The organism is Duganella sp. (assembly GCF_039595735.1).
Lineage (GTDB): Bacteria > Pseudomonadota > Gammaproteobacteria > Burkholderiales > Burkholderiaceae_D > Rugamonas.
This window is the reverse complement of sequence record NZ_JBCNLB010000005.1, coordinates 1-53918: the sequence shown is the minus strand read 5'-3', so window position 1 is coordinate 53918 and position 53918 is coordinate 1. Positions and strand designations below refer to the sequence as shown.

58 protein-coding genes, 1 tRNA gene and 1 pseudogene (1 of these 60 running past the window's edge) are annotated in these 53918 nt (G+C 62.5%); 24 read left to right on the top strand and 36 right to left on the bottom strand.

Annotation, left to right across the window (positions count from 1 at the left end; all coding sequences use genetic code 11):
• The 5 genes in view from ABDW57_RS11775 to ABDW57_RS11755 are tightly spaced (at most 46 nt apart) and all read left to right on the top strand, a layout consistent with a single transcriptional unit that may run on beyond the window.
• On the top strand, positions 1-488 hold the 3' end of the coding sequence (locus ABDW57_RS11775) for an ABC transporter substrate-binding protein (protein ID WP_343730390.1). The gene continues 817 nt to the left of window position 1, outside the view; the window shows 488 of its 1305 coding nt (coding positions 818-1305); its start codon lies off the left edge, out of view; it ends in the stop codon at positions 486-488.
• Entirely contained in the window at positions 485-1369 is an 885-nt protein-coding gene (locus ABDW57_RS11770) for an ABC transporter ATP-binding protein (protein ID WP_343730389.1), read from the top strand. The genes ABDW57_RS11775 and ABDW57_RS11770 overlap by 4 nt, the downstream gene beginning before the upstream one ends.
• Before the next feature lie 8 nt (positions 1370-1377).
• Entirely contained in the window at positions 1378-1728 is a 351-nt protein-coding gene (locus ABDW57_RS11765; RefSeq protein WP_343730388.1) for an MmcQ/YjbR family DNA-binding protein, read from the top strand.
• A gap of 2 nt (positions 1729-1730) precedes the next feature.
• The gene (locus tag ABDW57_RS11760) at positions 1731-2990 is read left to right on the top strand and encodes an AMP-binding protein (protein WP_343730387.1); all 1260 of its coding nucleotides are present in this window, start codon (positions 1731-1733) and stop codon (positions 2988-2990) included.
• Positions 2991-3036: 46 nt separating this feature from the next.
• Positions 3037-3606 (top strand): hypoxanthine-guanine phosphoribosyltransferase, encoded by a 570-nt coding sequence (locus ABDW57_RS11755; protein WP_343730386.1) that lies wholly within the window; start codon positions 3037-3039, stop codon positions 3604-3606.
• Here the strand turns inward: ABDW57_RS11755 and ABDW57_RS11750 are convergent.
• Positions 3603-4775, bottom strand: a complete 1173-nt coding sequence (locus ABDW57_RS11750; protein ID WP_343730385.1) for a tetratricopeptide repeat protein — start codon at positions 4773-4775, stop codon at positions 3603-3605. The two genes, ABDW57_RS11755 and ABDW57_RS11750, sit on opposite strands and share 4 nt — an antisense overlap.
• A 73-nt stretch (positions 4776-4848) precedes the next feature.
• Here ABDW57_RS11750 and ABDW57_RS11745 point away from each other — a divergent pair, with 73 nt between their 5' ends.
• Complete coding sequence (locus tag ABDW57_RS11745) at positions 4849-6315, top strand: amidohydrolase family protein (protein ID WP_343730384.1); 1467 nt, start codon at positions 4849-4851, stop codon at positions 6313-6315.
• A 1-nt stretch (position 6316) separates the two neighbouring features.
• On the opposite strand, the gene ABDW57_RS11740 is transcribed toward ABDW57_RS11745, so the two are convergent.
• The 3 genes from ABDW57_RS11740 to ABDW57_RS11730 form a co-directional block, all read right to left on the bottom strand.
• A complete protein-coding gene (locus ABDW57_RS11740) occupies positions 6317-7270 on the bottom strand; it encodes a nitronate monooxygenase family protein (RefSeq protein ID WP_343730383.1) in 954 nt (317 codons plus the stop codon).
• Positions 7271-7365: 95 nt separating this feature from the next.
• The gene (locus ABDW57_RS11735) at positions 7366-8064 is read right to left on the bottom strand and encodes an alpha/beta hydrolase (RefSeq protein WP_343730382.1); all 699 of its coding nucleotides are present in this window, start codon (positions 8062-8064) and stop codon (positions 7366-7368) included.
• Positions 8061-8696: an NAD(P)H-dependent oxidoreductase gene (locus ABDW57_RS11730; protein ID WP_343730381.1), complete on the bottom strand. Its 636-nt coding sequence runs from the start codon at positions 8694-8696 to the stop codon at positions 8061-8063. The genes ABDW57_RS11735 and ABDW57_RS11730 overlap by 4 nt, the downstream gene beginning before the upstream one ends.
• A gap of 97 nt (positions 8697-8793) precedes the next feature.
• Here ABDW57_RS11730 and ABDW57_RS11725 point away from each other — a divergent pair, with 97 nt between their 5' ends.
• Positions 8794-9714, top strand: a complete 921-nt coding sequence (locus ABDW57_RS11725) for a LysR family transcriptional regulator (protein ID WP_343730380.1) — start codon at positions 8794-8796, stop codon at positions 9712-9714.
• On the opposite strand, the gene ABDW57_RS11720 is transcribed toward ABDW57_RS11725, so the two are convergent.
• Positions 9704-10612, bottom strand: a complete 909-nt coding sequence (locus ABDW57_RS11720) for an MBL fold metallo-hydrolase (protein ID WP_343730379.1) — start codon at positions 10610-10612, stop codon at positions 9704-9706. The two genes, ABDW57_RS11725 and ABDW57_RS11720, sit on opposite strands and share 11 nt — an antisense overlap.
• Positions 10609-10821, bottom strand: coding sequence for a DUF1289 domain-containing protein (locus ABDW57_RS11715; RefSeq protein ID WP_343730378.1), 213 nt, complete (start codon positions 10819-10821; stop codon positions 10609-10611). The genes ABDW57_RS11720 and ABDW57_RS11715 overlap by 4 nt, the downstream gene beginning before the upstream one ends.
• A gap of 88 nt (positions 10822-10909) precedes the next feature.
• Between ABDW57_RS11715 and ABDW57_RS11710 the strand changes: the two genes are divergently transcribed.
• Both ABDW57_RS11710 and ABDW57_RS11705 read left to right on the top strand, forming a co-directional pair.
• On the top strand, positions 10910-11323 hold the full coding sequence (locus ABDW57_RS11710) for a CopG family transcriptional regulator (protein WP_176646766.1): 414 nt from the start codon (positions 10910-10912) through the stop codon (positions 11321-11323).
• 8 nt (positions 11324-11331) lie between these two features.
• Positions 11332-12468, top strand: a complete 1137-nt coding sequence (locus ABDW57_RS11705; RefSeq protein WP_343730377.1) for a PHB depolymerase family esterase — start codon at positions 11332-11334, stop codon at positions 12466-12468.
• Here ABDW57_RS11705 and ABDW57_RS11700 read toward each other — a convergent pair whose 3' ends face one another.
• A complete protein-coding gene (locus ABDW57_RS11700; RefSeq protein WP_343730376.1) occupies positions 12469-12822 on the bottom strand; it encodes a hypothetical protein in 354 nt (117 codons plus the stop codon). It lies immediately after the preceding gene.
• A gap of 20 nt (positions 12823-12842) precedes the next feature.
• Positions 12843-13061, bottom strand: coding sequence for a cysteine-rich CWC family protein (locus ABDW57_RS11695; RefSeq protein ID WP_343730375.1), 219 nt, complete (start codon positions 13059-13061; stop codon positions 12843-12845).
• A gap of 165 nt (positions 13062-13226) precedes the next feature.
• On the opposite strand from ABDW57_RS11695, the gene argB reads away from it, so the two are divergent.
• Together argB and ABDW57_RS11685 are read left to right on the top strand one after the other, a co-directional pair.
• Positions 13227-14120: an acetylglutamate kinase gene (gene argB / locus ABDW57_RS11690; protein ID WP_154358068.1), complete on the top strand. Its 894-nt coding sequence runs from the start codon at positions 13227-13229 to the stop codon at positions 14118-14120.
• Positions 14121-14169: 49 nt separating this feature from the next.
• A tRNA-Thr gene (locus ABDW57_RS11685) sits at positions 14170-14244 on the top strand.
• A gap of 25 nt (positions 14245-14269) precedes the next feature.
• On the opposite strand, the gene ABDW57_RS11680 is transcribed toward ABDW57_RS11685, so the two are convergent.
• On the bottom strand, positions 14270-15169 hold the full coding sequence (locus ABDW57_RS11680; RefSeq protein ID WP_343730374.1) for a TraB/GumN family protein: 900 nt from the start codon (positions 15167-15169) through the stop codon (positions 14270-14272).
• A 25-nt stretch (positions 15170-15194) separates the two neighbouring features.
• On the opposite strand from ABDW57_RS11680, the gene ABDW57_RS11675 reads away from it, so the two are divergent.
• The 3 genes from ABDW57_RS11675 to pabB are packed head-to-tail and all read left to right on the top strand — an operon-like array spanning position 15195 to position 18381.
• On the top strand, positions 15195-15920 hold the full coding sequence (locus ABDW57_RS11675) for an HAD-IA family hydrolase (RefSeq protein ID WP_343730373.1): 726 nt from the start codon (positions 15195-15197) through the stop codon (positions 15918-15920).
• A gap of 29 nt (positions 15921-15949) precedes the next feature.
• On the top strand, positions 15950-16525 hold the full coding sequence (gene slmA / locus ABDW57_RS11670; protein WP_343730372.1) for a nucleoid occlusion factor SlmA: 576 nt from the start codon (positions 15950-15952) through the stop codon (positions 16523-16525).
• Positions 16525-18381: an aminodeoxychorismate synthase component I gene (gene pabB, locus ABDW57_RS11665; RefSeq protein ID WP_343730371.1), complete on the top strand. Its 1857-nt coding sequence runs from the start codon at positions 16525-16527 to the stop codon at positions 18379-18381. The genes slmA and pabB overlap by 1 nt, the downstream gene beginning before the upstream one ends.
• Here pabB and ABDW57_RS11660 read toward each other — a convergent pair.
• Together ABDW57_RS11660 and ftrA are read right to left on the bottom strand one after the other, a co-directional pair.
• Positions 18368-18727: a DUF1428 domain-containing protein gene (locus ABDW57_RS11660; RefSeq protein WP_343730370.1), complete on the bottom strand. Its 360-nt coding sequence runs from the start codon at positions 18725-18727 to the stop codon at positions 18368-18370. The two genes, pabB and ABDW57_RS11660, sit on opposite strands and share 14 nt — an antisense overlap.
• 25 nt (positions 18728-18752) lie before the next feature.
• Positions 18753-19706, bottom strand: coding sequence for a transcriptional regulator FtrA (gene ftrA, locus ABDW57_RS11655; RefSeq protein WP_343730369.1), 954 nt, complete (start codon positions 19704-19706; stop codon positions 18753-18755).
• A 97-nt stretch (positions 19707-19803) separates the two neighbouring features.
• On the opposite strand from ftrA, the gene ABDW57_RS11650 reads away from it, so the two are divergent.
• Positions 19804-20196, top strand: a complete 393-nt coding sequence (locus tag ABDW57_RS11650; RefSeq protein ID WP_343730368.1) for a rhodanese-like domain-containing protein — start codon at positions 19804-19806, stop codon at positions 20194-20196.
• On the opposite strand, the gene ABDW57_RS11645 is transcribed toward ABDW57_RS11650, so the two are convergent.
• On the bottom strand, positions 20193-20798 hold the full coding sequence (locus ABDW57_RS11645) for a glutathione peroxidase (RefSeq protein ID WP_343730367.1): 606 nt from the start codon (positions 20796-20798) through the stop codon (positions 20193-20195). The two genes, ABDW57_RS11650 and ABDW57_RS11645, sit on opposite strands and share 4 nt — an antisense overlap.
• Positions 20799-20928: 130 nt before the next feature.
• Here ABDW57_RS11645 and ABDW57_RS11640 point away from each other — a divergent pair, with 130 nt between their 5' ends.
• The gene (locus ABDW57_RS11640; protein WP_343730366.1) at positions 20929-21939 is read left to right on the top strand and encodes a PHB depolymerase family esterase; all 1011 of its coding nucleotides are present in this window, start codon (positions 20929-20931) and stop codon (positions 21937-21939) included.
• Here the strand turns inward: ABDW57_RS11640 and ABDW57_RS11635 are convergent.
• The 3 genes from ABDW57_RS11635 to ABDW57_RS11625 are packed head-to-tail and all read right to left on the bottom strand — an operon-like array spanning position 21926 to position 25902.
• Positions 21926-22768 (bottom strand): PPK2 family polyphosphate kinase, encoded by an 843-nt coding sequence (locus ABDW57_RS11635; protein WP_343730365.1) that lies wholly within the window; start codon positions 22766-22768, stop codon positions 21926-21928. The genes ABDW57_RS11640 and ABDW57_RS11635 overlap by 14 nt on opposite strands.
• Positions 22769-22780: 12 nt before the next feature.
• Positions 22781-24391: an NAD(P)-binding protein gene (locus ABDW57_RS11630; protein WP_343730364.1), complete on the bottom strand. Its 1611-nt coding sequence runs from the start codon at positions 24389-24391 to the stop codon at positions 22781-22783.
• Positions 24391-25902, bottom strand: a complete 1512-nt coding sequence (locus tag ABDW57_RS11625; RefSeq protein ID WP_343730363.1) for a polyamine aminopropyltransferase — start codon at positions 25900-25902, stop codon at positions 24391-24393. The genes ABDW57_RS11630 and ABDW57_RS11625 overlap by 1 nt, the downstream gene beginning before the upstream one ends.
• A 51-nt stretch (positions 25903-25953) precedes the next feature.
• Here ABDW57_RS11625 and ABDW57_RS11620 point away from each other — a divergent pair, with 51 nt between their 5' ends.
• From ABDW57_RS11620 to speD, 5 genes are read left to right on the top strand one after another with little or no spacing between them, the layout of a single operon-like run.
• Positions 25954-26340 (top strand): DUF350 domain-containing protein, encoded by a 387-nt coding sequence (locus tag ABDW57_RS11620; protein ID WP_343730362.1) that lies wholly within the window; start codon positions 25954-25956, stop codon positions 26338-26340.
• 12 nt (positions 26341-26352) lie between these two features.
• Positions 26353-27372 (top strand): SPFH domain-containing protein, encoded by a 1020-nt coding sequence (locus ABDW57_RS11615; RefSeq protein WP_343730361.1) that lies wholly within the window; start codon positions 26353-26355, stop codon positions 27370-27372.
• Between the two features lie 4 nt (positions 27373-27376).
• Positions 27377-28846, top strand: coding sequence for a DUF4178 domain-containing protein (locus tag ABDW57_RS11610; RefSeq protein ID WP_343730360.1), 1470 nt, complete (start codon positions 27377-27379; stop codon positions 28844-28846).
• Positions 28843-29022, top strand: a complete 180-nt coding sequence (locus ABDW57_RS11605) for a hypothetical protein (RefSeq protein WP_343730359.1) — start codon at positions 28843-28845, stop codon at positions 29020-29022. Before ABDW57_RS11610 ends, ABDW57_RS11605 begins: the two co-directional genes overlap by 4 nt.
• Complete coding sequence (gene speD, locus ABDW57_RS11600) at positions 29019-29411, top strand: adenosylmethionine decarboxylase (RefSeq protein ID WP_343730358.1); 393 nt, start codon at positions 29019-29021, stop codon at positions 29409-29411. Before ABDW57_RS11605 ends, speD begins: the two co-directional genes overlap by 4 nt.
• A gap of 89 nt (positions 29412-29500) precedes the next feature.
• On the opposite strand, the gene ABDW57_RS11595 is transcribed toward speD, so the two are convergent.
• Both ABDW57_RS11595 and ABDW57_RS11590 read right to left on the bottom strand, forming a co-directional pair.
• Positions 29501-30166: a CPBP family intramembrane glutamic endopeptidase gene (locus tag ABDW57_RS11595; RefSeq protein WP_343730357.1), complete on the bottom strand. Its 666-nt coding sequence runs from the start codon at positions 30164-30166 to the stop codon at positions 29501-29503.
• Positions 30163-30792, bottom strand: coding sequence for a glutathione S-transferase (locus ABDW57_RS11590; protein ID WP_343730356.1), 630 nt, complete (start codon positions 30790-30792; stop codon positions 30163-30165). Before ABDW57_RS11590 ends, ABDW57_RS11595 begins: the two co-directional genes overlap by 4 nt.
• A gap of 78 nt (positions 30793-30870) precedes the next feature.
• Between ABDW57_RS11590 and ABDW57_RS11585 the strand changes: the two genes are divergently transcribed.
• Both ABDW57_RS11585 and rsgA read left to right on the top strand, forming a co-directional pair.
• Positions 30871-31686 (top strand): helix-turn-helix domain-containing protein, encoded by an 816-nt coding sequence (locus ABDW57_RS11585; protein WP_343730355.1) that lies wholly within the window; start codon positions 30871-30873, stop codon positions 31684-31686.
• Positions 31687-31892: 206 nt separating this feature from the next.
• Positions 31893-32918 (top strand): ribosome small subunit-dependent GTPase A, encoded by a 1026-nt coding sequence (rsgA, locus tag ABDW57_RS11580; RefSeq protein ID WP_343730354.1) that lies wholly within the window; start codon positions 31893-31895, stop codon positions 32916-32918.
• A 24-nt stretch (positions 32919-32942) separates the two neighbouring features.
• Here the strand turns inward: rsgA and ABDW57_RS11575 are convergent, their stop codons facing one another.
• From ABDW57_RS11575 to ABDW57_RS11500, 16 genes are all read right to left on the bottom strand, one after another.
• Positions 32943-34499, bottom strand: coding sequence for a class I SAM-dependent methyltransferase (locus ABDW57_RS11575; RefSeq protein ID WP_343730353.1), 1557 nt, complete (start codon positions 34497-34499; stop codon positions 32943-32945).
• A gap of 157 nt (positions 34500-34656) precedes the next feature.
• Positions 34657-35079 (bottom strand): F0F1 ATP synthase subunit epsilon, encoded by a 423-nt coding sequence (locus ABDW57_RS11570; RefSeq protein ID WP_343730352.1) that lies wholly within the window; start codon positions 35077-35079, stop codon positions 34657-34659.
• 54 nt (positions 35080-35133) lie between these two features.
• Positions 35134-36534: a F0F1 ATP synthase subunit beta gene (gene atpD / locus ABDW57_RS11565; RefSeq protein WP_343730351.1), complete on the bottom strand. Its 1401-nt coding sequence runs from the start codon at positions 36532-36534 to the stop codon at positions 35134-35136.
• Positions 36535-36564: 30 nt separating this feature from the next.
• On the bottom strand, positions 36565-37440 hold the full coding sequence (atpG, locus tag ABDW57_RS11560; RefSeq protein WP_343730350.1) for a F0F1 ATP synthase subunit gamma: 876 nt from the start codon (positions 37438-37440) through the stop codon (positions 36565-36567).
• A 58-nt stretch (positions 37441-37498) separates the two neighbouring features.
• A complete protein-coding gene (atpA, locus tag ABDW57_RS11555; protein ID WP_179674655.1) occupies positions 37499-39040 on the bottom strand; it encodes a F0F1 ATP synthase subunit alpha in 1542 nt (513 codons plus the stop codon).
• A 76-nt stretch (positions 39041-39116) separates the two neighbouring features.
• Positions 39117-39662: a F0F1 ATP synthase subunit delta gene (locus ABDW57_RS11550; protein ID WP_343730349.1), complete on the bottom strand. Its 546-nt coding sequence runs from the start codon at positions 39660-39662 to the stop codon at positions 39117-39119.
• 2 nt (positions 39663-39664) lie between these two features.
• Positions 39665-40135, bottom strand: coding sequence for a F0F1 ATP synthase subunit B (locus ABDW57_RS11545; RefSeq protein ID WP_343730348.1), 471 nt, complete (start codon positions 40133-40135; stop codon positions 39665-39667).
• Positions 40136-40177: 42 nt separating this feature from the next.
• Positions 40178-40456, bottom strand: coding sequence for a F0F1 ATP synthase subunit C (gene atpE / locus ABDW57_RS11540; protein ID WP_072782978.1), 279 nt, complete (start codon positions 40454-40456; stop codon positions 40178-40180).
• A gap of 63 nt (positions 40457-40519) precedes the next feature.
• Positions 40520-41314 (bottom strand): F0F1 ATP synthase subunit A, encoded by a 795-nt coding sequence (atpB, locus tag ABDW57_RS11535; protein ID WP_343730347.1) that lies wholly within the window; start codon positions 41312-41314, stop codon positions 40520-40522.
• 21 nt (positions 41315-41335) lie between these two features.
• Positions 41336-41701 carry an ATP synthase subunit I gene (locus tag ABDW57_RS11530; RefSeq protein WP_343730346.1) on the bottom strand — a complete coding sequence of 122 codons (366 nt, stop codon included), beginning with the start codon at positions 41699-41701 and terminating at the stop codon, positions 41336-41338.
• Between the two features lie 183 nt (positions 41702-41884).
• A complete protein-coding gene (locus ABDW57_RS11525) occupies positions 41885-43996 on the bottom strand; it encodes a cellulase family glycosylhydrolase (protein WP_343730345.1) in 2112 nt (703 codons plus the stop codon).
• The gene (locus ABDW57_RS11520) at positions 43989-44858 is read right to left on the bottom strand and encodes a ParB/RepB/Spo0J family partition protein (protein WP_343730344.1); all 870 of its coding nucleotides are present in this window, start codon (positions 44856-44858) and stop codon (positions 43989-43991) included. The genes ABDW57_RS11525 and ABDW57_RS11520 overlap by 8 nt, the downstream gene beginning before the upstream one ends.
• A 9-nt stretch (positions 44859-44867) precedes the next feature.
• Positions 44868-45638, bottom strand: a complete 771-nt coding sequence (locus ABDW57_RS11515) for an AAA family ATPase (RefSeq protein WP_155464684.1) — start codon at positions 45636-45638, stop codon at positions 44868-44870.
• A 102-nt stretch (positions 45639-45740) separates the two neighbouring features.
• Positions 45741-46391, bottom strand: a complete 651-nt coding sequence (gene rsmG, locus ABDW57_RS11510; RefSeq protein WP_343730343.1) for a 16S rRNA (guanine(527)-N(7))-methyltransferase RsmG — start codon at positions 46389-46391, stop codon at positions 45741-45743.
• Positions 46388-48313 carry a tRNA uridine-5-carboxymethylaminomethyl(34) synthesis enzyme MnmG gene (gene mnmG / locus ABDW57_RS11505; RefSeq protein WP_343730342.1) on the bottom strand — a complete coding sequence of 642 codons (1926 nt, stop codon included), beginning with the start codon at positions 48311-48313 and terminating at the stop codon, positions 46388-46390. Before mnmG ends, rsmG begins: the two co-directional genes overlap by 4 nt.
• A gap of 166 nt (positions 48314-48479) precedes the next feature.
• Positions 48480-49244: a TSUP family transporter gene (locus ABDW57_RS11500; protein ID WP_343730341.1), complete on the bottom strand. Its 765-nt coding sequence runs from the start codon at positions 49242-49244 to the stop codon at positions 48480-48482.
• A 122-nt stretch (positions 49245-49366) separates the two neighbouring features.
• On the opposite strand from ABDW57_RS11500, the gene ABDW57_RS11495 reads away from it, so the two are divergent.
• Positions 49367-50524 (top strand): iron-containing alcohol dehydrogenase, encoded by a 1158-nt coding sequence (locus ABDW57_RS11495; RefSeq protein WP_343730340.1) that lies wholly within the window; start codon positions 49367-49369, stop codon positions 50522-50524.
• Positions 50525-50595: 71 nt separating this feature from the next.
• On the opposite strand, the gene ABDW57_RS11490 is transcribed toward ABDW57_RS11495, so the two are convergent.
• The 3 genes and pseudogenes from ABDW57_RS11490 to ABDW57_RS11480 form a co-directional block, all read right to left on the bottom strand.
• Positions 50596-52653 carry a 3-hydroxybutyrate oligomer hydrolase family protein gene (locus tag ABDW57_RS11490; protein WP_343730339.1) on the bottom strand — a complete coding sequence of 686 codons (2058 nt, stop codon included), beginning with the start codon at positions 52651-52653 and terminating at the stop codon, positions 50596-50598.
• A gap of 7 nt (positions 52654-52660) precedes the next feature.
• Positions 52661-53635, bottom strand: a complete 975-nt coding sequence (locus ABDW57_RS11485) for a branched-chain amino acid ABC transporter permease (RefSeq protein WP_343730616.1) — start codon at positions 53633-53635, stop codon at positions 52661-52663.
• Positions 53635-53918: pseudogene (locus tag ABDW57_RS11480) on the bottom strand (branched-chain amino acid ABC transporter permease); the annotation flags it as partial. The pseudogene ABDW57_RS11480 and the gene ABDW57_RS11485, both read right to left, overlap by 1 nt.

Genomic DNA, 53918 nt, shown 5'->3' with positions numbered 1-53918 from the left:
AAGGCTACAGCGCGATGACCTTCAACACGCCGGGCAATTATCCGGTGCTGGATGAGATCCGCAAAAAACTCTACGACGCCGGCAAAGGCAACCTCGCCGATCCCACCCGCATCGGCAGCGTGTACCACATGCGCGGCGTGAGCGCGGCCATCCTGTGGGTGGAAGCCATGCGCACCGCGCAGGAAAAATTCGGCAAGGGCAAGCGCGTGACGGGCGAGCAGTTGCGCTGGGGCCTGGAGAACCTGAACGTCGATGAGGCGCGCCAGAAAGCCATAGGCGCCTTCGGCATGCTGCCGGTGGTGAAGACCAGCTGCGACGATCATGAAGGCTCGGGCGCGGTGAAGGTCCAGCAATGGGACGGCAAGAAGTGGAATGCCATCACGCCGAACTGGATCGTGGGCGACAAGGCGCTGACGCGCAAGCTGCTGGAGGATAGCTCCCAGGCCTACGCGACCGAGAAAAAAATCACCCCGGCGTGCCTGAAATGACAGCCGCCGCCGCAACCGCCGTTCTTGCCGCCGTGGCCGGCGCCGACGCCCCGCGCACACCCGCGCCGGTGGCGGCCGGCGCGCCCTACCTCTCTGTGAATAACGTGGAAGTTATCTACGACCACGTTATCCTCGTGCTGAAAGGCGTATCGCTGCAAGTCCCGCAGGGGAAAATCGTCGCCCTGCTGGGCGCCAACGGCGCCGGCAAATCGACCACGCTGAAAACCATCTCCACCCTGCTGCGCGGCGAACGCGGCGACGTCACCAAAGGCGAAGTCCAGTTCAAGGGCGAACGTATCGACCAACTGACGCCGAATGAACTGGTCAAGCGCGGCCTGTCGCAAGTGATGGAGGGCCGCCACTGCTTCGGCCACCTGACCATCGAGGAAAACCTGCTGACCGGCGCCTACACGCGCAATGCCTCACGGGCAGAACTGAAGGAATCGCTGGAAAAGGTCTACCACTACTTCCCGCGCCTGAAGGAGCGCAGGCAAAGCCAGGCCGGCTACACCTCCGGCGGCGAACAGCAGATGTGCGCCATCGGCCGCGCGCTGATGGCGCGGCCGTCCATGATCCTGCTGGACGAACCCTCGATGGGCATCGCGCCGCAAATCGTCGAAGAGATCTTCGGCATCGTCAAGGATTTGAACAGCAAGGAGAACGTCTCCTTCCTGCTGGCCGAGCAAAACACCAGCATCGCCCTGCGCTACGCGGACTTCGGCTACATCCTGGAGAATGGCCGCGTGGTGATGGAAGGCGCGGCCGCCGACCTGTCCTGCAACGAAGACGTGAAGGAGTTCTACCTCGGCGTCTCCGGCGCCGGCCGCAAGAGCTTCCGCGACATGAAATTTTACCGGCGCCGCAAGCGCTGGCTGGCATAAGGAACAGAATGAATCTCACCAAGGCCAAGGCTTACTGCCGCAAACTGCCCGGCGCCACCGAAGACATCAAATGGGAAACCAACCTGGTATTTTCGGTCGGCGGGAAAATGTTCGCCGTGACCGGCGCCGATGGCAGCGATCGCGGCATCAGCTTCAAGGTCGACGACGACCGCTTTCTGGAACTGACCGACCGTCCCGGCATCATTCCGGCGCCCTATCTCGCACGCGCCAAATGGGTCTACATCGAAGACCCGAAAGCCATCACCGATGCGGAAGCGGCTGCGCTGCTGCAACGCTCCTACGAACTGGTATTCGCCAAACTGACCAAAAAGCTGCAACGCGAAATACAAGGACTTTGAACATGGCCGACACTTTCGACAGCCTGGAAGCGCGCACGCCGGAACAACGCGAGCGCGAACTGATGATGCGCCTGCCGCAACTGGTGGCGCGCGCCAAGGCGGCGGCCGGCTGGGCGCGCATCCTCAAGGACGTCAACGCCGCCGACATCAACAGCCGCGCCGCGCTGGCCACGCTGCCGGTGACGCGCAAGTCCGAGCTGCATGGGCTGCAGGCGCAGCAGGCGCCGTTCGGCGGCTTGAACACCACCCCGGTGGGCCAGCTGGCGCGCGTCTACATGTCGCCCGGCCCGATCTTTGATCCGGAAGGACGCGGCGCCGACTGGTGGCGTTTCGCGCGGCCGCTGTACGCCACCGGCGTGCGCGCCGGCGGCCTGCTGCAGAACTGCTTCGCTTATCACTTCACGCCGGCCGCCTTCATGGTGGAAGGCGGCGCCGCGCGCATCGGCTGCGCGGTGATCCCGGCCGGCAGCGGCCAGACAGAAATGCAGGTGCAAGCCATCCACGCGCTGCGGCCGGATACTTACGTCGGCACGCCGTCCTTCCTGAAGATCATCATCGAGAAGGCGCAGGAAATGGGCGTGGATATCAGCAGCATCCAGCGCGCGCTGGTCAGCGCGGAAGCGCTGCCCGAATCGCTGCGCCTGTGGTTTGCCGAGCATGGCGTGCCGCGTGTGCTGCAAGCCTATGCCTCGGCCGATATCGGCAGCATCGCTTACGAAACACACAGCGGCGACGAGCGCGATCCCGGCATGGTGCTGGATGAAGACGTGCTGCTGGAAATCGTCCGCCCCGGCAGCGGCGAGCCCGTACCTGCGGGCGAAGTGGGCGAAGTGGTGGTCACCGTCTTCAATCCGGACTATCCGCTGATCCGCTTTGCCACCGGCGACCTGTCGGCGATCCTGACCGACGCGCCGCCCTCGGCCTGCGGCCGCACCAACACCCGTATCCGCGGCTGGCTGGGGCGCGCCGACCAGACCACCAAGGTACGCGGGATGTTCGTGCATCCGTCGCAGGTGCACGACATCGCGCGGCGCCACCCGGAGATTGTGAAAGCGCGCCTGGTGGTGTCGGGCCAGATTGCCCAGGAGGCCATGACGCTGCATTGCGAGGTGGCCGATCCTGCCCGTGCGACAGCCAGCGCCGCCGATGTCATTGAGTCAATCCGCAAACTGACCAAGCTGCGCGGCGAGGTGCAGTTTGTTGCGCTGGGCAGCCTGCCCAACGACGGCAAGGTCATCGCGGACGTGCGCGACTACCAGTAATTGAGGGATAATATCGGTCTTCACATTCGTTTTTAATAAAAAAATCATGCAAGAGTTCCACCACAACCGCGCCCGCGCGCTGATGCAAAGCGCCGAAGAGCTGTACACCAAGCAGGACGTCGACCACGCTGTCACCGCCATGGCCGAGACGCTGAATGCCCGCTACAACCAGCCGGACAGCGAGGAATTCCCGCTGGTGCTGGGCGTGATGGGCGGCGCCGTGGTCTTCACCGGCAACCTGCTGCCGCAGCTGACCTTCCCGCTGGAATTCGACTACATCCACGTCAGCCGCTACGGCGACGAAGACAAGGGCGGCGAAGTGGTGTGGAAAGTGGTGCCGCGCTCGAACGTCAGCGGCCGCACCGTGATCGTGCTGGATGACATCCTGGACGAAGGCGAAACCCTGGCCCACGTCAAACAGCGCCTGCTGGACATGGGCGCCAAGGAAGTGATCCTGGCCGTGTTTGCCGACAAGGCCATCGGCAAGGCCAAGCCGGTGAAAGCCGACATCGTCGGCATCACCATCCCGAACCGCTTCGTGGTTGGTTTCGGCATGGACGCCTACGGCTACTGGCGCAACCTGCCTGGCCTGTGGGCGATCAATACCGACGCCTAAGGCCGCAGCTGATAAGCGTCGATGAACTTGCGCACGCCGTCCGGGTGTGCGGTTTTCCATGCTTCAAATTCGGCGCGCCAGGACTCCCTGTATTGCAACAGCAGCAAGGCTGGCTCCAGCTGATCGGCCTTGGCCAGCATCTGCATGGTTTTCAGCGCCGGGTCCTGCAATTCGCCGCCGCCGTTGGCGGACAATTCATCGGCCACTTTCAAGGCTTTGCGCCAGGCTGCCAGCTCGGTGGCGAACGGCGTGCTGCTGGTCTTGCCTTCAATCGCCTGCTGGGTTGCCAGCATCATCCATAACCCGGCATCGGGCTGTTTGGCAGGATCGCTGCCTTTCAGCGACGGATCGATCGTCAGATTCAGGGTACGGGTGGCGGGATCGAGTTGTCCTTTCGCCTTGCGTACCAGCTGCAGGGAAGTCAACGGAAAACCGCTTTGGGTGCGCAGCTGATTCAACCTGACCCAGTTCGGCAATTGGCTCGGCTGCGCGGCGATGCCGCCCATCAGCGCACCTTCGGCCAGCCCTGGCTTGCGCTGCGATACCAGCGCATCCGCCAGAAAGCGCCAACCTTGCGAGTTCAGTGGCTCCACCTCCACGCCCTTGCGGAAGCGCTGCTCGGCCTCGGCGTATTTTTTCTGGAAAAAATAGCAATCACCGGCGTAGATCCAGGCTTGCGAGTACTTGGGATCGAGTGCGGCGGCACGTTCGTAGTGCACTAACGCCTCGTCCAGCTTGCGCTGGGTGAACAGCAACTCGCCTTCATGCAGCGCGGCTGCCGCTTCCGGGGTCGGCTGGTGCAGCGGCAGCGGCTGGTCGTCGGCAATTTCGCGCAAGACTTCCATCGCGACCGGGTCGTTGGCCTGCTTTTGCAGCGCTTGGCGGGCCAGGTCTTCCGACTGCCCGCGCAGCTTGACGGCATCCGCGCCCTGCGATTGTTTCGACATGCTGAGCAGCATGCCGGCAAGGCTGGACAAAGGCAGCGACGCTTGCGGATCGGCCTGGCCGGCAGCAGAAAACTTCTCAAACGCTTCCTTGTACTTGCCCTGCGCCTGCAAGGTATGTCCCTGGCGGATCAGTGCATCGGCCTCGGCATTCATCGGCGCCAGACTTTGGGCATTGCCTGTCGCACCTGCCAGCGCCAGCATCAGCGCAATAATTTGTTTCATGATGCCGCCTATGGTTTCCATTGATGGCCAATTATGGCAGGATTGCATGATAATTAACACAACCCTGCCGAGCATGAAACTGACATCTCTCCTCGCCTGCCTGTTGGTCTGCGCACCGGCCTTTGCCGGGCAACAGACCTGGATCACCAACGTCAAACTGGTGTCGCCGGAAAAACTGGACCGCATTGAAAGCGGCAGCGTCCTGATCGAGGACGAGCGGATCGTGCGCGTCGAGCGCGGCGCCGGGCGCGCCGCACCGGCGGGGGCCGCCGTGGTCGACGGCCAGGGCTACTACCTCACGCCCGGTCTGATTGATTCCCACGTCCACCTCTACGCCGTGCCCGGCATGAGCTTTGAGCAGGCTTTCAAGATGACGCCGATGGTGGACGCCTACTTCGCGCAAATGCCGCGATCTTACCTTTACTACGGCTATACGACCCTGATTGACCTGGCTGCCGGCAGCCGTGAGTTCATCAACCGGGTCAAGGCCATGCCGCAGCATCCGGACATTTACGACTGCGGTCCGCCGCTGGTGATGGCCAACGGCTATCCGTCGTCGTTCGTCCCGCCGGAACTGCGCTATCAGATGTTTACCAACTTCATCTACGATCCGGCGCAGAAAGACCGCATCCCATCCCGCTTCAAGCCCGAGGACTACACCCCGGCCAAGGGCGTGGCGCGGGTCAAGGCCGAGGGCGCCATCTGCCTGAAAACCCATTACGAACGCGGTTTCGGCAAAGACCACAACCTCCCGGTGATGAGTCCGGCCACGTACGCTGAAGTGCGCCAGCTGGCGCACCAGGCCAAACTGGTGCTGGTCACCCATGGCAATTCGCTGGAAGCGCAGACTTTTGCCGTCAACGGCGGCACGGACGTGCTGGCCCACGGCCTGTGGAACTGGGGCGCCTTGAACAAGGCCCAGGAACTGCCGCCGGAAATCAAACAACTGCTGGATAAAATCGTCGAACGCAAGATTGGCTACCAGCCCACCATGCAGGTGCTGTACGGCTTGCGCGCCTACGTCGATCCGGATTACCTGAACACGCCAGCGCTGGCCAAACTGCTGCCGCCGGCCATGCTGGCATGGCTGAAAACGCCTGAGGGCGCGTGGTTCAAAAGCGAGGTGGCGGAAGACGGCGAAACCGACGAAGCCGCACGTCAAGGTCTGGAAGCGCCGTTGCGCCGCCAGCGGCAGGTAGTGGCCTATCTGGCGAGCAAGGACGCGAATTTCCTGTTCGGCACCGACACGCCGTCTTCGCCCACCTACGGCAACGTGCCGGGGCTGAACGGTTATCTGGAAATGCAGAATCTGCACCAGGCCGGCTTGTCGCTCACGCAATTGTTCAAGGCGGCCACCATCAACAATGCCCGCGCCTTCCATCTGGAGACGGAGGTGGGCAGCATCGAGCCGGGCAAGCTGGCCAATCTGGTGTTGATGAAAGAATCACCGCTGCAAGACATCCGCGCCTACGACAGCGTGCAAACGGTGTGGGTGAGGGGCAAACCGGCAGCGCGCGACAGCCTCGCCGCCGGCCGCTGAATTACAGCGCCAGGCGGGCGCGGGCGGCGTCGTACTCGCGCTTGAGGCGCTCCACCATCTCGCCGGCCGACGGAATGTCGTCCATCAGGCCCACGCCCTGGCCGGCGCCCCAGATGTCGCGCCAGGCCTTGGCGCTGCTGGAACCGAAGTTCATGGCGGTCTTGTCCGCGGTTGGCAGCGCGTCCGGGTCCAAACCAGCGGCAACGATGGACTTCTTCAGGTAATTTCCGTGAACGCCAGTGAACAGGTTGGAATAGACGATGTCCGCCGCGGTCGATTCGACGATCGCTTCGCGGTAGCCGTCGCTGACGTTGGATTCCTTGGTCGCCAGCCAGCGCGAGCCAATGTAGGCAAAGTCCGCCCCCATGGCCTGCGCTGCCAGAATCGCATCGCCGGTGGCAATCGAGCCGGACAGAGCGATCGGGCCCTTGAAGAACTTGCGCACCTCGCCCACCAGCGCAAACGGCGACAGCGTGCCGGCATGGCCGCCGGCGCCGCTGGCCACCAGGATCAGGCCGTCCACACCCGCTTCCAGCGCTTTTTCCGCGTGACGGATGGAAATCACATCGTGCAGCACGATGCCGCCGTAGCTGTGGATGGCGTCCAGCATTTCTTTCGGCGGCGCGCGCAGCGAAGAGATGATGATCGGAATCTGATGCTTCACGCACACCTCGACGTCGTGCGCCAGGCGGTCGTTGGACTGGTGCACGATCTGGTTGACGGCAATCGGGCCGACGCGCTTGTCCGGATTGGCGGCCTGGAAGTCAGCCAGTTCTTGTTGCAGATCGGTCAGCCACACGTCCAGTTGCTCGGCCGGGCGCGCGTTGAGCGCCGGGAACGAGCCGACGATGCCGGCCTTGCATTGCGCCGCCACCAGCGCGGGACCGCTGGCAATGAACATCGGGGAAGCGATGACAGGGAGGGTGAGGTTTTGCAAGACTGCAGGCAAGGTCATGGCGGACTCGCTGAGGTGAGTTGGACAATGCAAACGATTATAGATCGAAAATAGTACGATCGTGCAGAAAATAGACCGTGCCCTCTACATTTACGCTACGGCAAGCGCTGCGCCGCCCCCAGGATGAAGTCCGCCACCTGCCGCGGCTGCGAAATCAGCGACATATGGCTGGATTGCAACACGACACTGTCGGCCTTGATCTGCTGCGCCAGCTTGCGCTGGACGGCAAACGGCAGCGCCTGATCGTTGGCGGTCATCAGATACCAGCTAGGCTTGTCATGCCAGGCGGCGTGACCGACCGGATCGCCAAAGGCGCGCGCCGCGATCGGTTGCTGGGTGGCAGCCAGCAGCTGCACCCGGGAGACCGGCACGTCCGCCGCCATCATCTTACCGTAGGCGCCGGGATCATCCAGCCAGATGCGCCCTTGGCGATCCGGCGTCATGCCTTCCATTGGCGCGCCCAGCCGGGACAACATGGCGGCGGCCGACTCCTGGCTATCCGGCACCATGGCCGACAGATAGACCAGCCCCTGCACCTGCGGCAGATTGCCGGCCTCGGTGATCACCACCCCGCCCCAGGAATGCCCGACCAGCAGCACCTTGCCCGGCTGACGCTCGATCACCGCGCGGGTCGCGGCGACGTCGTCTGCCAGCGAGGTCAACGGATTTTGCACCGCCGCCACCCGGCAGCCGCGCGCCTGCAGGGCAGCCATCACGTCGACCCAGCTGGAGCCGTCAGCAAACGCGCCGTGCACCAGCACGATGCTGACTGCCGCACACAGACTGGCGCTCATGCCGCCTCCGGCTCCGCCAGCGCCGCCACAGCCGCCGGCACGCCATCCAGCGCCGCCTTGATCGACTGGCTGCGCAATTCCGCGCCCTTGGACAGCAGTTCGGCGCGCAACACGCTGAAATGCCGGATGCCGATGAAGCCGAAATAAGCGCGGGTGTACGTCTCATGGAAATCCATCGCCGCTGCCGGGCCGGACGCATAGCCACCACCGCGCGTCGATGCCATGATCACTTTTTTGTCGCCAGCAATCCCAACCGGCCCGGCCGAGGTGTACTGGAAGGTCCGGCCCGGCTGCGCCAGGCGGTCAAACCAGGCCTTCAACTGGCTTGGCACGGAAAAGTTATACATTGGCACGCCCAGCACGATGATGTCGCTGGCCAGCAATTCCGTCACCAGTTCTTCCGACAACGCGTGCTGCGCCTTGTCGGCCGCGCTGAAATGTTCGATGTTGCTGGCCCGGAAACCTGCAGCGATCACCTCGTCCAGGTGGGCGATAGGCTGGGCCGCCAGGTCGCGGTAGACCACCTGGGCGTCAGGATGGGCGCGTCGCAACTCCTCCACGATGGCCGCGCTCAGCACGCGGGAAACGGAGGCGTCGCCAAAGATGCTGGTGTCGAGGTGCAAGATCTGCATGATGGTTCTCCTGAAAAAGTAAGTGGTGTCAGGATATTTCAAGCGCATTATGCTTGCCAGCCGCTAAAATAGATCAGTTTGTTCTATGGATGGGACAATGGAAGATTTCAACGACCTTGCCTTCTTTGCCGCTGTGGTGACCCATGGCAGCTTCTCCGGCGCCGCGCGGGCGCTGGGCGTGCCCAAATCGCGGGTCAGCCGCCGCATCGCCGAATTGGAACAGCGCCTGGGGGTACGGCTGCTGCAGCGCTCCACGCGCGCCATGCGCGTGACCGAGGTCGGGGCGGCTTTCTTCGCGCATTGCGAAACCATGACCAGCGCCGCCAAAGCCGCGCTGGAGGTGGCTGAACGGGCCGGTGAGCGGCCGTCGGGCCGGGTGCGCGTCAGTTCACCGGCCGGCGTGGCGCACCTGTTTCTGGCGCCGCTGCTGCCGCGCTTTCTGTGCGCCCATCCGGAGGTGCGGCTGGAACTGGAATTGACCAATCGCCGCGTCGACGTGATCGGCGAAGGCGTGGACGTGGCCATGCGGGTCCGCACCGCGCTGGACGACTCGGACCTCGTGGTGCGGACCCTTGGCGTCAGCGACCAGATATTGGTGGCGAGTCCCGATTTCATCGCCGCGCATGGGCCGTTTGCCGGCATTGATGCGCTGCAGGGCACACGCGGCCTCGGCGCGGGAGGACGCGGCGGCGAAGCGCCGCGCTGGCGCCTGACCGCGCCCGATGACCAGATCGCGGACATCGACTATGTCCCGGTGCTGGTGACCGACGACGTGGAATTGATGACAATGGCTGCCATCGGCGGCGCCGGCATTGCGCTGGTGCCCTTCAATGCCTGCCGCCAGGCCATCGCACAGGGCCGGTTGCAGCAACTGTTTCCGGAATACCGCGCCACGGCCCATCAATTGCACGCGGTGTATGCCTCGCGCCGCGGCCTGCTGCCGGCGGTGCGGGCTTTTATCGAATTCCTCGCCGCCGAGTTACCACAAACCATGCAACAACAGCGGCTTACGAGTTAAGTAAGTACTCACCCTCGATACGGGCGGCGGCGCTGCGGACCAGCTGGCCGGCAGCCCATTTGCCCAGTTCTTCCGGCGCTTGTTTGAGGAAGTTGTTGTTGGCCGCCGCGAACACCGGCATGGACGTCAGCAAGGCCGGCACATCGGCCAGCGCAATGCGCTGGCGTTCCAGCAGCAAGAACTTGAGCAGCACTTTCAGCGCATTTTGCGCGTTGCGCACCGGATCGGCGGCCAGGTAATCCAGTCGTGAGCGGGCGCGGGCCAAGGCGCCCGCCACGTCGGTGAACGGCGCGCCATGGCCGGGAATCACCAGCCGCACGTCAAGCGCGGCAATCAGATCCAGCGTGGCGCGTTCCTCGGCAAAGCCGGATTTTCCATCCAGTTCCGGGAAGATGACGCCAAAACCGTTTTCCCACAGGGCGTCGGCCGAAATCAGCAGCTTTTCCTGCGGACAGTGGAAGATCAGTGCATGCGGATCGTGGCCGGGCGCGGCCAGTGCCTGCCATTCCATGTCTGCCAGAATCAGCACGTCGCCGGCAGCGATGGTGGCGTCAAAGGTGAAGCGGTCGCAACGCTGGCCGGTGGCCTTGAAGCTGAGCGCCTCCACATCCCAGTGACGGACCTTGTCCGCTTCCGCCACCGGAATCGACGTCTTGCAGCCGAAATGCGCTTGCAGGATAGCATTGCCGCCGCAGTGGTCGGAATGCAGATGGGTATTGATGATCTGATCCAGATGGCGGCCGTGCAGCACATGCCGCACCAGCTCCAGCGTCTGCGGCGCATGGCTGACGTAGCCGGTATCGATGATGGCCGTGTCATGGCGGCCCAGCAGCATGATGTTGTTGGACGACAGCCAACCCCGTTCAAACACCTGTATCGAATCCGGCAGCGCGCTCATTCTTCCTCGTCGAAATGGACGATGAGGCGCCGCTGCGGCAATTCGGCCCACACGGCGCGCTTGAAATCGTCATCGGCCCTGCCCCATGCCACGATTTCGTCAATGGTGCGCAGGCAGCCCATGCAGTAGCGGCGCTCCTGATCCATTTTGCACAGGCTGACACACGGCGAGGGGACCGGCGACGGCATTATGTTGGTGACTTCACTCATGGCCACATTATGCCGCGAAGCCGCTTGACTTGTGGAGGGCACGGCGTAGACTTACCATCCATATAGATGGCAGTGAGATGGAGACATCATGGCCAAGCAAGAAATAAAGCTGAAGATCGCTGAATCAGAAAAAATCACCATCAATCTTGGCCCGATAGACCTGGGCCAGATCGATCTGCTGGTGCAGGAAGGGTTTTACTCCAACCGCACCGATCTGATCCGCACGGCGATCCGCAACCAGCTGAACCAGCACGCCGAGGTGGTCAAGCAGACCGTGGCGCGCAAGAGTCTGGTACTTGGCATGCAACACTATTCGCGGGCCGACCTGGAAGCCATCCAGGCCGCCGGGGAGCGGTTGCAAATCCAGGTACTGGGCCTGGCCAGCATCGCCAGCGACGTGTCCGTCGAACTGGCCTTGGCCACCATTGAATCGATTTTTGTACTTGGCTCGCTGCACGCCAGCGCCGTCCTCAAGACTGCACTGGCGCCACGCATCCACTAAGGAGTGCCATGAAGCTCAATTTTCTCACGCAGATGCGCGAAGCAGCGCAGCAATTACTGAACAAGGATATTTCCTTGCGCCCCGCCTTACGGGATATTAATCCGCCGCCGTCACACGCAGCGCCACCTACACCCGAACCGGCCTCAACGCCAGCGTCCACGCCCAATCCCGCCACCCATCCGGCTGAATACGCGCAAGACATCCTCAACCGCATGGGCATCAGCGTCGGTTTGCCGGCCAATCTGGACCGCGCCATCGACCTCGGTTCGATGTTGCATCCTGGCCCGACTCAGCCACTGACGGAGGGAGCGCAGTTTGTCAGCGGCAGCTACGCCAATCATGCCGGCAGCCGCAACTACAAGCTGTATATTCCCGCCAGCTATCACGGCCAGGCCATGCCGCTGCTGGTAATGCTGCATGGCTGCACCCAGAATCCGGACGATTTCGCCGCCGGCACGCAAATGAATCAGCTGGCCGAGGAAGTCGGTTGCTTCGTGGTCTATCCGGAGCAAAACGCCAATGCCAATCACTCCAAGTGCTGGAACTGGTTCAACGCCATCGACCAGCAGCGCGGCCAAGGCGAGCCGTCCATCATCGCCGGCATTACGCAGCAGATTATCGAGGAGTATCCGGTCAACGAGCGGCAGGTCTACGTGGCCGGTCTGTCGGCGGGCGGCGCGATGGCGGTGATTGTCGGCACCCTGTATCCGGAATTGTTTGCGGCCGTGGGCGTGCATTCGGGCTTGCCATTTGCGTCGGCACAGGATTTGCCATCGGCGCTGACGGCCATGAAGCGCGGCGTGCAGCGCGCGGCCAAGGCCGGCAATCCGTCGCAGCCGATTATCGTTTTCCATGGGGACAGCGACACCACGGTCAATCCGGTGAACGGCGAGCAGGTGATGGCGCAGCGGCTGCACCACCATCGCGGCGCGCGGCCATCAGTGCAATCGGGTGCGGTGCCAAACGGCTACCGCTACACGCAAATTACCCATATCAAGCCGGACGGCACGCCGCTGGGCGAGCACTGGGTAGTGCATGGCGCCGGCCACGCCTGGTCAGGCGGCAGCGCCTCCGGCAGCTACACCGATGCCAAAGGCCCCGACGCCAGCCGCGAAATGCTGCGCTTTTTCCGCACGGTGAGCTGACTATGTTGCAGTTAGCCGGACAAGGATGCTCACGGTGATCGTCATGTTGGTCACGAACAATCCCACAAGCCAATAAAACTGCCGATCCATCCGGTTCAGCAAGCGCCATTCCGTTGCATGGATTTTGTCACGCAGATCATCACGCACACTATCGATCTTGTCGTTCATGACGGCAAACTGTTTCAGCGTGGCTTGCTGGTTTTGTTCTATCGTCCGCTGCAAGACTTCCTGCCCTCGCTGTAAGGACGTTATAGCACTGGCAACGTTGTCCATTTGGGTCTCCAGCCGCACGATGCGGACGATGTGGGTATCGTCTGCCGCGCCACTTTGCTTGTCAAGCGAGGTCGGGTTCATTTGCGCACTCCCGGTGAGGGTTATGCGTTATTGTCAAGCGGGGGACTGGCGGGCGTTTGCGCCATATCAAGGATGTGCTGCCGCAGGCAGTCCGGGCACCAGCAGCTGGCGCCGGGAGCGGACGGGATGGCCACCGCCGGCGGCAGGGTGGTGCACCAGCACGGCTGCGCCGGCGCGGCCGGATCGGCATCCTTCATGGCGCAGGAGAACTGCGCGCCGCAGCGGGAACAGGTACTCATGTTAATTCCAGGACAATCATGAGCGTCCAGCGTACCGCAGCGCCCAAGAAAATACCACCGGATGGCCCTATAATGCGTACTTGCGCGCCAACAGGCTGTAAAATTGCGCCCAAAATCTTTTCTACCGGACTCGCCATGACCCAACTGACCAACCTGAACTTAGGCATGAATGACGATTTGACCGCGGTTGCTCCGCAGATCAAGGCGCAGATTCTGGCTGAGGCCCTCCCTTACATCCGTAATTACCACGGCAAAACCATCGTCATCAAATACGGCGGCAACGCCATGACCGACGAACGCCTGAAACACGGCTTCGCGCGCGATGTCATTTTGCTCAAGCTGGTCGGCATGAACCCGGTGGTGGTACACGGGGGCGGTCCGCAAATCGACAACGCCCTGAAGAAAATCGGCAAACAAGGCACCTTTGTGCAAGGCATGCGCATCACCGACGAAGAAACCATGGAAGTGGTGGAGTGGGTGCTGGGCGGCGAAGTGCAGCAGGACATCGTGATGCTGATTAATCACTACGGCGGCCAGGCAGTCGGCCTGACCGGCAAGGACGGCGGCCTGATCCGCGCCCGCAAGATGGCCATGCCGGACAAGGACAACCCGGGTCAGACCCTGGACATCGGCTTCGTCGGCGAAATCGAAGCCATCAACCCGGCCGTGGTGAAGGCCTTGCAGGACGACGCCTTCATCCCGATCATCTCGCCGATCGGCTTCGGTCAGGACGGCCAGGCCTACAACATCAACGCCGACGTGGTGGCCGGCAAGATCGCGGAAATCCTGAAAGCTGAAAAGCTGATCATGATGACCAATATCGCCGGCGTGCAGGACAAGCAAGGCAATCTGGTGACCGACCTGTCGGCGCGCGAGATCGATGAGATGTTCGCCGACGGCACGATTTCCGGCGGCATGCTGCCTAAAATTTCATCAGCCCTGGACGCCGCCAAGTCCGGCGTGAACACGGTGCACATCATCGATGGCCGTATTGAGCATTCTTTATTGCTGGAAGTCTTGACCGAACAGGCTTTTGGCACTATGATCCGGTCTCACTGAAAAAAAGGCGGTCTCGCCGGCAGTCGGTGAAACCGCCACATTTTCAAATGCCCTTGTAGCTCAGTGGTAGAGCACTCCCTTGGTAAGGGAGAGGCCACGTGTTCAATCCACGTCAAGGGCACCACTCTCTAGCAGCACCCTTCCCCTTTCTAGTAAATCCGTTCGACAGTCAGCCCGCGCTTGCGCAGCAGTTCCGGCACGCTTGATTTGCCGACCAGGTGCAGCACGCCGATCGCCGCCACGCTGTTGTTTTCACGCGCCATCAGCCTGACCATGCCATCGGCCAGCGCCGGATTGCGGCCTTCCAGCAGCACCTGCTGCACGAAGCGGCCGGAAAAGGTGTCGTCCTGCTCCGCCTTCAGCGCCAGCGCGTCCAGCGCCTCGATATCGGCCTTGCGCCAGGCATCGGCGATCTCGCGCGCCTGTTTGGCCTGTTCCTTGTCCTCGATGCCGGCGATGGCCTCCTGCAGGAACATCAGCTGTTCGTTGGCTGTCATCTTGTCGAACAGCGCCATCTGGCTGTCGGCCGATTCCAGTTCGACGATTTTCTGGCCGGCGGCATGCGCTTGCTTCGACAGGTGCGCATCCACCGCCATCGACGCCTCATAACCTTGCGCGGCAAACTCGCTCACCGTCAGCAGGCTGGCAAGCAGCCATGGCTTCATGGCCGCCACGGTATCCGGTTCGATGTTGTACTGCTTGAGCAAGCGCTCCAGCCGCTGGCGCCACGCCGGAGACAGACCGGCGGTGCCCTTGCTGCTCAAGCCATGCTGCTGCACCGCGCGCGCCAGCTTTTGCGGATCGCCCAGCGGATCGATCTCCAGCGCCAGCACCGGCGCTTTTTTGAGCAGGCCCGCCAGGCGCGGCTCCAATGGATAGAAATCTTTCGACCCCACGTGGATGGTGCCGAACAAATACAGCGTATGCGCGCCCTGCTGCACCTTGAACAAGGCGCCGCGGTTTTGCGCCGGCGCCGGCTCGGCCGACCATGCGGGGCCCAGCACAAACAAGAACAAACTGCAGAACATCACTATAATCTGGCGCTGCATGGTTTCCTTCGTTGGTAGATATGACGTGAATATTACTCGCTCCTCGCCGGTATGGCTGTTTGATCTCGATAACACGCTGCACAATGCCTCGCATGCCATCTTCCCGGCGATCATGGCCGGCATGAACAGCTATCTGGCCCGCCTGCTGGGAGACGGCGTCACGCCTGCCAGCGAGGAGCTGGTCAACGCCACCCGCACCATGTACTGGCAGCGCTACGGCGCCACCACGCTGGGGGTGGTCAAGCACCACGGCGTCAAGGCTGAGCACTTTCTCGACGCCACCCATCGCTTCGACGATCTGCAGGCCATGATCCGCGCCGAGCGCGGACTGCGCCAGCTGCTGCGCCGCCTGCCCGGCCGCAAAATCCTGCTGACCAATGCGCCGCACCGCTACTCGTCGCAGGTACTGCGCCATCTCGGTTTGCAACGCCAGTTCCAGCACCACGTGGCAGTGGAAGCGATGACGGTGCACCGGCAGATGCGGCCCAAGCCATCCAAGCTGCTGCTGCAACGGCTGATGCGCCGCCATCAGCTGCGTCCCGGCCGCTGCATCCTGGTGGAAGACACGCTGGCCAATCTGCGCAGCGCGCGCGAACTGGGGATGCGCACCGCGTGGGTCACGCAGTACCTCACCATCGGCGACAGCGCCGGCCTGGCACATCCGCAAAAGCGCTTAATTCGCCCCGCTTACGTCGATGTCAAAGTAAAATCTGTCAGAAACCTGCCGGCACGTCTGCACCGCCTGCGCTGACCAACACCTTTTTAACCCGCGAGATTCATATGGCAAGCACACCGCCGGGCCAGCGCCGTTTGCAAATCCTGCAGGCGCTGGCGGAGATGCTGGAACAGCCCAAGGGCGACAAGATCACCACCGCTGCGCTGGCGCGCAAGCTGGAGTTTTCCGAGGCCGCACTGTACCGGCATTTCGCCAGCAAGGCGCAAATGTTCGAGGGACTGATCGAGTTCATCGAGCAGACCGTGTTTGGCCTGATCAACCAGATCGCGGAGCGTCAAAGCGACGGCCTGGCACAGGCGCGCGACACCGTCGCCATGCTGCTCAACTTCGCCGCGCAGAATCCCGGCATGACGCGGGTACTGATCGGCGATGCGCTGGTCAACGAGGACGAACGCCTGCAGCTGCGCATGAACCAGTTCTACGACCGGGTGGAGCTGGCGCTGAAACAGGCGCTGCGTGTGGCGGCCAGCGAAGGCCAGGCGCATGAAGCGGATGTGACGGCGCGCGCCGGCATGCTGACCAGTTTTGTCATCGGCCGCTGGCACCGCTACGCCAAGAGCGGCTTCAAACACAATCCGTCGCAGGACGCGGCGGTGCAAATCACTTTGCTCCTATCGTAATGAACACCGAAGTATTCGCCCTGCTGGACGACGCCAGCCCGGAAGCAGCACAAACCGGCAGCCGTTCACGCCTCTACACCGGCCACACCGGCACCCTGCGCTGCGACGATATCGCGCAATGGCCGCAGGTGCTGGCGCAGATGCAGGCAGCGCTGGCGCGCGGCGAATACGCGGTGACGGTGTGCGCCTATGAGCTGGGCGAGGCACTGCTGGCGCTGGCGCCGCCCACAGCGCCGCCACGCGCGGCCGCTGCCGCGCCGCTGGCGCAGGTGCTGCTGTTCAGCAGCTGCGCGCTGCTGTCGGCGGCGGAAGTGAGCGACTGGCTGGCCGCGCGCTCCTTCCCCATCGAGCGGCCGGCCGGCATCGCCCATATCCGCCCGAACATCGACCAGCAAGCCTTCAGCGCCGCGCTGGCGCGCATCCACGACTACATTGCGGCCGGCGACACCTACCAGGTCAATTACACCTACCGCCTGCGTTTTGACGCCTTTGGCGGCATCCACGCGCTGTACGCGCGCCTGCGCGGCCGCCAGCCGGTCCCTTACGGCGCCCTGATCGCGCTGGACGACGGCACGGCCGTCCTGTCGCTGTCGCCGGAACTGTTCGTGCGCCACACCGACGGTGTGCTGACCGCGCGGCCGATGAAAGGCACGGCACCCGCCGCGCCGCCGTCGCAGCAGGCGGAGAACATCCTGCGCGCCACCAACCTGGCCGCCGACGCCAAGAACCGCGCCGAGAACCTGATGATCGTCGACCTGCTGCGCAACGACATCGCGCGCGTGGCCACGACCGGCAGCGTGGAAGTGCCGGCGCTGTTCGAGGTGCACCGCTATGCCAGCGTGCTGCAAATGACGTCGACCATCACCGCGCAGCTGCGCGAGGACGCCACCCTGGCCGACATCTTCGGCGCGCTCTACCCTTGCGGCTCCATCACCGGCGCGCCGAAACGCCGCACCATGGAAATCATCCGCGAGCTGGAGCCGGACGCGCGCGGCATCTACACCGGCGCCATCGGCTGGTTCGATCCACGTGACGACGGCAAGGTGGGCGACTTCTGCATGTCGGTACCGATCCGCACACTCACCCTGCAAGCGCAGGGCGGCGACGGCGTGCGCCGCGGCGAGATGGGGGTCGGCGCCGGCATCGTGTTCGACAGCGACGCCAACGAAGAATACGCCGAGTGCAAACTCAAGGCACGCTTTCTCACCGGCCTGCAAAACGATTTCGACATCTTTGAAACCATGTACGCCACGCCGGGCGGCGGCATCCGCCATCGCGAGCGTCATCTGAAACGGCTGGCCGCGTCGGCCGCCTACTTCGGCTTCCCGTGGGACGAGAAGGCCGCCATCGCCTACATGGACGCCGCCAGCGCCATGCTGGAACCGCAGCACGCGGCCTACCGCGTGCGGCTGGCGATCAGTCCCGCCGGCGCCTTCGCCGTACAGCATGCGCCGCTGACGCCGCTGGCCGGTCCGGTGCGCGTGCTGCTGGCCGACGACGCCACCAGCAGCGACGACCTGTTCCTGCGCCACAAAACCAGCATCCGCGCGCGCTACGACGCCGCCTGGCGCGAGGCCGAAGCGCAGGGCGCCTTCGACACCCTGTTCTTCAATGAACGCGGCGAACTGACGGAAGGCGGCCGCAGCAGCGTGTTCGTGCGCGTGAACGGCCGCTGGCTCACGCCGCCATTGCGCAGCGGCGTGCTGCCGGGCGTGATGCGCAGCGTGCTGCTGGACGATCCGGCATGGCTGGCCAGCGAAGCCGTCATCACCCGCGCCATGCTGGACAGCGCGCAAGACATCATCATCTGCAACGCCCTGCGCGGCGCGCTGCCCGCCACGCTTACAGGTCGATAAGCATCTCGAAGCCGCCGTAGATCATGCGCTTGCCGTCGAACGGCATGTTGCCCGCTTCCATGTAGTGGGTCATGCGCGGGTCTTTCATGACTTTTTCATTGATCTCGTTGCGGCGCGCGCGTGATTCGTAGACGATCCACGAAAACGCCACCACTTCGCCCTCCTGCAAGTTGACGCTTTGCGGGAACGAGGTAACTTTGCCGGTCGGCACATCGTCACCGATGGTTTCGCGATATTCCAGCGCGCCGTGATCTTTCCACACCGCGCCGCACACCAGCGACATTTGCTTGTACGCCTCAATATTGTCTTTAGGCACCGGAACCACAAAACCGTCTACGTAAGCCATGGCCGTCTCCTTGGTGATGGGAGGTTCAGCGTAGCACGAAGCGCCTGCGGTAAGCGCCCGGTGTGGTGGCGGCAAGTCTGCGGAAATGATGGCGCAGCGATTCCTCCGAGCCGAAGCCGGCGCGTTCGGCGATCTGCGTCAGCGGCACATCCGGTTGTTCCAGCATGTCCTTGACGATCGCCACGCGCTCGCGGATCAGCCATTCGATCGGACCGAGGCCGGTGGCTTGCTGGAACTGGCGCTGCAGGGTGCGCGGGCTCATGGCGGCGCGCTCGGCCATGCTGGCCACCGTGTGCGGCAGCGCCGGGTGGCTGCGCAGCCAGTCCATCAGCCGGGACAGCCTGCCCTGCTCCCCTTGCGCCATGGGACGCGGCAGGAACTGCGCCTGGCCGCCCTCGCGATGCGGCGCCACCACCAGCCGCTGCGCCACCAGATTGCCGACCTTGGCGCCGTAGTCGCGCCGCACCAGGTGCAGCAGCATGTCCAGCCCGGCGGCCGAACCGGCAGCGGTGATCACCTGGCCGTTATCCACATACAAATGATCTGGCTGCACATCGATCCGTGGATAACGTTGCGCCAGCCGCCCGGCATAGCGCCAGTGGGTGGTGGCGCGCTGGCCGTCCAGAATGCCGGCCGCGGCCAGCACGAACACGCCCGAGCAGATCGAGGCCAGCCGCGCGCCGCGCGCGTGGGCGGCGCGTATCCATTCCAGCAATGGCGCCGGCGGCAGTTCGTCGGCATCGCGCCAGCCGGGGATGACGATGGTGTCAGCCAGCGCCAGCAATTCCGGCGTGTACGGCGCCTGCACCGTGATGCCGCCGGCCGCCCGGATCGGCCCCTGCTCCACCGCGCAGACGGCAAAGTCATACCAGTCCACGCCCAGTTCCGGACGCTCCAGAGCGAACAGTTCGACCGTGCAGCCGAACTCAAAAGTGCACAGGCGATCGTAAGCCAGCGCCACCACGAGATGTTTTTTCATGGCGTAATCTTAACGCAGAATGGCTGATGCGCCACTTCTGGCGGTGGCGGCACCACCGCACAATGACGCCATTGCTCACCACACCAGGAGATTCAAGATGTCCCTCGTTACCGCCATCGCCGCCGCCGACAGCGCCGCCGCCCTTGCCCACTTCGAGGCCAGTTTCAGTTTCGAGACCGATTGCTGGGACGTGCATGACGCGCTCGCCAGCGGCAAGCAGGATTTTGTATTGCTGGATGTGCGCGGAACGGAAAAGTACGCCGCCGGCCATGTGCCGGGCGCGCTGGATCTGGCGCACCGCAAGATCATCGGCTCAAAGATCGCCGCATTCCCGGCCGGGACGCTGTTCGTGGTGTATTGCGCCGGCCCGCACTGCAACGGCGCGGCGCGCGCGGCCGTGCGGCTGGCGCAGCTGGGCCGCCCGGTCAAGGTGATGCCGGGCGGGATTACGGGCTGGCTGGATGAAGGCTTCGAGCTGGTCCGGGCTTAGGAACCCAGCGCTTTTTCCACGGCGCTGACCAGTTGCTTGTCAGTCGGGGTGACCTTGCTGCCAAAGTTGGTTACCACGTTGCCGTGACGGTCGATCAGGTATTTGTGGAAGTTCCAGGCCGGCGCCTTGCCGGTCGCCTTGATCAGGCTGGCGAACAGCGGGTTTGGTTCCTTGCCCGACACCACCGACTTGGCGAACATCGGGAATTTCACGCCATAGGTGTTGTAGCAGAAATCAGCGATTTCCTTGCTGGAACCCGGCTCCTGCTGGCCGAAATCGTTCGATGGGAAGCCCAGCACCACCAGGCCCTTGCTGCCGTATTTGGCGTACAGGCCTTCCAGGCCTTCGTACTGGTTGGTGAAGCCGCAGTAGCTGGCGGTGTTGACCACCAGAATCACCTTGCCCGAGTACTGGCACAGGTCTTGGGGCGTGTCGTCCTGCAGGCGCTTGAAGGTTTGCTTGAGGATGGCCGGGCAACTGCCGGGAGCCGCCGCCGCGGCTGGTGCGGCAGGCGCAGCAGCCGGCGCTTGCGCAAACGTGGAGGCGCTGGCCAGGACGGTCAGCGAGGAAACGAGGCACAGTTGAGCGATGGTCTTGGACATGATGGTCGGCAGGAAAGGATGAGAAAAAAAATCATTCTAGTCCAATTTAGTGCCCCTCGCACGATTGACCCAGATTAAGCAAAATAGCCGGTTCGGAGTTACCGTCTCCCCAGAAGGATGGAGGTGGGCCATGCGAATATTTTGCTTGCTGTTACTGTGGGCCTGCGCCGCGCAGGCGCAGGTGGCGTCGCTGCCGGCCATGCGCGCCGGACAGGTCAGCGTGTCCGGTCTGTCGTCCGGCGCTTACATGGCGGTGCAGTTCGAAGTGGCCTTCTCGCGCACGGTCATCGGCGCGGGGGTGATTGCCGGCGGTCCGTATTTCTGCTCGCAAGGCAGCGTCCTGACCGCCACCACCACCTGCAGCTGTACCAGCGAGCTGCTGCTCTGCCGCGTGCGGCCCGGCGGCACCCAGGTGCCCGAGCTGATCGCCCTGACCGACTGGTTTGCCGCCGCGCAAACCATCGATCCCACCAGCGCCCTGGCCAGCCACCGCATCTGGATGTTCTCCGGCAGTGCCGATTCCGTGGTGCCGCCAGCGGTCTCGAACGACCTGTACACCTACTACCGCCACTACGTCGACGCCAGCCGCATCAGTTACAAGCGCAACCTCAACGCCGAACACGCCATGCCCACTGACAGCTACGGCAACCGCTGCCGCACGCTGGGCTCGCCCTACATCAACAACTGCCGCTATGACGCCGCCGGCCAGCTGCTGAACTGGATCTACGGGCCGCTCAACGCGCGCAACAGCGGCGCGCTGAACGGCCGCTTCATCGCCTTCGATCAATCGGAATTCATTGCCCTGCCGGCCTGGCATGGCATGGCGGATTTCGGCTACCTGTACATTCCGCCCGCCTGCGACAGCGGCGCCGGCCTCGGCTGCAAGCTGCACGTGGTGTTCCATGGCTGCCACCAGGACCCGGACAGCATCGGCGCCACTTTTGTGCGCCACGCCGGCTACAACGCCTGGGCGGACAACAACCGGATGCTGATCCTGTACCCGCAGGCCGCCGCCACCTTCACCAATCCGAACGCGTGCTGGGACTGGTTTGCCCATGACGACACCCGCTACGCACAACAAACCGGCCGCCAGATGGCGGCCGTCAAGCGCATGGTGGAGCGCCTGACTACACCACCGTGAAGGACGACAGGTCCGGATGCGGCGGCGGGTAGCTGAGGTCCATGTCTTCCAGCGTTTCCAGCAGCAGGCTGGCAATCACCAGGTTGCGGTGGGTCTTGGAATTGGCCGGCACCACGTACCACGGCGCGTGCGGCGCATCGGTTTCGCGGATGGCTTTCTCGTAAGCGCGCTGGTAGTCGTCCCATTTCTCACGCTGCTTGATGTCTTCCGGGTTGAATTTCCACTGCTTGTCCGGATCGTCGAGACGCTCCTGCAGGCGCTCGCGCTGCTCTTCTTTGGAGATGTGCAGGAACACCTTGATGATTACTGTGCCGGTTTCCGCCAGCATGCGTTCAAAGTCGCGGATTTGCGCGTAGCGGCGCTTGCATTCGTCGTCATCGATCCAGCCCTGCACCTTGGTGATCAGCACATCCTCGTAATGGCTGCGGTTGAAGATGGCGATCTCGCCATTCACCGGCACATGCTGGTGCACGCGCCACAGGTAATCGTGCGCCAGTTCGTTGTCGGTCGGCCCCTTGAACGCCACCGCACGCAAGCCCATGGGGCTGACGCGGCTGAACAGCGCGCGCACCGTGCCGTCCTTGCCGGCGGTGTCCGTGCCCTGCAGGATCAGCAGCACCTTCTGCTTGTGTTGCGCGTACAGCTTGTCCTGCAGGGCGGCGATGCGGTCGATCAGCGCGGCGGTGCGCTCCAGATCGAGCGTCTTGGCGCGTGATTTACCGAGTTTGGGATGGGCGGCGCGGCTGGAGAAGGTGGCGTCGTCGGCGTCCTTGTCGCGCAGCTTGGGTCTGGAGGGTGCGCGGAAGCGCTGGCGGGCATTGTGTGTCATCGGTTTAGCATATCATCTGGCGGCCAACTGTGCTGCGCGATAGCCCCACCAGGCGGCTTCCTCGAACACCGAGAAACCCGACAGGTCGGCGTGCGCAAACAGGATAGGCCCATCCACCTCGCGCAGCGCCTTCATGCCGGCGTTGCTGCGGAAGTTGGGCCACGGGACCGCCATCGCATGGCCGCGCAGCGTGATGTCGACCCGTTCGACGCAGGACGCGAACTGCGCGCCATAAGCGGTTTTCAGATCGGCGCTGGCCAGCGCCAGCAACTCTTCCGGCTTGGCCGCGGCCATCCAGTGGCGCGCGGTGCTGGCCTTGCGGTCGGACAGCGCGACGTAGGCGCTGAACACGGTCTTCTCCGGCGGCTGCACGCGGATGTCCTGGTGCGTGGACACCACGAAGCCCAGCCCCGGCTCGCTGTACACCACGTTGTCCCACGACAGCGGTTGGCTCGGCAGCTCCTCCGGAAAGCGCTTGAGCAGAAAGTTCGCCACCATCCACGGCGCGTACTCCGGCGCATGTTTCGCCGCGTCGAAGCCGTATTCTCCGATGTTATCCACAACCCGCGCCGCCACATAGGTCGGCATGGCGCAAATGGCTTTGCGGGCGCGCACCAGATAGCTGGTCGGCTTGCCGTTTTCCAGCTTGAAGCACAGCGCTTCCACGCCGTCTGCCGTTTTTTTCAGCGACACCGCCGTTCCGGCCATGCGCTTGACGGCGGCCGCGCGCTCCATGCCGGAAGCCAGCGGCTGCAGGCCGCCCGGCCATGTCAGCCAGGCGCCGTTGCCGGCGTTGGCAGCCTGGCCCCAGCGGCTGCAGTAGTAATGCAGGCCGGCCCATGCCGACACCTTGTCGTAGCGCGTGCCGTAATCGTCGCGGCAGCAGTAGTTCAGATACCAGTGCAGCGTGGGCGACTTGTAGCCGTTTTGATCCATCCACTGCTTGAGGGTGATGCGGTCCAGCGCCTGCCACTGCGGATCTTCCGACGACAGCACGGTCGGGAACACGAACACGCGGCGGCCATCCGCGCCATGCAGGCCGCGCAGGCGGTGCACTTCGTCGAAGAAGCGCTTGTGTTCATCCAGCTCCCACTGCGGCACGCCGTCGGTGGGAATGAAACCGTCCTGCCAGTGGCCGTTGAACAGCAGGCGTTCCTCCGGCGCGTGCAGGATGAAGCGCTCGTCGTAGTAAGGCTTTTCCGCAAAGGCATCCTTCTGGATGATGCCGAGATCCGCCAGGATTTCGCGCACATGGGTGGACTCCGGCGACGGCAGCGGCAGATAGTGCGCGCCGGTCGGATAGGCGTATTCGTCAAAGGCGCCGCCGGCCGCGTTCCCGTAAGGCTGCGGGCCGTCGATCATCAGCACATCGGTCTTGCCGAGCTTTTTCAGCTTCCACGCGGCGGTGAGGCCGGACACGCCCGAGCCGAGAATCGCGATATCGGTGTGAACGAGCTGCGATGGCGGCGGCAGCGCGCGGCGGTCGCGCAGGAAGTGTCCTTCATCGCGGCCGACGTAATGCACGACCGGCGTAATCTCCTGCCAGCGCTGGAACGCCAGTCCGCTGCCGGCGGCGGCCAGCCCGGAAGCGCCGGCCCAGACCATAAAAGAACGGCGCAGCATCAGCGGATCACCCGGCGCCAGTCCTGCTCGAATTCATGCACGAGCGACTGGGTATTGAGGCGATTCGGTTCCATCGCCATCGGCTTCATATCGGGCGGGAAGATGAACATCTCGCGCGTGGTATCGGCGTTCAGGTAGCGCATCGGTAGACGGTAGCTGGTGGGCGGCGTGTACTGCGCCTGCGGCGACGCCAGGATGAAACCCCACTCGCCAAACGACGGCACGTAGGCGTGATACGGGTAAGTCTTCATGCCCACCTCGCGCAAGGTGGCGTCGATCGTCCAGTAGGCATGCGGCGCAAAGAACGGCGAGGTCGATTGCACCACCATCAGGCCTTTCGCCGCCAGATGCTTGCGCACCATGCCGTAAAACGGCACCGAATACAGTTTGCCGAGCGCGAAGCTGGAAGGATCGGGGAAGTCGACGATCACCGCGTCGAACATATCGTCGTTATGCTGCAGCCAGATGGCCGCATCGGTGTTCACCACGCGCACGCGCTTGTCGCTGAAAGAGCCATGATTGAGCTTGACCAGTTCCTCGCGCCGGGTGAAGGCGCCGGTCATGGCCGGGTCCAGATCCACCAGCGTCACATGCTCGATGTTCGGGTAGCGCAGGATTTCGCGCAGCGCCAGGCCATCGCCGCCGCCCAGCACCAGCACGCGCCTGGCCCAGGGCATCGGCTGCAGCACCGGATGCACCAGCGCTTCGTGATAGCGGTATTCGTCACGCGAAGAGAATTGCAGGTTGCCGTTGATGTACAGGCGCGTATCGTCCTTCCACTTGGTGATCACCAAACGCTGGTACGGCGTGGTGGTGGCAAATACGATTTCATCGCCGAACAGGCCATGCTCGCCCCAGTAGGTCAGCTTGTCGGCAAAGGCAAAGCCGAATACCAGCAGGCACAGTACCGAGCAGGCGCGCAGCATGCGGCCGGTGACGTTTTTCAGCTCTGTGGAAAAAGCCTTGATTGTCCACAGGGCCACGCCGACATTCAGCATCCCGAACAGGAAGCCGGTGCGCACCAGCCCCAGATACGGCGCCAGCACCAGCGGGAACAGCAGCGACACCGCCAGTGCGCCCAGATAATCGAAGGTCAGCACCTTGCTGACCAGTTCATTGAATGCGGTTTTGCGCTCGTTCAGCGCGCGCATCACCAGCGGCACCTCCATGCCGACAAAGGCGCCGACCAAAAACACCATGGTGTACAACAGCGTGCGGAACGGCGCCGGCATCCACGAGAAAGTCAAAAACAGCGTTGCCGCCGAGACGCCGCCGACCAGACCCACCGCCAGTTCGATATCCACAAAGCGCGCCAGCACATCCTCGTCGCGCACATATTTGGAAAAGTGCGCCCCAACGCCCATGGCAAACAGGTAGCATCCGATAATCGTGGAAAACTGCAGCACCGAGTCGCCCAGCAGGTAGCTGGACAGCGCGCCGGCGATCAGCTCATACGCCAGTCCACAGGACGCCACCACGAAGACGGACAGAATCAGAATCTTTTTGGTCATTTACGCTCGTTTGCATTATTATCAAGTAATCACTTTACCTGAAGGTGCGCCGTGCCCGCCATCCTAAACTATCTGATCCACCTGTTGCTGGCCGCCGTGCTGCTGGCGGTGTTCTTCAAAGCCTACACGTGGATGACGCCTTACGACGAGGTCAAGCTGGTCCGCCAGGGCAATCAGGCGGCGGCGCTATCGCTGGGCGGGGCGCTGATAGGTTTTTCCATCACGATCGGTTCGGCGCTGATGCATACTGCCGATTACCGCGAATTCTTTGCGTGGGCCTTCGGCGCCATGGTGGTGCAAGGGCTGGCGTATGCCATCACCACCCGCGTGCTGAATATGTCGAAAGACCAGATCGAAGCAAACAACACGGCGTTCGGCGGGCTGCTGAGCGCCATCTCCATTTCCATCGGCGTGATTAACGGCGCCTGCATTTCGTAAGCGAGGACCATCATGGGTATCGGCAGCTTTATCAAGAAGCAGTTTATCGATGTACTGCAATGGAACGAGGACACCGACGGCGTGCTGGCATGGCGCTATCCGATGGCCGACCAGGAAATCCAGAACGGCGGCCAGCTGGTGGTGCGCGAGTCGCAGGTGGCGGTGTTCGTCAACGAGGGCCAGGTGGCCGATGTATTCGGCCCCGGCACCCACACGCTCACCACGCAAACCCTGCCGGTGCTGACCAACCTGAAAAACTGGGACAAGCTGTTTGCGTCGCCGTTCAAATCGGATGTGTATTTCTTCAGCACCCGCGTGCAGACCGGCCGCAAATGGGGCACGGCGCAGCCGATCACCATCCGCGACAAGGACTTCGACATGGTGCGCGTGCGCGCCTTCGGCATGTACTCCTACCGCGTGATCAACGCGCGCGCCTTCTTCACGGAGATCAGCGGCACGCGCGAGGCGTACACGCGCGACGAGGTGGAAGACCAGCTGCGCGGCATCCTGATGGCGACCATGGCCAGCTCGCTGGGCGCCTCGCAAGTGCCCTTCCTCGACATGGCGGCCAACCAGGCGCTGATGGCGCAGCAGGTCAAGGGCGACCTGACCACCGCCTTTGCGCGCTACGGCATCGGCCTGGATGAATTCAATGTGGCCAGCGTCAGCCTGCCGGAGGAACTGCAGGCGGCGCTCGATGAGCGCATCTCGGCCGGCATGAAGGGCGGCATGAGCGCCGACAAGCTGGCCGGCTTCACCAGGTACCAGGTGGCCAGCGCGATTCCGCTGGCGGCGCAGAATGAGGGCGGGCTGGCCGGCATCGGCGCCGGCCTGGGGGCCGGCATGACGGTGGGCCAGGCCATCGGCCAGAGCATGGGTGCGGCGCTGACGCCGCAGGCGCCGGCCGCCGCGGCTGAAGATTCGGTCGAAGCGCGCCTGGAAAAACTCAAGGGCCTGCTGGACAAAGGCCTGATCTCGGCCGCCGACTACGACAGCGCCAAGGCCGAACTGCTGAAAAAGCTGATCGGCTAAGCGCGTGCAAATCGTTTCCTGTCCCAGCTGCGGCGCGGAGGTCAAATTCCGCTCGCATGCCTCGGTCATGGCGGTCTGCGAATATTGCAGCACGCGTGTGCTCAAGGATGCGGACGCAGTCAAGGATCTGGGCAAGATGTCGTCCGTGCTGGAGGACTACTCGCCGATCCAGATCGGCACCGCCGGCGTGCTGGGCGGCCGGCCATTCACGGTGGTTGGCCGCATCCAGCTGCGCTACTCGGCCGGCATGTGGAACGAGTGGTATCTGTTTTTCGACGACGGCAGAACCTCGTGGCTGGGCGACTCGTCCGGCATGTACACCATCACTGCCGAATATCAGGGCGAAGCCCAGGTGCCCGCGTTTGAGCAGCTGACGCCGGGGCGCAATTACCCGATCAACGGCTCGCCTTACCTGGCGGCCGAAGTGCGCGTGGCCGATTGCGTGGGCGGCCAGGGCGAACTGCCGTTCAAGGTAGGCGATGGCTACCAGGCGCGCGTGGCGGATTTCCGGCGCGGCGCGGAATTCATCACGCTCGATTATTCGGATTCGCCCCGTCCCGTGATCTACACCGGCCTGGCGGTCACGCTGGACAGCCTGCAATGCCAGTTGCTGCGCGACGACGACACCATTCAGCGCGCGGCCGGCCGTTATCGCGGCAAGCTCGATGCGCTGGATTGCCCTTCCTGCGGCAGCCCGATCAAGTACCTGCCGGGCGTGACGGCCAACCTGGTGTGCCCGGCGTGCGCCACGCAGATCGACGCCGCCAGCCCGGAAGCACAGGTGGTGGCGGCCGGCGAGCGCGTGGCGGCCGTACCGCTGACGATTGACCTGGGCGCGACCGCCAAAATCAATAACCAGGAATTCACCATCATCGGCATGATGCGTCGTGCCGATGACGAAGGCACGCAATGGGACGAGTACCTGATGTACGGCCCGCGCTCCGGCTTCTCCTGGCTGGTGGAGACCGACGAAGGCTGGTCCGGCGCCAACGTGCTGGCCGAGTGGCCGGTGGCGTACGCGCCGGGAGCGCCGACGGTGCTGGTGGATAAAGTCCAGTTTTCCCGCCTGTACGACTACGGTTCGGTGGTGACTTACGCGGTGGGCGCCTTCAACTGGCGCGTGGCGGTGGGCGACCGCACGCGGGTGGAGGAATTCCAGGCCGGCCAATTGCGGCTGGCCGCCGAAACCACCGAGAGCGAGATGACGTGGTCGCGCTCCTCGCCGGTATCGGCCGACCAGCTGGCGCTGTGGTTTGGCGCCGCCTTCAAGGGCCGCGTGAAGTCGCCGTCCAGGAGCAAGCCGTTTGCCAACAACCGCTATCGCAACACCGCCAAATACATCATCTGGTTCATGCTGGCGTTGAACGCGATTCCGCTGCTGGCCAATTTTTCCGGCACCTGGTTCCTGAGCGCGATCGGCGCGCTGGCGATCTATCTGCCGGCGATTTTCTTGGATAACAATGACCAGGCATGAGTAAATTTTTCATCTACGCGATCATCGTCACCGTGCTGACGTCGGGCAGCAGCTGGCTGCGCATGGGCAGCGGCGGCGGCACAGGCAGCGGCTATCGCGGCAGCACCTGGAGCTCGCACACTGGGGGCGGTGGCGGCAGCTGGGGCGGCGGTTCGGGCGGCGGAGGCCACAAATGAAACGTGAATCGCTCCCTGCCGGCGCCGCGGCAACGACAACCCATGCGCCCTCCGGCACCCACGTGCTGGCTGACCTGAGCGGCATCGCTGCCGAAAAATTGAGCAACTGCGCGGCACTGGAATCCCTGCTGCGCAGTGCCGCCGAAAGCGCCGGCGCGCATGTCCTGTTCAGCCATTTCCACGCGTTTGGCGAAGGCCAGGGCGTGACCGGGGTGGTGCTGCTGGCCGAGTCCCACATCACCATCCACACCTGGCCGGAACGCCAGTTCGCCGCCGCCGACATCTTCATGTGCGGCAGCGCGCAACCGGAGTTAGCGCTAGCTCTCATCAGGAAGGCCTTGCAGCCCGGGGCTGCTCACGTTCACACTGCGCGGCGCGGACCGCCATAAGGAGTCGTCATGGGACTATCCACCCTGGGCCAGATCGCCAGGATGCCCGACCACGAACGGTGGATGGGCTTCTTCCGCGATCCGGACGGTCATCTGCTGGCGGTGATGGAAGAGAAACGCTGATTCCGCAGCGCCGGCAGGAAGATCAGCACCGAATCGATCAGGGCATGCGCGATCATGCAGGCGATCAGGTCGCGCTGCCAGAGGTAGAGACCGGTCAGCAGCGTACCGGCCAGTCCGACCCCGATCAGATGCTTCCATGACCAGCTGCCCAGGTGGGCCAGCGTGAACACCGCCAGCGGGATCAGGGCGGCCAGCCACCAGCTGCCGGTCAGCTCATGCAGGCGCTCGATCGGGTAGCCGCGGAACATGATTTCCTCGGTGATGCCGGCGGTCAGCGGCACAGCGCAGCGGAACCACAGCGGCATCTCCGTCAGCTGCATCAAGCCTTGCGAAGTGTCTTCCTTGCCCATCCTGCGGGCCTGCACCACGCTCACCACGGACAGCGCCAGCATGGTCAAGCCCAGCGCGGCGCCGCCCAGCCAGGCCGCGTGGTTGCCGGCGGCGATGCCGATGCTGGCCAGCGGACGCTGCTCCCAGCACAGCACCAGTGCCAACAAGGCCAGGCAGCATGCCCACGCGGTCGTCAGACGGCGCACCTGCTTGCCGGGGCTGTTCTTTTCACTGCGCCTGAAATAGGCCAGCAGCGACGGCGCGCCCAGCGCCAACAGCAGCCCGGCGATGGTGCTGATCATGCGGCGGCCTGTTCGGCGGCCAGCGCCGCATCTTTTTCGCGGGCGGCAACCGCGGCTGGCCGGCCATTCACGCGCGCCACATATTCCTCAATGACAGGCAGCTTGGGCAGCAGGCCGAACATCAGCATCCATTCAAACGCGGTCGCCCACAACACGTCCAGTGCGGTGAACTGGTCGCCCAGCAGATACGGGCCTTGCGACAGCTGTTCGATCAGCGTGTTGAACATGGTGTCAAAGTCGCCGTAGTGGCAGGCGGTCTTGTCGGCTGGTTTGTTTTTCATCCACTGGTCCATCATGGCCGGTTCAAAGCAGCTGCCGTAGAACGCCATCCAGCGCAGGTAAGGGCCGCGTTGCGGATCGCCCAGCGGCGGCGCCAGTCTGGCCTGCGGGAACAGGTCGGCCAGATACAGGTAGATGGCCACCTGTTCGGTGACGATGGCTTCACCATGGCGGATGGCCGGCACCTTGCCCATGGGGTTGATGGCCAGATAGGCCGGTTCGCGGTTTTCACCTTTTTTCATGTTCATCACATGCAGCTCATAAGGCGCGTGCAATTCTTCAAGCAGGGTCAGCACGCCGGTCGAGCGCGAGTACGGGCAGTGGAACAGGGTCAGTTGCTGGTTCATGGTTTTCTCCTCTATGGTGGTGAAAAACCCACGATAAATCTTGCTAAGATGGCGGTCTTGTAAAAACGCGAACGCATCATGACAACGCTGCAAAGTGTACCGCGTCCGACGCGCGGGGTGGTGAATCCGGCCGCCGGCGAACGCATGTTTCGTCTGGAACGCTACCTGCCCGAGGCCGATCTGGCGCCATTTGTCGACTTCTTCTGGCTGGTGGGCTGGTCGCTGCCGGATGGCGTCACGCACGTGCAGCGCACCCTGCCGCGCCACGCCATCCATATGGTGTTTGACGCTGGCCGCACGGCGGTGTTTGGCGTGATGACCGGTTCGTTTGAATACACGTTGCGCGGCAGCGGCCGGGTGTTGGGCGTGAGCTTCCGGCCGGGCGCATTCCGCAGTTTCCTGCGGCAGCCGGTGCAAGCCATCACCGACCGCAAACTGCCCTTGTCCGCCGTGTTTGCCTGCGACGATGCGGCTGCCGAACGCAGCGTGCTGGATGCGGCGGACGATGCCGGCATGGTCGCCGCCGCCAGCGCGCTGTTGCGCGCTTCGCTGCCGGCGCCGGACCCGCTGGTCGAGCGCATCGCCGGCATGCTGGCGGCGCTGGAAGACAATGCCGGCATCACCCAAGTGCAGCAGCTGGCCGACCACGTCGGCATCAGCGTGCGCAAATTGCAGATGCTGTTCAAAGACTACATCGGCGCCAGTCCCAAGTGGATCATCCGCCGCAAGCGCCTGCTGGACGCCGCCGACCTGCTGGCCAAAGGCAGCGACATCGACCTGGCCGCGCTGGCCCAACAACTCGGCTACTACGACCAATCCCACTTCACCACCGACTTCGAAAAACTGGTCGGCAAGCCGCCCGCCGATTACCGCCGCAGTTGCAAAGAATCGTGAGCAATGAGACACTGCTCGCTTCACCCAACCACAGGAGACCACACCATGCGCCACGTAGATATTGCCCTCCTGTCGGCTGCCTGATTACGCCAGGACTTCCTTACCCTCGTTGTTGATCCGCGCGTTTTCGCGCAGCTGACTTCCCGTGTTCGTCGCCCATTCGCTGACTCGCGAAGGGTATCGCTCGTCTTACTGGAATGCATATCATGATCGACTTCGATTTCGCTGCACTGCGCCGTATCGGCTTAAACAATACTCTCATCAACCAGCTGCACCACGCGCCGGAAGGCGCGCAACTGGTGCGCATCACAGAAATCCAGCGCGAATGGCTGACCGTCCACGATGGCAAAGCCGAATTTCGCGCCCGCGTTTTGCCAGCGCTGCATAACGCCGACCTGGCGGTTGGCGACTGGGTCCTCAGCACCACCCTCGCCCACGATGAACACTGGCTGAGCGCCCTGCTGCCGCCCACCACCCACATCGCCCGGCGCGGCAACGATGGCCGGCATCACAGCCTGGTCAGCAACGTCGATACCGCGCTGCTGGTGATGGGCCAGGATAACGACTTCAACCCGCGCCGGCTGGAGCGCTATCTTGCCATCGTCAAGACTGCCAGCGTGGAACCGGTGGTTGTGCTAAGCAAGGCCGATATCGCACAGGATGCGCAACAGCACATGGAATTGCTGCGGCAACGTCTGCCCGCCAGCATTCCGCTGCTGGCCATCAACACGCTGAGCGGCGACGCCGTCACGCAACTGTCGCCATGGCTGGGCGCGGGGCAAACGCTGGTATTGCTGGGTTCTTCCGGCGCCGGCAAGTCGACGCTGACCAACACGCTGACGCGGGCAAACCAGCAAACCGGCGGCGTCCGGCACGGTGACAGCCGTGGCCGGCACACCACCACCGCACGCTCACTGCACCTGTGCGCCAGCGGCGCCTGCATCATCGACACACCCGGCCTGCGCAGCTGGCAGCCGGACGCCGATGAAACCAGCATCGCCGCCAGTTTCGAGGACATCGACGCGCTGGCGGCGCAATGCCAGTTCCGCGACTGCCGTCACGCCAGCGAACCCGGTTGCGCTGTGCGCGGTGCGGTGGATGGCGACCGTCTGCGCAACTACCACAAGCTGTTGCGCGAGGCCCGCCGCGGCGAGCAGACCGCATTGGAACGCATTGCCGAAGTGGCGAAGTGGAAAGTGATGCAGCGGGCCGCGCGCGATAAGCGGCGTTAGGCCAGCGCGCCGGGCGGCCGTGCCTCAGCGCGGGGATGAGGTATCGGCCGCCACGCCCAGCGCCAGATACAGCGGCAGATGGGTGCGCTCGAAGTCCTGTGCATGGCGCAGCAGCTCGGACACGTTGTCTTCGGCGGTTTGCAGCGTGACGCCGTCTTTGATCAGGCGGTGCCCCTGTGAATTCAGGATCGCCCAGACAAAGTCCGTCCACGCAGCGGCGCCGCGCTTGCCCAGGCTGTGTGCCAGCAAAAACAGCTGGGCGATGCGCCCCAGCGGCAAGCCGCCGCCGGTGACCGGGCTGGCCAGTGCCGCAGTGTCGTCGCTGGCGCGGGCACGCTCGCACAGCTTCAGGTTGAGCCGCTGGGTGGCCGCGGTCGCGGCCTGCACCACTTCCGGTGCCTGCGCCAACGCCAGTTCGCCGCGACCACCGAGGACCATGACCACCTCCAGTATTTGCAGCAAGCTGATCTTACGTCCGGCCAAAGCCGTCTCCAGTTGGCCCAGCATGTGCGGCTTGTAATCGCCCAGCATCGCCAACAGGGGCGCATAAACCGACTCGTTGAGGCCGCCCTCTATGGCCGCGCCACGTACCTTGAGCGAGATGCCAGCAGGCGGCGCCGTCAGCACCACCCGTTGACGACGTATCGCTTCCGACCGTTGCAGCGGATTCTGGCGGCGCGGACCTTTCACCCAGTAGTCGCGACGGAACTGCTGATTGACCATGAAATCGCGCACGCTTTGACGGAAAACCGGATCCGGCAGCTCGTCCAGCAAGGCGCGCTGCGGCTGAAGCATATTGATGCTCTCGATATGATCGAGGTAATGTGCCGAGCAGGCGTAGGTGAGCTTGGCTTCGGCCAGCAGTTCGGCCATGTTGGCAAAGCTCATCGGCTGCCAATCGCGGTTGAAATATTCGTGGGCAAGGTAGTTGCGGTTCTGCGTGCGCAGCTGTTTGAGGCGGTTGGCCACGCCAGGATTGGCATTGAAGAAGGCCGGCGAGGTTTCTAGCAGCTTGTCGGCAAAATCCAATGCGGCGCCAATGCGGTTACCGATGCCGGCAGCCGGCGCGGCCATGACGTCGGCGTATTGCGTCAGCAAGCCGCGCAGCGGCACTGATGGGGCCCAGCCCGGCTGCGTGTTATAGCTGATATACAGCACGCCGCCGACCTTAAGCTTGCGGCGTACAAAGTCGACGATGATGGCGCGATTGGCATCCGACACCCAGCTCCAGATGCCGTGCAGGCCAATGAAATCAAAGTCCGGCAAATCAGTGCGGGTGCAATAGTCGGCAAAGGCTTGATCGACGAACCGCGCGCCGCTGCCGGCGGCGCCGGCCAATTCCTGTGCAAACGCGGCGTGCGCCGGGTTGAAGTCGGTGCCGTGCCATGCCACGGTGGTGGCCGCAGCGTGGACATTGGCGCTCACGCCCTGACCGAAGCCCAGCTCGCAGGCCGTGCCCATGGCCGGGACTTCGAGACCAGCGTTGACAAACGCCAGCGTCACCCGCAGCGGATTTAATTCCTGATAGTAGCCATAGGTGTAATCGATCCCCTCTACATAACCGCCAGTCCAATCACTCATTTATCACTTTCGTATCAATACAAGTTAATAAATCAAAATGCTGGTTAACGAATTAGTCTTGTTGTTTTAGCAGTTATATACGTTTTGAAACGATGTGCGCGCACCAATGAAAAAAGGCAGCCGAGGCTGCCTTTTTGTGGGTGCTGCTGTGCGTTGCTTAGTGCTTGGCGCGCAGTTTGGCGATGGCGGCCAGTTGGCCGATCGCCGCTGCCAGTTCGGCTTGCGCTTTAGCGTAGTCGATGCCGGAGCTGTTGTTGGCCAGCGCTTCTTCGGCACGTTTCTTGGCGGCCGTTGCTTTGGCCTCGTCCAGATCCTTGCCGCGAATCGCGGTGTCCGCCAGCACCGTCACGGCGTTCGGCTGCACTTCCAGCAGGCCGCCGGCAACGAAGACGAACTCTTCTTCCGACTGGCCCGGAACCTGGATGCGCACCGCGCCCGGACGAATGCGGGTAATCAGCGGCGTGTGCTTGGGATAAATACCCAGCTCGCCCTGTTCACCCGGCAACGCGACGAATTCGGCTTCGCCAGAGTAGATCAACTCCTCGGCGGAAACCACGTCAACGTGAATAGTGTTTGCCATGTGTGTCCTATCGGGTAGAACGGCCCTGCTTTACAGCAGGGCCGGCCTCAACAATTAGTTGAGTTTCTTGGCTTTTTCGATGGCTTCTTCGATCGTGCCAACCATGTAGAACGCTTGCTCTGGCAGGTGATCCAGTTCGCCCGAGGCGATCATCTTGAAGCCCTTGATGGTGTCCTTCAGCGACACGTACTTGCCAGGTGCGCCGGTGAACACTTCAGCCACGTGGAACGGCTGCGACAGGAAACGCTGCATCTTACGTGCGCGTGCCACGGTCAGCTTGTCTTCCGGCGCCAGTTCGTCCATGCCCAGAATGGCGATGATGTCGCGCAGTTCCTTGTAGCGCTGCAGGGTGCCCTGCACAGCGCGCGCGGTTTCGTAGTGCTCTTGACCGACGACCAGCGGGTCCAGCTGACGCGAGGTCGAGTCCAGCGGGTCCACGGCAGGGTAGATACCCAGCGAGGCGATGTCACGCGACAGAACGACGGTCGAATCCAGGTGACCGAAGGTGGTCGCTGGCGATGGGTCGGTCAAGTCGTCCGCTGGCACGTACACGGCCTGGATCGAGGTGATCGAACCGGTCTTGGTCGAGGTGATACGCTCTTGCAGACGGCCCATTTCTTCGGCCAGGGTCGGCTGGTAACCCACGGCGGAAGGCATACGGCCCAGCAGTGCCGACACTTCGGTACCGGCCAGGGTGAAGCGGTAGATGTTGTCCACGAAGAACAGCACGTCCTTGCCTTCGTCACGGAACGATTCCGCAATGGTCAGGCCGGTCAACGCCACGCGCAGACGGTTGCCTGGTGGTTCGTTCATCTGACCGTAGACCATCGCCACTTTCGAGTTGGCCGGGTTTTCCAGGTCCACCACTTTGGCGTCCGCCATTTCGTGGTAGAAGTCGTTACCTTCACGGGTACGCTCGCCCACACCAGCGAACACGGACAGACCCGAGTGCGCTTTAGCGATGTTGTTGATCAGTTCCATCATGTTCACGGTCTTGCCGACGCCGGCGCCGCCGAACAGACCGACCTTACCGCCTTTGGCGAACGGGCAAACCAGGTCAATCACCTTGATGCCGGTTTCCAGCAGGTCCTGCGATGGCGACAGTTCGTCGTATGCAGGCGGGGTGCGGTGGATCGAGGCGATCTGGTCGTGCGCGACCGGGCCGCATTCGTCGATCGGGTTGCCCAGCACGTCCATAATACGGCCCAGGGTGGCTTTACCCACTGGCACCATGATTGGCTTGCCGGTGTTCTGGATGCTCATGCCGCGACGCAGACCGTCGGACGAACCCAGAGCAATGGTACGGACCACGCCGTCACCCAGTTGTTGTTGTACTTCCAGCGTCAGCTCGGAGCCTTCCATCTTCAAGGCATCAAATACCTTGGGCATTGCGTTGCGTGGAAACTCAACGTCAACCACCGCGCCGATACACTGAACGATTTTGCCATCAGCCATGTTCGTTCCTTCAAATATAGTTAAATTCGTTTAAACCGCTGCCGCACCGGCGACGATTTCGGAGAGTTCTTTGGTAATCGCAGCCTGGCGGGTTTTGTTGTAGATCAGCTTCAGTTCGCCGATCACATTGCCCGCGTTGTCGCTGGCCGCCTTCATCGCCACCATCCGCGCCGATTGTTCCGACGCCAGGTTTTCCGCCACCGACTGGTACACCAGCGCTTCTACATAGCGCTCCAGCAGTTCGTCAATCACGGTGGCGGCGTCTGGCTCGTAGATGTAATCCCAGTTGTGATTACCTTCGTCAGCCTGCTTCTTCGCAGCCGGCAGTGGCAGCAGTTGTTCAACCACTGGCTCCTGCTTCATCGTGTTGATGAACTTGGTGTAGCACAGGTAAACCGCATCGACTTCGCCGTTCTGGAATTTTTCCAGCATCACTTTGACGGGGCCTATCAGTTTTTCCAGGTGCGGGGTATCGCCGATCTGGGTGACTTGCGCCACCACCGGCACGCCAACGCGCCCCAGGAAGCCCAAACCTTTATTACCAATCGCCACGGCGGCAATCTTGTTGCCGGCGGCTTCCAGCTCACGCGTTTTGTTCGTCACCAGACGCAGCACGTTGGTGTTCATGCCGCCGCACAGACCCTTGTCGGTCGTGACGACGATGAAACCCACCGCTTTTGCCTCATCCTTGGCTTCATCGGCCAGGAATGGGTGCGTGTATTCTGGATTTGCGTTGGCCAGATTTGCAGCGATGTTACGAACTTTCTCACTATAGGGACGGGCGGCGCGCATGCGATCCTGCGCTTTGCGCATTTTCGATGCGGCGACCATTTCCATCGCCTTGGTGATCTTCTTCGTATTTTCTACGCTTTTGATCTTGCCACGTATCTCTTTGCCTACTGCCATGAGTCCTTACTCCTTCTGCGCAGATGGCGCCCCGGTCCCACCGTGGGCGCCGTTACCCTTAAAATGCGCCGGATTTCTTGAAGTCGGCAATGGCGGCGGCCAGCGCAGCTTCGCCGTCCTTGTCCAGTTGCTTCGACGACTCAATCTTCGACAGCAGGTCAGCTTGCTTGGTCTTCAGGTAAGCATGCAGGCCGGCTTCGAAAGGCAGCACTTTCTTGACTTCGACGTCATCCAGGTAGCCCTTGTTCACTGCGAACAGCGAGGCGGCCATCAGGGAAATCGACAGTGGCGAGTATTGTTTCTGCTTCAGCAGTTCGGTCACGCGGGCGCCGCGGTCCAGCTGCTTGCGGGTCGACTCGTCCAGGTCCGAAGCGAACTGCGCGAACGCAGCCAGTTCACGGTACTGGGCCAGGTCGGTACGGATACCGCCGGACAGGTTTTTGATGACCTTGGTCTGAGCAGCACCACCCACGCGCGACACCGAGATACCGGCGTTGATCGCCGGACGGATGCCCGAGTTGAACAGCGAGGTTTCCAGGAAGATCTGGCCGTCGGTAATCGAAATCACGTTGGTCGGCACGAACGCCGACACGTCGCCGGCCTGGGTTTCAATGATCGGCAGTGCGGTCAGCGAGCCGGTCTTGCCTTTGACTTCGCCGTTGGTGAAGGCTTCGACGTAGTCGGCGTTCACGCGGGCGGCACGCTCCAGCAGACGCGAGTGCAGGTAGAACACGTCGCCTGGGTAAGCTTCGCGGCCTGGTGGACGGCGCAGCAGCAGCGAGATCTGACGGTAGGCAACAGCTTGCTTCGACAGGTCATCGTAGACGATCAGGGCGTCTTCGCCGCGGTCGCGGAAGTATTCGCCCATGGTGCAGCCCGAGTAGGCCGAGATGTACTGCATGGCGGCCGATTCCGACGCCGAGGCAGCCACCACGATGGTGTACTCCAGCGCGCCGTGCTCTTCCAGCGAGCGCACGATGTTCTTGATGGTCGATGCTTTCTGGCCGATGGCAACGTAGATGCACGTCATGCCCTGGCCTTTTTGGTTGATGATCGCATCAACCGCGACTGCCGACTTACCGGTCTGGCGGTCGCCAATGATCAGCTCACGCTGGCCACGGCCAATTGGCACCATGGCGTCGATCGACTTCAGGCCGGTCTGCATCGGCTGCGACACCGACTCACGGGCGATCACCCCCGGGGCGATCTTTTCGATCGGCGAGGTCAGCTTGGTCTCGATGGCGCCTTTGCCGTCGATCGGCTGGCCCAGGGCGTTGACCACACGGCCACGCAGTTCCGGACCGACTGGCACTTCCAGAATACGGCCGGTGCACTTGACGGTGTCGCCTTCCGAGATGTGCTCGTAAGCACCCAGAATCACGGCGCCAACCGAATCGCGCTCCAGGTTCATCGCCAGACCGAAGGTGTTGCCTGGGAATTCCAGCATCTCGCCCTGCATGACTTCCGACAGGCCGTGGATGCGGACGATACCGTCGGCCACGGAAATCACCGTGCCTTGGTTACGTACTTCAGCGCCACCATCAAGGCCTTGAATACGGCTCTTGATCAGCTCGCTGATTTCAGATGGGTTGAGTTGCATACTAACTCCTAAAAGTGTTTCTCTCAGCTTGCGCGAGATGAAGAATCTGTTCTAAGCGGGTCAGCCGAGGGTTAACTCACGCGACCAGTGCAACACGCATTTGCTGCAGCTTGGCGCGGACCGAAGTGTCCAGCACTTCATCGCCAACCACCACGCGCACGCCACCGATCAGCGCTGGATCCACGGTCACGACCGGGTTCAGCTTGCGGCTGAATTTCTTTTCCAGCGTCGCGATCAGCGTGCTGACCTGGGCGGCGTCGAGCTCGAAGGCCGTGGTGATTTCCGCGTCTGCCGCACCTTCCGCGGCGTTTTTCAACGCCTGGAATTGCGCGCCGATTTCCGGCAGCAGACTGATACGGCCATTCTCGACCAGCATCGTCAGGAAGTTATCGGCTTCCGTGTTCAGCGGCGATTTCACCAGGGCTTTGAACGCGGCGACGATGTCGCTGGCCGACGCTTTCGGGTTGCGGGCGAATGCTTGCACCTCGGGGTGGGCACCGATCTGGGCCAGTTCAGCCACCAGTTCGGCCCACGCCGCGAGGTTGAACGATTCCTTACCTGCTTGGGCTACGCGGAACAGGGCTTCCGCGTAGGGACGGGCGACGGTTGCGTTTTCTGCCATGATTACAGCTCGACAGACAGGCGCGACAACAGTTCGGCGTGGGCCGAGGCGTTGACTTCGCGCTTGAGGATTTGCTCGGCGCCCTTCACAGCCAGGTCAGCCACCTGAGCGCGCAGCGCTTCACGCGCGGTGGCCAGTTGCTGCTCGGCTTCGGCCTTGGCTTGCGCAATGATGCGGTTCGCTTCAGCTTGTGCATTCGCTTTGATTTCTTCCGCCACCAGTTGCGCGCGCTTTTCAGCGTCAGCAACGCGTTGCGAAGCTTCTTCGCGTGCACCGGCCAGGGCTTCGCTGGCGCGCTTTTCAGCGACGATCATGGCTTGCTGGCCCTGGTCGGCCGCAGCCAGACCATCAGCGATACGCTTGGCACGCTCATCCAACGCTGCATTCAGCGATGGAAATACGAACTTCATCGAAACCCAGACCAACACCGCGAAGGTGATCATCTGGCCGATGAGAGACATATTGATGTCCATACCTTTGCTCCTAACTAAAAGTTTCTCCTAGGGTGGAGCAGATTACTGAGCGACGGTTTGCAGAGCAGCCAGGAATGGGTTGCTGAAGGTGTACAGCAGAGCAACACCAACGCCGATCATCGAGATCGCGTCCAGCAGACCAGCGATCACGAACAGCTTGGTTTGCAGTTGTGGCATCAGTTCTGGCTGACGGGCCGACGCTTCCAGGAATTTACCGCCCAGAATGGCGAAACCCAGAGCGGTGCCGATAGCGGCCAGGCCGATGATGATAGCGGCTGCCAGAACGGTCATGCTTTGTACTTGTGCGATCAGAGCTTGCATTGAAATTTCTCCTAAGATTTAAAAAAGACTACAGATACTAAAAAATTAAAAACGAATTGTTGCTTAGTGCTTCTCAACCGCGATGGCCAGATACACAACCGTCAGCGCCATGAATACAAACGCTTGCAGGGTCACCACCAGGATGTGGAAGATAACCCAAGGACCACCGAGCAGCCACTGCGCATACCACGGCAGCAGTGCGATCAGGATGAACAGCAGTTCGCCGGCGTACATATTGCCGAACAAACGCAGCGACAGCGACAGTGGCTTAGCCAGCAACTCGATCATCTGGAAGATGAAGTTGACCGGTGCCAGCACGATGGCCATGAAGCCATGCGCGTGGAACGGCGCGGTCAGCAGCTCTTTACCCCAGCCGCCGAGACCTTTGGCTTTGATCGAGAAACCAATAATGCACAGCATGACGCCGAAGGACATGCCGAAAGTGTGGTTGACGTCGGCGGTCGGCACGACACGCAGTTTGTGGACGCCAAAGAAGGACAGCAGTTTAGGCAGCAGGTCGACCGGCAGGAAGTCCATGGCGTTCATCAGCCAGACCCAGCAGAAGATGGTGATCGCCAGCGGGGCGATCACCTTGCTCTTGGCGTGGAACGCCGAATTGACCACTTCATTGACCAGTTCCATCACGGCTTCGACGAAGTTCTGCAGCTTGCCCGGCACGCCGGCGGTGGCGCGGCGCGAGGCCAGCCAGAACACGCCGAGGAAAACCAGGCCCAGAATGGCCGAAACCCAGAACGTGTCCAGGTTATACATGCCGTCGGCCGATTTCAGGTGGCTAAGGTGGTGCTGAATGTACTCGATATTGGTGGGCGCTTCGTGCCCGACGTGTTCAGTGGTCATAAAAATATAAGATTTTGGTGATTAAATTGCGAGCAATGCCAGCCAGTAAGCGAAGGTTGACACCGCGAAACCCAAGATCAGCCATAACCATGAGGCCGACTGAAACAACAGCAGTGCCAACACGAACAGCACTACCGTGATAAAAATCTTTGTCACTTCGGCGCGCACATGCGCGCGGAAAGCTTTTTTGGCGTCATTTGTTCCGCCCGCAACAATCATCGCGTACATCAGACTCCCGATGACTGCGATTGCTCCGCCATAGGCGGCCGACCAAGCTTTGATTACTCCACCTATATTCCAGGTGAGCAAGGCGAATCCAGTGGCGATGGCCAACTGGAGGGCGACGACTCGGAACACCGGCCTGGAGATGCTCGTGGAACTACTCACTGCCGAGCCTCCCTTAAAAGCCGATTAAACCCCAAAGACGCGTGATTATATGTGTCTTTCCTGTATCACGTCAAACATGCTGCGCCGCAGCATCGCTTTTGGTGCACGAAAGCGACGCTTTTAGAAACATTTCCGTGCGCTTTGCACCACGATGAAGCGAGTTAGCCGTTTGCCAAGTTGGGCTTACTGGGCACACAGCTTGGCGATCGCGGCCGAGATTTTGGCATGATAGGCCGTCACGTCCGCGCCGCCGTCCACCGAAGCCAGCAACGCCCGCCCCGCGGCGGCCGCTTCATTGGTCGAATAGCAATCACGGCGCTGCGGCGTGTTCAAGCTGGCCGTGAAGGCACCCGCCACCGCCGCTTTCCTGTTTCCCGCCGCGGCATCCAGGCGGCCTTGGGCGCTGGCGTCGGCCAGGCCGGCGGCATAGATCGCCAGGACCGCCCTGCTCTTTTCCAGGCCGGAGTAATTGATGTTGTCGGTCCAGTGCTTGAGACCATCGGCATCGGCCTGACGGTTGAACAGCTGACCGTAAATCTGCTGCACATACTCGTTAACACGTTCAGGCGTATAGAGTTGCCGGAACGCGCCGCTCTGATACAGACCGTCCACCATCCGGCGCAGCGCGGGCTCGGTATCGTAAGCCTGGTCCAGGGCGGCCAGCGTGGGCCGCAACATCAGGCCCCGGCTGCGCATGTCGGCCGCAAGATCGGTCAACTGGCCGGCAAATCCATCCAGTCCGCCCGGATCGGCAGGGAAGCCGACATAGGCCAGGTAGAGCTGCTGCACCACCGGATACCACAGGCGGCGCTGCACCAGCTGCCCCGCCGGCTTGAGCAGGCCATCCGGCGTGATCACCGAAAAACCTTGCTGGTTGGGGCTGGGCGACAGCGACCATAGCATGAAACCGCGGTCGGCCACGGTCAGGCCATCGAGGAAGCGCTCGTAGAACGCCTGATTGAACTGGTCGTCAGGATCGGCGCTGCCGAATTCACCGATCACCAACGGCATGGCGCTGCCGTACTCGCGGCTCATCTCGCGCAGCGCGGCCGCTTGCACAAAATTGACCTGTTGCAGGCTGGCGCTGTCGCGACTGCTTGCGCCAATATATAAGTGCGGACTGGCAAAGGACGAGATGTCTTTCCAGTATTTGAGCAGGGGGGTCTGCGCTTCGCCCACCGTGGTCGGGTGGACGGCATCGTTGCTGCGCACCAGGTTGTACATGGAATCGACCGCGCGCACTACCGAAGCATAGTCCTGGTCCGAGTGCATGCAGTCGAATGCCACCGCATTCCACAGCGGTTCATTCATGATGTCCCACGCCAGCAGCGCGCGGTGGCTCCTGAAGCTCTTGATCAGTGCATCGGCGCTATCGCGCACATCGACGAAGCCCTTCTTCCAATAGCAGTTGGCGTCGTACTTGGTGTAGCCGTCCAGTACCAGAATCACCTTCAGGCCTGCCGCGTCCGCCTTATCCATAAAGACTTGCACCTTGCTGATAACCTGCCGGGCCAGCACCGCGCTGTCGCTTTCCGCGCCCCACTCTTTCTTGGCCGGATCGGCGCACACATTCTGGTAGCGCGCATTGTCAGGCACCCAGTCGGACGGTGCGCCCGGGGTTTTCGGCGGCAAGATCACCGCCATGCGCAATACGTTGAGGCCCATGCCAATGGCATTGCTGATGATGGTGTCGACGTCCGCGCCTTGCGGCAGCCAGGCCGTGTGGTCGCACAGGCGGTTGTCTTCAAAGGTTTGCATCAGCACATTGGCGCCGCGGAAATTGGCGTTGCTGAAGGCAAGCGGGTCGACCGCTACCGGCGGCACGATCGGCGGCGCCAGCGAGCGGACTGCCGGTACGTTGTAGGTCTCCACCAGGGTGGTCACGCCCGGGTCAAGCCATTCGACACCTTCCTGCACCAAGCCCCACTGGAAATGACAGCCCACCACCTGTGGATAACTGGTGGCGTCGCAATAGCGCGGCTCGCGCACGGCGACGTCAAAGCTAAAGGTGTACAGCGCGCCAGGCGCAACCTCCACCCCGGCTGGCAAATCAACACGACCGAATCCCCAGCGCCAGTTATCTCCCGGATTCTGGGCGCCAAGGCGATACTGGCCGCTGGTCCACCTGGTGGTGCCGGTATTTTTATAGGTGACGGAAACGGTATAGGTCTGCCCCAGTTGCATGGTGTGGGGCACGCTCTGGGAAATAAACGTGGCGCCGGCCGCAGCCATGGCGCCATTGGGCAGCAACAGCGCTGCAATTCCCGCGCAGAACACCTTCCACGGCTTACGCACGCAGGCGGGCCAGTACGCCGTCAAGGACGTCGAGGTCGGCAAAGTCAATGATCATCTGGCCGCGCCCTTTCGGTCCCATCTTGAACACCACCGGCGTGGCCAGGGTATCGGACAGCTCTTCTTCCAGGCGGACGATGTCGCCCGACTTTTCCTTGACGCGCGCGTCCTTCGGCGCGGCCTTCAGTTCTTCCACCGTTCTGGCCACCAGCTTCTCGGTCTCGCGCACCGATAAACGCTTGGCCACCACCATGTTGGCCAGGTTGATCTGGGTGGCGGCGTCCACCGCCAGCAGCGCGCGCGCGTGGCCCATGTCGATATCGCCGGCCATCAGCATGGTTTGCACCGGTGCGGCCAGATTCATCAGACGCAGCAGATTCGAAACGGCACTGCGAGAGCGACCGACCGCGTTGGCGGCCTGTTCGTGGGTGAAGCTGAAGTCGGTGATTAGGCGATGGATGCCCTGTGCCTCTTCCAGCGGATTGAGATCCTCGCGCTGCATGTTCTCAATCAGCGCCATGGCGGCGGCGGCCTGGTCGTCTACATCACGCACCAAAACGGGGAGCACTTCCAGGCCGGCCAATTGCGCAGCGCGGAAACGGCGCTCGCCGGCGATGATCTCGTATTTGTCCTTGCCGACCGGACGCACCAGGATCGGCTGCATGATGCCCTGGGTTTTGATCGAGGCGGCCAGTTCCTGCAGGCCGCCCTCGTCCATGCGGGTGCGCGGCTGGTACTTACCCGCCTGCATCTGGGTGACCTTCAGCTCGGACGGCGTGTTGGCGTCCGGGGTGGTGATGTCGCCGTCGCCGCCAAGCAGCGCTTCCAGGCCGCGACCCAGGCCTTTGAGTTTTTTGGTTGCCATGTGATTGCCTTACATTTTCTTGATGCGCTTGACCATCTCGGCGCCGAAGGCGATATATGCCTGTGCGCCCTTGGAGGTCGGATCGAAGGTCACGCCCGGTACGCCGTACGACGGCGCTTCCGCCAGGCGCACGTTGCGCGGGATGATGGTCTTGAAGACTTTGTCGCCGAAGTGCTGCTCCAGCTGGGCCGACACCTGCTGCGACAGCGTCATGCGCGGATCGAACATCACGCGCAGCAGGCCGATGATCTTCAGGTCAGGGTTGAGGTTGGCGTGCACCTTCTTGATGGTGTTAACCAGATCGGACAAACCTTCCAGCGCGTAGTACTCGCACTGCATCGGGATGATCACGCCGTGCGCGGCGCACAGGCCGTTCAGCGTCAGCATCGACAGCGCCGGCGGGCAGTCGATCAGAATGAAATCGTACTCCTTATCCACAACGGCCAGCGCGTCCTTCAGGCGGCGCTCGCGGTTGTCCAGTTCCACCATCTCCACTTCCGCGCCGGCCAGCTCGCGGTTGGACGGCAGCACGTCGAAGTGGCCAGGCTCGGAGCGCTGGCGGGCGGCGGCCACGTCGGCCGTGCCCAGCATCACCTCGTAGGTCGATGCCTTCAGTCCTGCCTTGTTGATGCCCGCGCCCATGGTGGCATTGCCTTGCGGGTCCAGGTCGACCAGCAGCACGCGCTGGTCCAGTTTTGCCAGACCGGCGGCGAGGTTAACGGTGGTGGTGGTTTTGCCGACGCCGCCCTTTTGATTTGCTACGCAAAAAATTTTTGCCATGTAATTCTTATCTTGGTTGATGCGATTGATTTATACGATATAAACGGTATAAACGATTTATACTATTTATACGATATAAATCATTTATACCGTATAAATCGTTTATGCAGTTTCTGCTTGAATGAAAACCAGATGACGTTCCGCGTCCAGCCCCGGCACTGCCAAAGGCTCCAGTTTCTGCACTTTCCATGGTGCTGGCAGCCGCTCGCGCTCCTCTGCCGGCGCCGTGCCTTTCAAGGCGATGTACTGCCCGCCCTCTTGCAGCAGATGCCCCGACCAGTTGACGAAGTCTGACAGGTCGGCAAATGCCCGCGAAGTGATGACGTCGAATTTGGTCTTCACTTCCAGCTCCTGCACTTTCTTCGTGTACACCGTGACGTTGCTCAATCCCAGCTCCGCCTTCACCTGGTTGAGGAAGGCGGTTTTCTTGTGCACCGTGTCGATCATCGACACTTTCATGTCCGGGCGGCTGATGGCCAGCACCATGCCCGGCAAGCCGCCCCCTGCTCCCACGTCCAGCACGTTCCTGGCATCCTTGAATGCGGGCACGGCTGTCAGCGAGTCCAGCAGGTGCAGCTTCACCATTTCCAACGGGTCGCGCACCGAGGTCAGGTTGTACACCGCGTTCCACTTGTTCAGCAGGGCCAGGTAGTCCAGCAGTTTTTCTACCTGTTCCACGCTCAGCGTCAGTGGCAGCTGCTTGATGCCTTGTTTCAAAACATCCGCTACTACAGTGCGGTCAAACACCTTCATGCTGCCTCGTCTTTCTGAACAAAACCGCCGAAACCGGCCTTCTTCAGATGCACCAGCAGCAGCGAAATCGCCGCCGGGGTGACGCCGGAGATACGCGATGCCTGGCCCAGCGTTTCCGGACGTTGCGCGTGCAGCTTCTGGCGCACTTCCACCGACAGTGCGGTGATGTCCAGGTAGTTGTAGTTCTCCGGCAGCTTCAGGTTTTCGTAGTGCTCGTGGCGCTCGACTTCCTTGGTCTGGCGATCGATATAGCCCGAATACTTGAGCTGGATTTCGATCTGTTCCTTGACCGCTGAGTCGGTTTCGCCCGGGCCGGCCAGCTCGCGGCCGTCGGCGCCTTTCAGCGTCATCAGCTTGTCGTACTCCACGCCGGGACGGCGCAGCAGGTCGGCCAGCGAGTACTCGCGCTCGATGGCCTGGCCAATCACGCGCTCGGATTCGGCCGCTTCCAGGATGCGCGGGTTCACCCACGTGGAACGCAGACGCTCCAGTTCCTTGGCCACGGACTCGCGTTTGCGGTCGAAAGCTTCCCATTGCGCATCACCAATCACGCCCAGCTTGCGGCCGATTTCGGTCAGGCGCATGTCCGCGTTATCTTCACGCAGGCTGAGGCGGTACTCGGCGCGGCTGGTGAACATGCGGTAGGGTTCCATCACGCCCTGGGTGACCAGGTCGTCGACCATCACGCCGAGGTAGGCTTCCGAACGGGCTGGCGTCCAGGCTTCCTTGCCCTGGGTTTGCAGCGCGGCGTTGACGCCGGCCAGCAGACCTTGTGCTGCCGCTTCTTCGTAACCGGTGGTGCCGTTGATCTGGCCGGCGAAGAACAGACCGTTGATGGCCTTGGTTTCCAGCGAGGCTTTCAGGCCGCGCGGGTCGAAGTAATCGTACTCAATGGCATAACCCGGGCGCAGGATATGCGCGTTTTCCAGGCCTTTCATCGAGCGCACCAGCTCGATCTGCACGTCGAATGGCAGGCTGGTGGAAATGCCGTTTGGATAGAATTCGTTGGTGGTCAGGCCTTCCGGTTCCAGGAAAATCTGGTGCGATTCCTTGGACGAGAAGCGGTGGATCTTGTCCTCGATCGACGGGCAATAACGCGGACCGACGCCTTCAATCACGCCGGTGTACATCGGGCTGCGATCCAGGCCGCCACGGATAATGTCGTGGGTTTTCTGGTTGGTGTGGGTGACCCAGCATGGCATCTGCTGCGGATGCATGCCGGCATTGCCCATCACCGAAAACACAGGCACTGGATCCAGGTCGCCCGGCTGCTCGGTCATTTGCGAGAAGTCCATGCTGCGGCCATCGATGCGCGGCGGCGTGCCGGTCTTCAGGCGGCCTTGTGGCAGCTTCAATTCTTTCAGGCGGGCCGACAGCGATACGGCAGGCGGATCGCCGGCACGGCCGCCCGAGTAGTTGTTCAGGCCGACGTGGATTTTCCCGTCGAGGAAAGTACCGGCAGTCAGCACCACGGCGCGGGCGGCAAACTTCAGGCCGATCTGGGTGACGGCGCCAACCACGCGGTCGCCCTCCACCATCAGATCATCCACAGCCTGCTGGAACAGCCACAGGTTGGGCTGGTTTTCCAGGCGGGAGCGGATGGCGGCCTTGTACAGAATACGGTCGGCCTGGGCGCGGGTAGCGCGCACGGCAGGGCCTTTGGAGGAATTCAGGATGCGGAACTGGATACCCGCCTCATCGGTGGCGATCGCCATGGCGCCGCCAAGCGCATCGACTTCCTTGACCAGATGGCCTTTACCGATACCGCCGATGGATGGGTTGCACGACATCTGGCCCAGCGTCTCAATATTGTGGGTGAGCAGCAGCGTCTTCTGCCCCATACGGGCGGAAGCAAGCGCGGCCTCGGTACCGGCGTGTCCACCGCCGACAACGATGACGTCGAAATTCGTAGGAAATAACATGGTGGAAAATTTAAAGCGAAGGGATCAAGTTCAGATTATAGAGTTTTTTTGATGCTGCGACTTTTTTAGGCAAAAATATTCTTGATTGTGTTCCACGTGAAACAATAAAAAAAGGGCACTTATCGTTTCCGATGAGTGCCCCTTTATCAATGTTCCACGTGGAACATTACCATCGTAACCACGCATCATAGCCCGACTTAACAATAAGTACAGACACCACCACGAGGAACAATTTGCGCACAAAACCACTGCCGTGTTTCATCGCCATGCGCGAGCCAATCAGGGAGCCGATGATCTGGCATACGGCCATGGTCAGACCCAGCTGCCAGATCAGGTGGCCGCTGTAGCCGAACCACACCAGGGCAGCGAAGTTGCAGGCCACGTTGACGATCTTGGCCACCGCCGAGGCGCCCAGGAAGTCGAAGCCAAACACGCGCACGAACAGGAATACCAGGAAGCTGCCGGTACCCGGACCGAAGAAGCCGTCGTAGAAACCGATCGCCGCACCGACCACCAGCGCCAGCGATTGCTCTTTGGCGCCGGAGTGAATCGGCGCATGCACGCTGCCGAAATCCTTCTTGGCGAAGGTGTAGATGGCCACCGCCAGCAACACTACCGGCAGCGCAATGCGCATGAAGTCGGCCGATACCTTGGTCACCACATAGGCTCCGAGGAAAGCAAATACCAACGCCGCCAGCGCGGCCGGTGTCGCTACCGACCAGGCAATCGCCACACGGCGAGCGTAGCTCACGGCAGCGACGCTGGTGCCGAAGATGCTGGCCAGCTTATTGGTGCCGATCAGCGTGGCCGGGGCCATGTTGGGGAACACCGCGAACATGGTGGGCAGCTGGATCAGCCCTCCTCCCCCCACCACCGCGTCAACCAAACCTGCGCCAAACGCAGCCGCACCTAACACCCAAAAGTCCACCATGATCCCGCCGTCCTCAACATGCAAAGGCTCTATTGTACGGAAGAAATCTACATCGGCTTATGCGGATGCGGCATGGCTTGGGGTAAGCTAGCTGGTGAATCCACTACCGATTGGACGCTCTCATGACTGACTTTGCTTTCAGCACCGTGTCGCATATCGTCTCAGAACTGGGTGCCGCCAGGCGGCTGGGCGAGCACATCGCCCAGCGATTCCCCAACGCCAGACGTGCCATGCTGGTGACCGATCCGGGCTTCCTCAAGACCGGCCTGGTCGATGCGCCGGCGGCCAGTTTGCAGGCGGCCGGGCTGGCTGTGGAAATCTATTCACAGGTGGTGGCAGATCCGCCGGAAGCTGTCGTGCTGGCGGCAGTCGATGCGGCGCGCGCATTCCGGCCCGATGTTGTGATCGGCCTGGGCGGCGGCAGTTCAATGGATGTGGCCAAGCTGATTGCGGTGCTGGCGGACAGTGATCAACCGATCGGTGCCATCTACGGCATCGGCAATGTGAAGGGGGCGCGGCTGCCGCTGGTACAGATTCCGACCACGGCTGGCACTGGTTCCGAGGTCACCAATATCGCCATCGTGACCACTGGCGCTACCACCAAGATGGGCGTGGTAGCGCCGCAGCTTTATGCCGATTTGGCATTGCTGGATGCGGAACTGACCTTGGGTCTGCCACCGCCGGTGACCGCCGCTACCGGCATCGACGCCATGGTGCATGCGATCGAGGCGTACACCAGCAAGCATAAAAAGAACCCGCTGTCCGATGTTCTGGCGCGCAAGGCGCTGGAGCTGCTGTCGGCCAACCTGATTGCGGCCTGCGAAAATGGCCGCAATCTGGCGGCGCGCCAGGCCATGTTGCTGGGGGCGCTGCTGGCCGGGCAGGCGTTTTCAAATGCGCCGGTGGCGGCAGTGCACGCGCTGGCCTATCCGATTGGCGGGATATTTCACGTGCCACATGGGCTGTCGAATTCGCTGGTGCTGCCGCATGTGCTGAGGTTCAATGCGCCGGAAGCGGCAGGCATGTATGCGGAGTTGGCGGAGATTGTGGTGCCGGCCGCCAGCGGCAGCGTCGAAGCGAGGGCGGAGGCGCTGGCTGTTGCGATGCAACAAATCGCCATTGTGACCGGGATAGAACGGACTTTGCAGCAGGTGGGCATCAAGGAAACCGATCTGGACCGGCTGGCGGACGACGCCATGCTTCAGACCAGGTTACTCGGGAATAACCCGCGCCTGGTGACGCGGGCAGACGCGCGCGCAATCTACGCTGCCGCGCTTTAACCCGCACGGCGGCACACAGGGGTCTGACCCTGCGGGCCAGACCCCGCCTTAACCGGGGTACGCTGCGCCGCTCAATCAGGCACTGCAACCGTGGTGCCGGTCACGGCAATGGTGTTCGCCACGGTAGGCGTGGTGGCGATGGGCGGCAAGTTGGCTGTGGTCAGCGGCGTGGTGTTATCCGCCCGCGTCACTGTCCGCACCACCTGCGACGGCGGCAGTGCGGCGTTGCTGCGCAAGTTGGCCAGCATCGCATCCAGCGCCCGGAACAGATACACATGCAGCGGCACAATGTTGGCCGGCAGCGCATTGGTGAACGAATCGAAGTGGTTGGCATTGGTCACCTCGATATAGCGCAGCTTGCTCGCACTGCCCTCCGCCGTCGCATTCAGTCCCACATACGCGCGCGAAGCAAAGTTCACCGGAATCAGGGCATCGCTGCGGCCGTGCACGATGATGGCCGGCTTGCCCTTCAGATTGCCGGTCGCCGCCACCTCCGCCATGCCCGCCCTAACCCGCGCGCTCTGCGCCGCCAGCGTGCCGGTCAGCGCGGCGCCAGACACCGCATCGATCCCCGTCGCCAGCGAGCGCAGGCACAGGAACGCATCCAGCGACTGATCAGCCAGCTGCGAGCCTGGGGATACGCCCAGGTTATAGGCCCTGGCCCCGCCCACCGAATCCTCGTACACCACGCTGCCGATAATCCCGTTCTGCGTGGCGAAGCTGGACGCCTTCTGCGCGGTCGTGAACGCCAACGGCCCCCCGGCCGCATCGGTTGGCGCAAAGCTCAAACCGCACACTTTATCGGTCACGGAAAACTTGCCGTAGGCATAGGCATACGTCACCGCCACCAGCACGTTGGTGCCCGCGTGGGCGGCCTGCAGCACGTCTGAATCCGGCAGCCAGCCGTAGGCCTTGAGACGCGCTTTGGCGTCGTTTTGCTGCGACAACAGATCGCCGCCGTTCAGCAAGCCCTTGGCGGCCAACGCGGTGCAGCGTCCCGGTGCCGCTGCTGTCGAGGCGATGCACGGCTGATACAGCGCCGCATAAGTCGAGTAATCGAACAACGCCTTGCCCTGCCCGCTCACCGCCGCAGCGCCCTGCCGTACCGTGTAGCCAGCGGCCGTCTTGGGCTGGATCTGCGGCTCGGTGGCCGCCACGCCGGAAATCAGGCCCTTGGTGTCCTGCTCGGCCGCCAGCAAGGCCGAGCCGGCGCCATTGGAAATGCTGGAGGCGATGGTGATCGTATTCTTGGGCGTCAGCACCACCACGTGGCTGTTGTTGTCCTTCGCCAGGGTGCCGTACTTTTCGTTCAGCACGTAGAACGCAAACTCGACCGCCTGCAGCGTGAACTTGCCCCAATCCTTTTCCGGATTCTGTTGCGAGTGGGCGTGCTTGAAGGCGACGCGGCCCGGGTAGGCGGCGGCAAAGGCGGCACGCGCGGCATCGGTCAGCGCCGGCGCGAACGTGCTGTTTTTGGCGGCCGCGGTGCGCGTGGCGCGCAAGCCGCTTTGCAGGTTCACGCTATCATCGTCGAAGGTGTAGAGGCCGGTGCCGCTGCCCTTGTCGCTGTAAGCCACGGCGCAATTGTTCTTCAAACCCCATTCGCCGGCGCTGCCGATGGCGCCGTAAATCCCGCGCGAGCCGCTCGACGTGCCGGTGACAATGCAGGGATTTTTCACGTCGAACCCGGCCGGCACCTGCACCATCAGGGTCACGTTCTGGCTGCCGCTGCCATCGTCGGCGTAGGCGATGTACTCGGTGCCGGCCACCTTGCCCTCGCCGGTGCCGGCCACGCCCTTGGCGTCCACGTTCGGGCCGTACAACGTGCCATAGCCGCTGTTGGCGGCGATATCCAGCACCGCCCGGTAATTGGCATGGATCGCGTTGCGGCGCAGTTCTGCGGCGGTGGGATTGGCTGGGTCTGCGTAGGCCGGGGCGGCGGCCGCCAGTCCGGTCTTGCCCAGGCCGGCGGTCAGCAAATCGTCGCTGGCGCCGTCGTAGGTTTTACTGCTGATGTCGCCGAGGAAGCTCGGCTTGAGGTTCAGGTCTTGTTGCTCGTCGTGCTCATTCGAGCCGCAGGCGGCGACTGCGATGCCGGCCAGCGCCAGCACCATGGTTTTGATTTGCATATCGTCCTCACACTGGTTTCTTCTTTCCGGCCAGAGCGATGAACTCGCCAATAATCCCACGCCGGAACAACAGCACACAAATAATGAAGATCAGGCCAACAACCATGTTGACCGCTTCGCCTATGGTGTTAAACCATTCAATGCCGGAGATGCGGGCCAGCAGCGTGCCCCAGTCACCCAGCTTGTTTTCCAGCGCAATGATGATGATCGCGCCCAACATCGGACCGGCCAGCGTGCCCATGCCGCCAACCAGCGTCATCAGGATCACCAGACCGGACATGGTCCAGTGGACGTCGGTCAGGGTTTCAAAGCCCAGAATCAAGGTCTTGCTGGCGCCCGCCAGACCGGCCAGCGCCGCCGACAGCACGAACGCCAGCAGCTTGTACTTGTCGACGTCGTAGCCCAGCGAGATGGCGCGCGGTTCGTTTTCCTTGATCGCCTTCAGCACCTGGCCGAACGGCGAATGCACGGTGCGCACGATCAGCATGAACGCCAGCACGCAGATGCCCAGCACCACGAAGTACAAGGTGGTGTCGTTGGCGAGGTCGATCACGCCGAGGAGTTTTCCACGTGGAACGCCCTGCAAGCCATCTTCGCCGCCGGTGAACTCCCCTGCCCGCAGCGCGCCGAAATACACCATCTGCGCCAGCGCCAGCGTGATCATCGAGAAGTAAATGCCCTGGCGGCGGATTGCCAGCCCGCCCATCACCAGCCCGATCAGCGCGGCGGCCGCCACGCCGGCCAGCAGGCCCAGCTCGGTCGGCCAGCCCCAGTTCTTCAGCGCGTTGCCGGCCACATAGCCGGCCATGCCGAAGAAGGCCGCGTGGCCGAAGGACAGCAAACCGGTAAAGCCGATCAGCAGGTTGAAGGCGCTGGCAAACAAGGCAAAGCACAGCAGCTTGGACAGGAACACCGGGTAGCCGACAAACGGCGCCGCCACGGCAATGGCAAAGGCGATCAGGTAGCCGATTTTCTTGTTCATCATTTTTCCTTACCAAACAGGCCGGCCGGACGCAGCAGCAGCACAACCACCATCACCAGGAACACCACCGTCGACGAAAACTCCGGGTAAAACACTTTGGTCAGGCCCTCGATCACGCCCAGCGCCAGGCCGGTCAGGATGGAGCCCATGATCGACCCCATGCCGCCGATCACCACAACGGCGAATACGACGATAATCAGGTTCTGCCCCATCAGGGGCTGCACCTGGATGATTGGGGCCGCCAAAACGCCTGCAAAGCCCGCCAAAGCGACGCCGAAGCCAT

Excerpts from the sequence above, each read along its gene's own strand:
- ABDW57_RS11625 (WP_343730363.1), bottom strand. The coding sequence starts at position 25,902 with ATGACCAAAAAGATTCTGATTCTGTCCGTCTTCGTGGTGGCGTCCTGT.
- ABDW57_RS11550 (WP_343730349.1), bottom strand. The coding sequence starts at position 39,662 with ATGGCAGAAAACGCAACCGTCGCCCGTCCCTACGCGGAAGCCCTGTTC.
- ABDW57_RS11545 (WP_343730348.1), bottom strand. The coding sequence starts at position 40,135 with ATGGACATCAATATGTCTCTCATCGGCCAGATGATCACCTTCGCGGTG.
- ABDW57_RS11630 (WP_343730364.1), bottom strand. The coding sequence starts at position 24,391 with ATGCTGCGCCGTTCTTTTATGGTCTGGGCCGGCGCTTCCGGGCTGGCC.
- ABDW57_RS11715 (WP_343730378.1), bottom strand. The coding sequence starts at position 10,821 with ATGAGTGAAGTCACCAACATAATGCCGTCGCCGGTCCCCTCGCCGTGT.
- atpG (WP_343730350.1), bottom strand. The coding sequence starts at position 37,440 with ATGGCAGTAGGCAAAGAGATACGTGGCAAGATCAAAAGCGTAGAAAAT.
- ABDW57_RS11700 (WP_343730376.1), bottom strand. The coding sequence starts at position 12,822 with ATGAACCCGACCTCGCTTGACAAGCAAAGTGGCGCGGCAGACGATACC.
- ftrA (WP_343730369.1), bottom strand. The coding sequence starts at position 19,706 with ATGAAAAAACATCTCGTGGTGGCGCTGGCTTACGATCGCCTGTGCACT.
- ABDW57_RS11730 (WP_343730381.1), bottom strand. The coding sequence starts at position 8,696 with ATGCAGATCTTGCACCTCGACACCAGCATCTTTGGCGACGCCTCCGTT.
- ABDW57_RS11740 (WP_343730383.1), bottom strand. The coding sequence starts at position 7,270 with ATGACCTTGCCTGCAGTCTTGCAAAACCTCACCCTCCCTGTCATCGCT.
- ABDW57_RS11590 (WP_343730356.1), bottom strand. The coding sequence starts at position 30,792 with ATGAACCAGCAACTGACCCTGTTCCACTGCCCGTACTCGCGCTCGACC.
- atpD (WP_343730351.1), bottom strand. The coding sequence starts at position 36,534 with ATGGCTGATGGCAAAATCGTTCAGTGTATCGGCGCGGTGGTTGACGTT.
- ABDW57_RS11660 (WP_343730370.1), bottom strand. The coding sequence starts at position 18,727 with ATGGCTTACGTAGACGGTTTTGTGGTTCCGGTGCCTAAAGACAATATT.
- atpB (WP_343730347.1), bottom strand. The coding sequence starts at position 41,314 with ATGACCACTGAACACGTCGGGCACGAAGCGCCCACCAATATCGAGTAC.
- atpE (WP_072782978.1), bottom strand. The coding sequence starts at position 40,456 with ATGCAAGCTCTGATCGCACAAGTACAAAGCATGACCGTTCTGGCAGCC.
- ABDW57_RS11640 (WP_343730366.1), top strand. The coding sequence starts at position 20,929 with ATGCGAATATTTTGCTTGCTGTTACTGTGGGCCTGCGCCGCGCAGGCG.
- pabB (WP_343730371.1), top strand. The coding sequence starts at position 16,525 with ATGAACACCGAAGTATTCGCCCTGCTGGACGACGCCAGCCCGGAAGCA.
- ABDW57_RS11500 (WP_343730341.1), bottom strand. The coding sequence starts at position 49,244 with ATGGTGGACTTTTGGGTGTTAGGTGCGGCTGCGTTTGGCGCAGGTTTG.
- ABDW57_RS11705 (WP_343730377.1), top strand. The coding sequence starts at position 11,332 with ATGAAGCTCAATTTTCTCACGCAGATGCGCGAAGCAGCGCAGCAATTA.
- ABDW57_RS11710 (WP_176646766.1), top strand. The coding sequence starts at position 10,910 with ATGGCCAAGCAAGAAATAAAGCTGAAGATCGCTGAATCAGAAAAAATC.
- ABDW57_RS11585 (WP_343730355.1), top strand. The coding sequence starts at position 30,871 with ATGACAACGCTGCAAAGTGTACCGCGTCCGACGCGCGGGGTGGTGAAT.
- ABDW57_RS11615 (WP_343730361.1), top strand. The coding sequence starts at position 26,353 with ATGGGTATCGGCAGCTTTATCAAGAAGCAGTTTATCGATGTACTGCAA.
- rsgA (WP_343730354.1), top strand. The coding sequence starts at position 31,893 with ATGATCGACTTCGATTTCGCTGCACTGCGCCGTATCGGCTTAAACAAT.
- ABDW57_RS11695 (WP_343730375.1), bottom strand. The coding sequence starts at position 13,061 with ATGAGTACCTGTTCCCGCTGCGGCGCGCAGTTCTCCTGCGCCATGAAG.
- ABDW57_RS11495 (WP_343730340.1), top strand. The coding sequence starts at position 49,367 with ATGACTGACTTTGCTTTCAGCACCGTGTCGCATATCGTCTCAGAACTG.
- ABDW57_RS11570 (WP_343730352.1), bottom strand. The coding sequence starts at position 35,079 with ATGGCAAACACTATTCACGTTGACGTGGTTTCCGCCGAGGAGTTGATC.
- ABDW57_RS11605 (WP_343730359.1), top strand. The coding sequence starts at position 28,843 with ATGAGTAAATTTTTCATCTACGCGATCATCGTCACCGTGCTGACGTCG.
- ABDW57_RS11595 (WP_343730357.1), bottom strand. The coding sequence starts at position 30,166 with ATGATCAGCACCATCGCCGGGCTGCTGTTGGCGCTGGGCGCGCCGTCG.
- speD (WP_343730358.1), top strand. The coding sequence starts at position 29,019 with ATGAAACGTGAATCGCTCCCTGCCGGCGCCGCGGCAACGACAACCCAT.
- argB (WP_154358068.1), top strand. The coding sequence starts at position 13,227 with ATGAATGACGATTTGACCGCGGTTGCTCCGCAGATCAAGGCGCAGATT.
- rsmG (WP_343730343.1), bottom strand. The coding sequence starts at position 46,391 with ATGAAGGTGTTTGACCGCACTGTAGTAGCGGATGTTTTGAAACAAGGC.
- ABDW57_RS11735 (WP_343730382.1), bottom strand. The coding sequence starts at position 8,064 with ATGAGCGCCAGTCTGTGTGCGGCAGTCAGCATCGTGCTGGTGCACGGC.
- ABDW57_RS11490 (WP_343730339.1), bottom strand. The coding sequence starts at position 52,653 with ATGCAAATCAAAACCATGGTGCTGGCGCTGGCCGGCATCGCAGTCGCC.
- ABDW57_RS11520 (WP_343730344.1), bottom strand. The coding sequence starts at position 44,858 with ATGGCAACCAAAAAACTCAAAGGCCTGGGTCGCGGCCTGGAAGCGCTG.
- ABDW57_RS11575 (WP_343730353.1), bottom strand. The coding sequence starts at position 34,499 with ATGAGTGATTGGACTGGCGGTTATGTAGAGGGGATCGATTACACCTAT.
- ABDW57_RS11645 (WP_343730367.1), bottom strand. The coding sequence starts at position 20,798 with ATGTCCAAGACCATCGCTCAACTGTGCCTCGTTTCCTCGCTGACCGTC.
- ABDW57_RS11750 (WP_343730385.1), bottom strand. The coding sequence starts at position 4,775 with ATGAAACAAATTATTGCGCTGATGCTGGCGCTGGCAGGTGCGACAGGC.
- ABDW57_RS11760 (WP_343730387.1), top strand. The coding sequence starts at position 1,731 with ATGGCCGACACTTTCGACAGCCTGGAAGCGCGCACGCCGGAACAACGC.
- ABDW57_RS11650 (WP_343730368.1), top strand. The coding sequence starts at position 19,804 with ATGTCCCTCGTTACCGCCATCGCCGCCGCCGACAGCGCCGCCGCCCTT.
- atpA (WP_179674655.1), bottom strand. The coding sequence starts at position 39,040 with ATGCAACTCAACCCATCTGAAATCAGCGAGCTGATCAAGAGCCGTATT.
- ABDW57_RS11515 (WP_155464684.1), bottom strand. The coding sequence starts at position 45,638 with ATGGCAAAAATTTTTTGCGTAGCAAATCAAAAGGGCGGCGTCGGCAAA.
- ABDW57_RS11485 (WP_343730616.1), bottom strand. The coding sequence starts at position 53,635 with ATGAACAAGAAAATCGGCTACCTGATCGCCTTTGCCATTGCCGTGGCG.
- ABDW57_RS11755 (WP_343730386.1), top strand. The coding sequence starts at position 3,037 with ATGCAAGAGTTCCACCACAACCGCGCCCGCGCGCTGATGCAAAGCGCC.
- ABDW57_RS11770 (WP_343730389.1), top strand. The coding sequence starts at position 485 with ATGACAGCCGCCGCCGCAACCGCCGTTCTTGCCGCCGTGGCCGGCGCC.
- ABDW57_RS11635 (WP_343730365.1), bottom strand. The coding sequence starts at position 22,768 with ATGACACACAATGCCCGCCAGCGCTTCCGCGCACCCTCCAGACCCAAG.
- ABDW57_RS11680 (WP_343730374.1), bottom strand. The coding sequence starts at position 15,169 with ATGCAGCGCCAGATTATAGTGATGTTCTGCAGTTTGTTCTTGTTTGTG.
- ABDW57_RS11765 (WP_343730388.1), top strand. The coding sequence starts at position 1,378 with ATGAATCTCACCAAGGCCAAGGCTTACTGCCGCAAACTGCCCGGCGCC.
- ABDW57_RS11725 (WP_343730380.1), top strand. The coding sequence starts at position 8,794 with ATGGAAGATTTCAACGACCTTGCCTTCTTTGCCGCTGTGGTGACCCAT.
- ABDW57_RS11745 (WP_343730384.1), top strand. The coding sequence starts at position 4,849 with ATGAAACTGACATCTCTCCTCGCCTGCCTGTTGGTCTGCGCACCGGCC.
- slmA (WP_343730372.1), top strand. The coding sequence starts at position 15,950 with ATGGCAAGCACACCGCCGGGCCAGCGCCGTTTGCAAATCCTGCAGGCG.
- mnmG (WP_343730342.1), bottom strand. The coding sequence starts at position 48,313 with ATGTTATTTCCTACGAATTTCGACGTCATCGTTGTCGGCGGTGGACAC.
- ABDW57_RS11720 (WP_343730379.1), bottom strand. The coding sequence starts at position 10,612 with ATGAGCGCGCTGCCGGATTCGATACAGGTGTTTGAACGGGGTTGGCTG.